This is a genomic window from Nostoc sp. UCD121 (genome assembly GCF_014222285.1).
Taxonomy (GTDB): Bacteria; Cyanobacteriota; Cyanobacteriia; order Cyanobacteriales; family Nostocaceae; genus Nostoc.
Genome location: NZ_JACKZS010000042.1, coordinates 1 through 42,545 on the forward strand (window position 1 = coordinate 1; position 42,545 = coordinate 42,545).

Here is a 42,545-nt window from a genome sequence, read left to right on the forward strand (position 1 = left end):
GTTAAGACTGTTTAGATAATTAAGTAAATATTTAATAAAATTTTAATATTTTATTAGGTTGGTAATATCGGTAAATCATTCGTTACAAGCGTTGTTTATCGCAAATGAGTAGCGTGGTTCGTGTTGGCGCAGCCCAACCTAGACATCTACAGCCACCGTATATTAATGGCAATACGCTTTTTTGGTCAGGTTAGCCAGTAAATTAGATGTAGAGCGTAAAAAAATAAACTCAATGAAAGCGATATCTAACGACAAGCCGCAAGGCGTGTGCGCTACTGATTTTGCATCTATTATCGGCGAAGAAAATGCTGTTTGCCTTTGGGAAAATATCGAAATAGGCCAGCAAAAACGTATCCAACAGGCTGTAACTTCTGGAAAACCTCCCACTTGTATCGTCTATCCTCGCACCCAACAACAACTAGCCGCAGTCATCGCCAAAGCTCACAGTCACAACTGGCGCGTCTTACCCTGTGGTAGTGGCAGTAAACTTAGCTGGGGTGGTTTAGTTAAGGGCGTTGATGTCGTAGTTAGTACAGAACGCATCAATCAACTGATTGAACACGCTGTTGGCGATTTGACTGTCACAGTAGAAGCTGGAATGAAGTTCTCGGATCTCCAGGCACTTTTGGCAAAATCACGGCAATTTCTCGCCGTTGACCCCACAGCACCAGAATCTGCAACTATTGGCGGTATTGTTGCCACAGGTGATACAGGTTCTCTGCGGCAACGTTATGGTAGTGTGCGCGACCAGTTACTAGGTGTTACCTTTGTCCGTGCTGATGGAGAAATCGCCAAAGCTGGGGGAAGAGTAGTTAAAAATGTTGCTGGATATGACTTGATGAAGTTGCTTACTGGGTCTTATGGCACATTAGGCTTTATTAGTCAATTGACTTTCCGTGTGTATCCGCTATCAGAGGCATCGGGGACGGTGGTACTAACTGGTAGTGCCGAGGCTGTATCCCAAGCGGCTAATATCCTTCGAGGTTCGGCATTAACACCAGTTCAAGCTGATTTGCTATCAACTAAATTGGTGTCTAGCTTAGGTTTGGGTCAAGGGCTGGGATTAATTGCCCGCTTTCAGAGTATTAGTGAGAGTGTTAAAGAACAGTCAAACCGAGTTTTGGAAGTAGGTCAAAAGTTAGGTTTAAATGGGGCAATTTTTGCCGATGCTGATGAGGCTAGTCTATGGCAGAGATTGCAAGAACGAATACATTTTTCTGCCACAGAATCTGTAATTACCTGCAAAATAGGAGTGTTGCCTACTGCTGCTGTAGAGATTTTGACTCAGGTGGAGTTGGGTTTAATTCATATAAGTAGTGGTTTAGGTTTGTTACAATTAGAGGATAAAAATCAAGTTTTGAAAATCCGCGATGAGCTACACTCTGTTGGAAGCAATCGCACTCAAGCTTATAGTGGTTTTTTAACAATTTTGTCAGCACCAATGGCGGTTAAAGAACAAATAGATGTTTGGGGTTATATGGGGAATGCTTTGCCGTTGATGCGCCGTATTAAAGAACAGTTTGATAGTAAGAATATTTTAAGTCCTGGTCGGTTTGTGGGTGGGATTTAATAACGAACCGCAGAGACGCTGAGTGCGCTGAGATAGAGAGAGGAAAGAAAATTATGCAAGTTTCAGAAAATGCTGTTAATAATACGGCTAGTTTAAAGAATTTGAAGGGGTTTGATGAGAGTCATCCGCCTGACCCAAAGTTGATTGATAGTTGTGTACATTGTGGGTTTTGTCTTTCTACTTGTCCCAGTTATCGGGTGCTGGGTAAGGAGATGGATTCACCTAGAGGACGTATCTATTTAATGGATGCAATTAATGAGGGTGAAATTGCTCTCAATACGGCAACCGTAGAACATTTTGATTCGTGTTTGGGATGCCTTGCTTGTGTGAGTACTTGTCCTTCTGGTGTACAGTATGACAAATTGATTTCTGCAACTCGCCACCAAGTTGAACGAAATTATCCCCGCAGTTTGCCAGATCAATTTTTTCGTCAACTGATATTTTCTCTGTTTCCCTATCCCAATCTTTTACGGATTTTATTAGTTCCGTTGTTGGTTTATCAAAAGTTGGGGTTTGCTAAATTCTTTCGCGCTACAGGTTTACTCAATAAAATATCGCCCCGTTTGGCAGCAATGGAATCAATTCTGCCAGAAATTACCCTCAAATCTTTTCAAGATAATCTGCCTAGTGTGATTCCTGCTAAAGGGGAGAAGCGCTATCGAGTTGGCGTAATTTTGGGTTGTGTGCAACGGCTGTTTTTCTCCCCCGTGAATGAAGCAACGGTGAGGGTTTTAACAGCCAATGGTTGTGAAGTTGTGATTCCCAAATCTCAAGGTTGTTGTGCAGCGCTTCCCGAACACCAAGGACAAACAGAACAGGCAAAAGCTTTAGCAAGGCAGATGATTGATAGTTTTGCTAACACTGATGTCGATTTTGTAATTATCAATGCTGCTGGTTGTGGTCATACTTTAAAAGAATACGGTCATATTTTAGAAGATGACCTCGAATATCGGGAAAAGGCAAAGGATTTTGCAGCTAAAGTTAAAGATGCTCAAGAGTTTTTGGCAACTGTTGGTATAACAGCGAAACTGTCGCCACTCACTGATAAACCCTTGAATTTAGTTTATCAAGATGCCTGTCATTTATTGCATGGTCAAAAGATTAGCGTGCAACCGCGTCAGGTGTTACGACAAATTCCAGGGGTGAAGTTGAGAGAACCAGTAGATGCGGCTTTATGTTGTGGCAGTGCTGGGGTTTATAATATGCTGCAACCGGAAGTTGCTGAAGAATTGGGTCAGCAAAAAGTACAGAATTTGTTGAATACTGGTGCTGAGTTAATTGCTTCTGCTAATCCGGGGTGTACTTTGCAAATTACAAAGCATTTGCAGTTACAAGGTAAGAATATTTCAGTCATTCACCCGATGGAGTTGTTAGATTATTCGATTCGAGGTGAAAAGTTGAAATTATAGACATTTGCTTTTGTCATCTTTTGGTAAAGCCAGAAAATTACAGGTAGAGGCGAACAACTGTGCGCCTCTACTATTTGGATATTTTTTTAACGTGAGTTCGAATGGTAATATCACAATACAGCATTTCTTTCTTCTCTCAGTGCCCTCTGCGCCTCTGCGGTAGCCTGCGGCAAGCCGAAGCGTCTACGTTAAAAAAATTGACTTTGACAAAGAGTTTTAGCCTTAACTGAACCGTATTGGGTCATATCATGTCCACCCAAAAGACCTCTCCCTAGTTTTACTACGCAAAACCTGTCCCTCTCCGAGTCGGAGAGGGACAGACTTGAACGCAAGTTCAAGGCAGGGAGAGGTCTGTCGAACTCACGTTTTTTATGGAAGTCCTTAATCAGTCGCCTTGAAGAAGTTTTTTCCGAAATAGCCGCTTTATCGTCTGTATAATCACTGAAATGGCAAGAGTATCAGGCTAATTTCGGGTGATTTGTGATGAAACTAGATTTAGTCAGGTTTTTTCAAGCTTGCAACCCCAGTAAAACTCTGGTTGTGAGCAAACCGGAGGATAGACAATATTATATTGATTTATCTAAAGTTCGTGGTGCCAAGATTATTGAAGAACTTGGGCGAACTATCACCCGCCTTGCACCAGAACAACCTACCTGTCAATTATTTACCGGACATATTGGCTGTGGCAAATCCACTGAGTTACTGCGGCTAAAGGCAGAGTTAGAGCAGCAGGGATTTCATGTGGTTTATTTCGAGTCTAGCCAAAGCCTCGATATGGCTGATATTGATGTTACAGATATTTTACTAGCAGTAGCTCGTGAGGTGAGTCAAAGTTTAGAAGCAATAAAAATCAACCTGAAACCAGGATACTTTAAAAATCTATTTACCGAAATTTCTGAGTTTTTGCAAACGCCGCTAGACATTGGGGTGGAGGCTGAATTATCTGTAGGTATTGCCAAAATTACAGCCAAAACTAAAGATAGCCCCAAACTCCGCGGCCAGTTACGGCAATATTTAGAACCATGCACCAATGGCATTTTAGAATCAATTAACAAAGAATTGCTCAAGCCTGCTATAGAAAAACTCAAGCAGCAAGGTAAACAAGGACTGGTGGTAATTATAGATAATCTCGACAGAGTGGATAACTCTTTGAAGCCTTCGGGTTATTACCAGCCAGAATATCTCTTTGTAGAACGTGGTGAACAGTTAAACCAGCTAAATTGTCATGTTGTTTATACCATTCCCCTAGTGTTGATTTTTTCCAACGCTTTAGGAAGGTTAACAAATCGCTTTGGGGTAGACCCCAAGGTTTTGCCGATGGTTCCTGTGCAATTGCAAGATGGTTCGCAATTTTCACAAGGAATCACGCTACTGCAACAGATGGTTATGACGAGGGCTTTTCCTGGCGTTAGTTGGGAACAAAGTCATAATTTAATTACCGAGGTTTTTGATAGTCCTGATACTTTAGAGCGACTTTGCCGAGTTAGCGGCGGTCATTTGCGTAATTTGCTGATGTTATTATTTCGCTGTCTTCAGCAAGAAGACCCACCTCTGTCGCGGGAATGTGTGGATAGGGTAATTAAACAACGCCGCAATGAGCTAACTTTGGCAATTACGCCCGATGAATGGGAATTACTACGTGAGGTGACGCAAGAGAAAAGCTTGAGAGGTCATGAAAGATACGAACTTTTGCTCCGCAGTATGTTTGTATTTGAATACCGGAATGAGGATGGTTCTTGGTTTGATGTCAATCCGATTTTGGCTGAAGCCAAGGAATTTAGTTTATGAATCGGGGTATTAATGTGCGTAGCGCTACCCGACACTACACCCTACTGGCGTGGCAAGGCTAAAATGTTGCAAAAAAATTGTAGGTTGGGTGAAGCGGAGCGCAACCCAACCTACGGCTAATGCACTTATCAGGTATTTTGTGAAATTGTATAACGTTAAGCATCTTAGTCGTGACGGGAGCGATATCAGTTATGACGGGAGCGATGTCAGTTATGACGGGAGCGATGTCAGTCGTGACGGGAGCGATGTCAGTCGTGACGGAAGCAGCTACAGCTTTTAAAATTAGCAGAAATTATTCTCTTGCCTACTGCCCTCTACTTAGATGATGTAATTATACAAACAGTTATTATAAGGTAAATTATTTATGTTATGAGTAATCAGCAAGAGCCAGAAAATTTACCCTTTGACAATGAACGTTCATTGCAAACTTTGGTGCGAGCAATTAACCTTTCTCAGGGAGAATTTTCACTGACTTTGCTGCGCTGTAACTATGCAGCTTTCCGTCAAGATATAGTACAACGTCTACACCAACTATCTCCTGTTAAAATCCGTGAAATCACTTTACCCGTGTCAGTGAAAACTCTTTACACGTCTATAGGTGAAAAATTGGGAGATGAACAGCCATCAGCGTTAATGGTTTTTGGTTTGGAATCGGTTAAAGATATTGATACAGTTCTAACTTCAGCGAACCAAGTACGGGAGGAGTTTAGAAAAAACTTTCCGTTCCCAGTCATGTTACTGGTTAATGACCAAGTTCTGCAAAAGCTGATCAGATTAGCGACAGATTTTGAGAATTGGGCCACAATAATTCATTTTGCGATCGCAACTGCTGATTTAGTTCAATTTATCAAACAAACTGCTGAATCAGTTTTTGCTCAAGTTTTAGATGCTGGCGCAGGAAAATTTCTCGATAATTCTGCAATCAACTTGGCAATCGGTTCGCCGCATCGCGTAGAACTTGAGTTAGCACAAGCTGAACTGCAAAAGCGGGGTGTGAAGTTAGACGCAGAACTAGAAGCCAGTTTAGAATTCGTTCTGGGTCGAGATGCGGTTTCGATGGAACAGTCACGCCAGCATTATGAACGCAGTCTCGCACTTTTGCAACAAAGTTCTAAACTAGAACAGCAAGGCTGTGTACTGTACAATTTGGGGTTATGGTGGCGTACCTACGCCGTGCAGCATTTAACAGAACAACAAAATGCTTGCTCGAACGCTAAAAATTATTATTACAAATGTCTCGAAATATTTGAGCAGGCAAATCGTTCTGACTTGGTAGCAAAATTTATTAACGCTTTGGGAGAAGTACTACAAAAGCTTCAGCATTGGGATGAATTAGAAGCAGTTGCTCAAAAAGCTTTAACTCTATATCAAACTTATCCTGATTGGTTTAGAAAAGCAAGAGCTTATGGATTTATCGCTGAAGTAGCACTTTCTCAATCTGCTTGGAATAAAGCTAAACAAGCTGCCGAAAAAGCGCTTTCTATTGTAGCTAGTAACCAATCCATCCAATCGAAAGCTAATTTAGAATTGGTGCTATATTATCATCAAGGTTGGTATTTATTTGCACTAGCCAGAGCGCTACAGCAGCTTAATAAGGTGGAAGATGCTTTAACTACCCTAGAAGCTGCAAAAAGAGAAACTAAACCTCAATACGATCCAGAGCTTTACATTCGGATTTTGGAGAGGTTACAAAGTATTTATTATCAACAATGTCAATATCTTGCAGCTTTTCAGATTAAGCAAGAGCTAATTAAAATTGAACATCAATATGGTTTTCGTGCTTTTATTGGGGCAGCTTATTTAATTCCTCGGCATGAGGTAATTAACCCGGCACTAGTGCAAGGAGAAAATCTCATAAAAGTTGCTCAAGAAATTGCTGTTTCTGGTCGGCAACAAGATGTCAATCGGTTGATGAAACGAATGAGCCGGACTGACCATAAATTGACTGTATTTCATGGTCAGTCAGGAGTAGGTAAAAGTTCAATCTTAAATGGGGGACTAGTACCAACACTGCAACTACAATCAATAGATGCGCGTGATGTATTACCTATTGTCATGCGAGTTTATACAGATTGGATGGCGATATTAGCAAAATGTTTAGCAGATAATGGTACATCTAGTAATTCAATAGAATTTATCTGTGAAAGTTTGCGAAAAAATGCCGAGCGGAAGTTAACAGTTTTAATTTTTGACCAGTTTGAAGAATTTTTCTTTGTTTACACAGATCAAAGTAAAAGACAGCAATTTTATAAGTTATTGCAGCTTTGTCTGGATATTCCTTTTGTTAAGGTTATTCTCTGTTTGAGAGAAGATTATTTGCATTATTTATTAGAATGCGATCGCCTGTTAAATTTTAGAGCAATTAATAACAATATTTTAGATAAAGACATTCGTTATTATTTAGGCAATTTTTCTTCAAAAGATGCCAAATCTGTTGTCCAAAGTCTGACTGAACAAACCCACTTTTACTTAGAACCTGAGTTAATTGATCAATTAGTAGAAGATTTATCAGACGAACTTGGCGAGGTACGCCCGATTGAGTTACAAATCGTCGGTTCGCAACTCCAAACAGATAAAATTACAACTTTAGAACAATATCTTCAGTCAGGAACAAAAGAAAAACTAGTCGAGCGATTTTTAGAAGAAGTTATTAAAGACTGTGGTTCTGAAAACGAACTCTGTGCCAGAGTAGTTTTATATTTACTAACAGACGAGAAAGGTACTCGTCCCTTCAAAACTTCTGACAATTTAGCGGAAGATTTAAAAACAGCAGATATTGTCTCAGAAAAAGAAAAACTAAATCTAGTTTTAGAGATTTTAGTTGGTTCGGGGCTGGTGTTAAATATTCCTGAAGACCCTGCTAACCTATATCAATTGGTTCATGACTATCTAGTATCTTTTATCCGGCAGTCACAACAAGCAAGAAAATTAGAAGAACAGAAAAAGGAAAAGGAACAACGGCAACACGCTGAAGCAGAACTAAATCGTGTTCTTAAGCGACAACGCAATGATGCAAAACAACAACGAAATTTTGCGATCGCAGGAGTCACTATAATGTCCATTCTGGCAGTTATAGCTGTAGGATTGGGAGTACGGGCAGAATCTGAAAGGCAAAAGACAGAACAAGCTGAGACAATTGCCATTAGTAAAGCTTCGGAAGCCCTTTTTGCCTCAAATCAAAGGTTTGAAGCACTTAAACAAGCCATTAAAGCAGGTAAAAAACTCCAAGCTACAGACTGGGGAAAAACCGATTCTGAAATTCGTACCCAAGTTATAGCGGCATTACAACAATCAGTTTACTGGATAGTAGAGCGCGATCGCTTGGAAGGACACAAGGCTCTAATCTGGGGTGTAACTTTCTCCCATAATGGTAAATTGATTGCCTCAACTAGTTATGACCATACTATAAAACTCTGGAATCTAGATGGTAGCGTGTACAAGACGCTTGAAGGACATAAAGATAAAGTCTTAGGTTTGAGTTTCTCACCTGACGACCAAACAATTGTCTCAGGCGATTTCCAGGGCATCATAAAATTTTGGAAGCGGGACGGCACTTTATTAAAAACCCTACCAGCATCTCAAGATAGAGTAAATAGTAGCGAAAATAAGGGAGTTTATAGTATCGATTTCTCGCCAGATGGTAAGACAATTGCTACAGGAAGTCGAGACAGTACACTAAAACTCTGGAAGCCAGATGGCACTTTATTAAAAACGATTAAAGCGCATCAAGATGGAGTCAATAGTGTGGCTTTCTCCCCCGACGGTACTATGATTGCGACTGGTGGCCGGGACAAAACTGTGAAACTCTGGACATCCAATGGTAAGCTTTTGCACACTACAGAAGGCTATGACGACTTTGTTTGGGATGTTGCTTGGTCAAGCGATAGCCAGACAGTTGTGGCGGCGGCTGGTGGTGCTGCTGCGGCTGGTAACGACAACAGAGTAAAACTCTGGAATCGAGACGGCACTCCTTTAAAAAATTTTAAAGCACATAAAGATGGAATCAATAGTGTGGCTTTCTCACCCGACGGTAAGATGATTGCTACAGCTAGTGACGACAAGACTGTAAAGCTTTGGAAGCCTGACGGTACATTACTCACAACTTTATCAGGACATAGCAATGGAGTTTATGCAGTCAGGTTTTCACCTGACTGTAAAATCCTAGTTTCTGCCAGTGCTGACGGTACGATGAAACTTTGGCAAGTTGGTAATACCAGTTGCTTACGCAACGCCAAAATTCCTACTTCTCCTAGCGCTGACAGCACAATGAAGATTCAGTATGGTAGTGGTGTGGTAAGTATTCTCAACGGTCATAGCGATCGGGTTAATCAGGTAGATTTCTCACCTGATGACAAAATAATTGCCTCAGCCAGCCGTGACAAGACAGTGAAACTTTGGAAGCGCGATGGTACTTTAGACAAAACTCTTGAGGGGCATAGCGATAACGTTAGTTTCTCACCTGATGGTCAGACAATTGCTACCGCTAGTGATGATAACACAGTGGAACTTTGGAACCGTGACGGTAAATTACTGAGAACCCTTTTTCCAAATAGCGATAAGATATTAGACTTGAATTTCTCACCCAACGGTCAGTTCATCGCTTTGGGTAGTATGGACAACAAAGTAATAATATCGCGGCTAGATGGCATCAAACCTCAGATTCTCAACAAGCATCAGGACTGGGTAAGGGCTGTAGCTTGGTCGCCAAACGGTCAGATGCTTGCCTCAGCTAGTGATGACAACACGGTAAAACTTTGGAAGCAAAACGATAAAGGCGAGTTTCACATCTACAAGACTCTCGCAGGGAAAAACGGGCATAACAGTTGGGTTTTGAGCGTTAAGTTCTCACCTAGTGGCGATATGATTGCCACTAGTAGTAATGACAAGACGGTGATACTTTGGAAGCAGGATGACAAGGGCGAGTTTCGCTGGTACAAAAAGTTGCAGGGGCACACTGATCAGGTTAATAGCGTGAATTTTTCACCTGACGGTAAGATGATTGCAACAGCCAGTGACGATAAGACTGTAAAACTTTGGACACGCGACGGTCATTTAATGAGAACTCTGACTGGGCACAGCGATCATTTATTAAGCGCGAATTTCTCAGCCGATGGTAAAATTCTGGCTTTGGGCAGTGCTGATGGGGCTATAATTCTCTGGAATTTGAATGAGCTAAATCATCTCAAGAATCTAGATAGCTTACTGGAGCGTGGTTGTGATTGGCTGTATGACTATCTAAAGAATAATCCGAATGTGAGTAAGAGCGATCGCCATCTCTGCGACGATATCAAGTAAGAGTTAAGCGTTGGTACTCTCTCAAATTATCTCAGGCGATCGCTAAGTTTTTAACTGCTTCCCAGTCTCAGACCGGGAATCAGTTAATTTATCAAAGGTTTATTTGGTAAGTCTCTTACTTTATTTGATGTTCTCTGTATTAACCACCAGCAACAGCAGGGACAATACTTACTTCATCGCCATCTTTTAGGGCTGTGTTAATACCATCTAAATAGCGGATATCTTCACTATCAACGTAAAAATTTACAAACCGACGTAGCTTGCCTTCGTCATCGCACAACCGGGATTTAATCCCAGGAAAGCTTTGTTCTAAAGAATCCAACAATTCAGCAATGGTACTACCGTTGGATTCTAGGGTAGCTTGATTATTAGTCAAATTCTGAAGAGTCGTAGGAACTAAAACTGTTACAGCCATAAAAGTACAAAGTGAAGAGTTAGGAATACAGTTAAGAGTTAGGAGTCATGAATCAAAAACTCATAACTCCTAACTGCTAACTAAACGAGAACTTGTTGCCATTCCAAGCGATCGAGAGTACGCGATCGCTCTAGGGCGCGTTCAAAACTATCCAGTTTAGCATCAATAGTCAAGGGTTCACCAACATAGCCTTGGATTGCTTCTTGGGTTTTTAGACCATTGCCGGTGATGTAAATCACGGTAGTTTCATCTGGATCAATTTTGCCAGCTTCTACCAGTTTTTTCAGCACGGCCACGGTTGTACCACCAGCCGTTTCTGTGAAGATGCCTTCGGTTTCTGCCAGCAACTTGATGCCATCAATAATTTCTGCATCATTGACTGATTCAATGTTACCACCAGTTTTCTGAGCTAACTCCACAGCATAAATACCGTCTGCTGGATTGCCGATCGCTAGGGATTTCGCAATTGTATTTGGTTTAACTGGTTTAATAAAGTCGCGTCCTTCTTTAAAGGCTTGAGCAATGGGTGAACAACCTTCTGCTTGAGCGCCACTGAAACGGACTTTCTTATCTTCTACTAAACCAACTTCTATAAATTCTTGGAAACCCTTATAAATTTTTGTAAATAGCGAACCAGATGCCAAAGGAGCAACAACATGATCGGGTAGCTCCCAGCCTAGTTGTTCAGCAACTTCAAAACCTAGCGTCTTGGAACCTTCAGAGTAATAGGGGCGCAGATTGATATTGACAAAACCCCAGCCATGTGTATTGGCAACTTCCGAACAGAGGCGGTTTACTTGATCGTAGTTACCCTTGACGGCCATTAGCGTTGGACTATATATCAAACTACCGATAATTTTACCGGCTTCTAAATCTGCGGGAATGAAGACACAGCAGTCTAAACCGGCATGAGCTGCGATCGCAGCTGTAGAATTTGCCAAGTTACCTGTACTAGCGCAAGAAACGGTAGTGAAACCCAACTCTCTGGCCCTTGATAGAGCAACTGATACTACCCGATCCTTAAAGCTAAGGGTGGGCATATTAACCGCATCATTTTTTATATAAAGCTTATTTAGACCCAGGCGACGGGCAAGACGGTGAGAACGAACCAAGGGAGTCATCCCCGTTCCCACATCTATAACATTTTCAGTTGCAACAGGCAAAAAGGGACGGTAGCGCCAAATTGAATTGGGCCCGGCTTGAATTGTTTCACGAGTGACAGTCAGACGGAGAGCATTGTAGTCATACTTGACTTCTAAAGGCCCAAAACATAACTCACAAACATTACTGGCTTTGAGTTCATATTCGGCACCACACTCTTTACACTTTAAAGCTTGAAAGTAGGCAGTGCTGGTTTGGGTTTGGGTTTGGGTTTTGATTGCCTGAGTCATAAACTAGCTTTCCCTGTTTGTCTGTCACTGTCGCCTGATAGTAACACGAGTAAAAATACCAGTCAAACATACCCGACCTTTTTAGTCGGATATCCTTGGTATTGAAAAAAATAATTACTGTAAAATTTTGATATACGTAATTGTCAAACTTAGTATTTATATTTAGACTTGCTTGGTCTGAAATCAGATAATAGTTTCCGCTACTCAGTGTAAACGCTGGTCATGGATATGATTAAATTGCATCACATCCATGATCTATTTGCATTTTATTAAATTAAGATCGCTTTACTTAGTGATCGAGATCACTGACTTAATTTTTTATTTCATTAGACCAATAACTACACACGGTATCATGTATGCATAGCAGCAAATATTCAAAAGAGCTTTGATATATAGCTTGTAGGATGCTTTGCTTCTATCTCAAACACTACAATTTCTATCTGTGTTGCCAAAATAAAGTTAATTTTTCAGTTTTTATGCGTTCACTCATCGCTAAACAAGTTACTTGTTTATACGGAAGTTTTTTTATTGTATAAAAGCTACATTTCTATTTACATCGGAGATTCAGCAGAACACACTAGCAAATTACCTATATTTGCGATTGCTAACCTTGATAATCAACAGTGAGCGTAAAACAAGCAGGCAATAACTTTTCTGCCTATTGCCTAAATCTAGTAGTTTTTCAGGAGTCACCAATAAATTAACTTTTCATATATGCAGCGCCCAAAACCTTAAGGCTTTGGGCAAGTTATTCGGTAATTCTTTAAGGAATTGCCGAACTTTATCCTGTCTCAAAACCCAAGATACAAGTTCAGCAAATAAATAAGCTACTTACATGGTAAACCGAAAAAAATCTGTCAACAAGCAGCGCCAATGCTATCAATCTCTAGTAGCAACAGCATTATTAACTAGCAGCCTTTTCCAATTTATTGCACCTGTGCTAGCTGACGGGACAGCTGGTGGTCAATCTATCAGTAACACAGCGACTGCTACCTACGAAGATCCCAATGCGCCAGGGACAACTATAAATGCCACTTCTAATACTGTAACCGTCACTGTGGCAGAAGTTGCTGGGATCACCGTCACTGCCTCTGGTGTTACAGATAACCCTTCTACCCCTCCCAATACAACAGTTCAGGTTGGCGATTTACTAACCTACACCTACACCTTAACGAACGTAGGTAACGACCCCACCAAATTCCATATTCCTAACCAAGCAACAACAACCGGGCCTGGTACAGTTTCTGGTGTACTTCCTACTGATAAAAATGGGGCAATACCAGCTAGTGGCACACTGCAATACAGTACTGACGGTGGTGCAACTTGGACAAATGTAACAGCCGGTGGTGTAGATACAGCCTCAATTCCGGTTAGCGGTACTGTGTTGGTGCGTGTGCCAGTGACTGTACAAACTGGCGCTCAATCCGGTGACGTAATTAAAGTTACCCTTGGTAATACTCCTGGAGATGCCCAAAACCAACCGCGTAATCCCGATGGTGGTGACGTTTACACTGTAGATAACGCTGATAACGCAGGTGGTGGGGAAGTTACTGGCGCACCAGTTAACGGTACACGAGAATCTAGTATTACTCAGCAAATTCAAGTGGGTAACACTGTTAAAACCGTTGCTCTAGCCACAATACTCAAGACTCGGACGGCTTACAGCGCTGGTGATGCCTCCGTACTCAATGATGATTTGCTGACTTATGGTTTAAGCTTGCGAGTTGAGAGCAATGACGTAACCAATCGGGGGCTAACACCCGCAGCTTTAGCTGGTACAAGTATCAATGTAGATGGTAGTCTTGTTCCTCGCATCTTAGTTTCTGATGCACTTCCAGCATCCACAACTCTTAATGGGACTCCAACCGCTCCTTCAGGGTGGATAGTGGTTTATGCTGGCGAAGATCCCGCCACTACAACTGCCGATCAGGCTCTGTGGAAAACTAACAGTGCTAATGTAACAGGCGGTATAGTCAAACGGGTTGGTTTTATTAACAATCCTAGCTCTATCTCTACAATTGCCACTGGCACAACTGTTACAGGCTTTACGGTGCAAGTAAAGACCACTGGAATCGCAGTAACAACACCGACAAATGTTAACAACATCGCTCAAGTGTTCGGTAAAACTGCTGGCGATCCAAATAGCCCCCTACTCTTCGACGATTCAGGCGATCAAAACCCAGATAACATCAACCCCACTACTGGAGCCTTTCCTACGACAGTAGACTCTGGCTATTATCCCACTACTCCTGGCAATGTTGACACAGGCAATAACAACCAAGGTGCTAATTCTGTTACAGGAAATGTCAACGTTTATACTGTTTCAGTTGCCCAGGCAAACTCAGTTTTAAATGGGCCGAATAATGCACCGGATGCCACTGGCCCATCGGGTTTAACCAACGATGACTTCACCAACAAATCTTCCTTTGTTCCTCCTAACACAGCACCTCTTAGTACACTTGACCCACAATCAGTTGGCTTCACTAATACAATTAAGAACAACGGTACTAGCCCTAACGACATCACAATAGTTCCAACCGCACCAGCTACAGCTACAGATTTGACCAATGGTACAAAGGTGACTGTTAGCTATAACAGTCAAGCTGCTGTCTATACTTACAGCATCACCAATAACGTTGGCACTTTCAACCTAGCAGCCAATAATACACCAATTAAAATCTCTGCTGTTCCTGCTGGTGGCATTGTTAATTATGGTGTAGAAGTTGACTTACCACCTGGTACGCAACTATCGACAGATATCGGTAGGGGCTTCCCAGTACCGATCACTGCTTTTATTGACACTGATAATAATGGTGTACCTAATACTGCGGTTAATGGGGAAGCGTACAATATCTCCATCGATCGCGTCTACACTGGCTTCTTAAAACTGTTGAAAATGTCACGAGTTCTACAAGGAAGTGGCCCAGCAGTGCAAGGGACTGATGGCACATTCAGTATCACTCCGAAGAACCCTGCACCAGGAAACATTATTGAGTACCAAATTCAATACACAAATATTTCGGATGTTCAATCTGGAACTGGTAACGTGATCTTGAATGCTGACAAAGTTGTGATTACTGAAGATGGTACAGCAGGGGGCAACAACTGGGCGCTAGACAACGACAATAACACTCAAATTGATACTAGTAACATTGTTGGTTCAGCAAAGGATTCTGGGGCTTCAACTATCCAGTTCTTCAATGGTAATCCAGCTAATAACTCTAGCATCGACCAAACCGGAACCACGCTAAACAGTGATGTCACAAAGTATGTAAATACTGCTACTGGACAGATTGCACCTGGTGTTCAAAGAACATTTATCTTCCAACGCAAGGTTAACTAGATAGTTTGATTTCACCCCTCTTTATTTGCAAAGAGGGGTGTATAGCACATCTGTATTTGTAGCTGGTGCTTTAATCCTAAAGTGCCAACTACAAAATGATTGTTCCCCAGCGAAAACAGGGAAAGATAAATCAGCAATCGGCATTATGAAAGTTTTTTGAGGTTATTGATATGAAGCGTTTTTCTTTTGCAAGTTTAGGAGCGATCGCACTTATTGTTACAGTGCCATTTATCAGCCAAGTGCCAGGAATCGCTTCTCTACGGCATTCTACCAGTGCTGTTGCCCAAAATGTCAAAACTCAAGGGCAAATACAATTGCGCTTAGAAGCTGAGAAGCAAGTGATAGCACAGGATCAGCAGGGTAAGCAAAGCAAAACATGGCAACCTTTAAAAGGTCAAGCTGTGGTGCGACCTGGTGATGTGTTGCGATATACATTAAGTGGCGAAAATAAGAGCGATCGCCCCGTAAAGAATTTGATTCTCAATCAACCTATTCCTAAAGGAATGGTATACATACTGAAATCTGCGATCGCCACTAATGAGACTAAAGTAACCTACAGCATTGATGGTGGACGCAGCTTTGTCGAAAATCCCACTGTTAAAGTTACTCTTCCTGGCGGGAAAGTGGAAACAAAACCAGCACCAGCGAATGTTTACACTCACATCCGTTTGCAAGTGCCATCAGTTCCGGCCAAGAAAACGGTTAAAGCTATTTATCAAGTCCAAGTTCGCTGATTCGTTATGCCTGATATCACCCGCCTGTAGCGACTTTTTGGGGAGTCAAGAGCGAAAAACAACGTGCTTTATAAGGAGAATCGGAGGGATCTTCGATAGATAAACAAGTGCTTTTATTAACAAAAAAAGTGGCATTCCAGAGGAGATGTGTTCAGTGAGCCGTCCTCAAAAGAAAAAACAAATTACTTATAGGAGTAGCTGGTATCAAAGGTTAACAGCTACTGTTCTTCTGGGGAGTTTTTTGCAAACTACTATATCTATACCAGCGATCGCACAACAGACTAACAATCGGGGTGCGTCTTTGCCATTAATAAATCAAGCTACTTATACTTATACAGACTCTGCTAATAATCAAAAATATGACGGAACTTCTAGTCAGCTTAATGTTAGTCCTAGCCCATTAGTCGATCCATTAGGACGGATATTAGGTTGCGCTGGTACTATTTTGCCTGACTATACAGGTTTTTCAGTTGGCGTATACGAATCTAACCCTAGCGACCCAACTGGGACAGAATTAGGCGGCTTGCTTTCTTTGACTCGGACAGAGTTACCCGATATTCCTAATAACAAAGTTCCTGGCGGTAAGTCGCCAAATACCGAGAATAGTAACCCCTACTTCGTTACGAATAACCCTGCGGGTGTTTACAATTTCCTACTCGATCCGAATAAGGGTCAAACTGATCCAGGTAGAACTTATATTTTTGTAGTTAATCCACCGCCAAATTCTATCTACAAGCAACGGCGGATCAAGATTGAAATCGTTGGTACCACTGGCACACAAGGTAATAATATTGTGCGATATATCGCTAGTTCCCTGGATGGTCAACCAATCAGCCTTACAGGTGAAACTAGGATAGAGCAAACAGTTGTCTTAGTTCCGAATGCAGAAGTAGTAGGACTGGACTTATTAGCTTTTGAATTCAGTACAAATCTGTGCCAAGCCAATCAGTTGCAGATTATCAAAACAGGCGATCGCGCTACCGCTGAACCTGGAGATACGGTAATTTACCGGATCTCGGTAAAAAACCTTGCTGATGCTGGTTTGAATAATATATTTGTCACCGACAACTTACCTTTAGGATTCCAGTTTTTACCTAAATCTGTGCGGGGTGAGTTAGATGGCAAATCAGTTGCTATCACCTCAGAACGCAATGGAAACACGGTGACATTTCGCACAGATGTAACAGTTCCTACGGGAAAAACTCTGAATATTGCTTATGCGGCTCAACTAACAGCCGATGCTGTGCGTGGTGATGGTCGCAATAGTGCGATCGTGAATGCTCAACGAGCCGATAACCGTTTTAGCACCAAGGATGGCCCAGCAACGCACCAGTTAAAAATTCGTCCAGGAATCGTTTCTGATTGTGGCACGATTATCGGTCGCGTGTTTATTGATAAAAACTTTGACGGTGAACAACAACCTGGTGAGCCTGGAGTCCCCAATGCAGTGATTTTTCTGGAGGACGGAAATCGCATCACTACAGATCCGAATGGTTTGTTCTCCTTAGCTAATGCCTTACCAGGAAGTCATACAGGCGTACTAGACCTCAGCAGTGTACCGGGTTATACCCTAGCTCCCAATCAAAAATTCCGTGAACGGAATAGCCAATCTCGCTTAGTGCGTTTAGAACCTGGTGGCTTGGTACGTATGAATTTCGCTGTCACCCCCGCCTTCCAGGAGCCAGTCAAAAAATGAAACCCAGACTGCACCATACAACTATTTTCAACCTGAAGATGATGGGGGTGATGCCAGTAGCTCTCAGCCTCATTTTGTATCCTGCCATAGTTAAGGCAGAACCTACAAATGAAAATCTTTTTTTCCCCGATTCGCCTTCACAAGCAGACAAGGGTGTCGAAGATCCTGAATTTTCAAGGGATCTAGAAAACCTCTCTTTTAAGACGGGAGAGGCTTTGAATTCTCCCCCGTCTTTACAAGAGAAGGGAGCTAGAGGTTTGGTTTTTCCAAATAATGTGAAAAACCAGGATGAGGATCAAGCGGATCGGAATAAAGCTGCTGAAAAAAGCATGGATTTGAGTTCTCCCCATACTTTGGGAAGTTCTGACAAGCAACTTCTACCTCTTGAACTTCCTTCAACTAATACTTCAATTCCAGATATTCAGCCAAGTGAAACGGAAATACAAGCATTTCAACCAGCAACTTCTGTTCAATTACCTAGAGGCTTACGCAAAATAGCTGGAGTAACTGAAGAAAATCAGAAAATTCCCCCCGCTTCCCCCATCTCCACAGGAATAAAATTCCTGATGCCAACAGCTAACAACATTGTGGATGTTCCTGCTACCACAGTAATTGTGCAATTCCCTGTTGGAAGCACGGTAGAATTACGGTCTAATGGTGTATTAGTAGATCCTTCCTCAATTGGACGAACAGAAAGCGATGCCAATACTAATTTAGTAACGCAGACATGGTATGGTGTCTCGTTAAAAGAAGGTAATAATACCATCTCTGCACAATTAGTAGGAGGGACAGAGCCTCCTGTAACAGTGCAAGTCGTAGTCCGGGGAGCGCCACAGAAACTAACCTTAGAAACTGTTGAGTCTCGTATCCCGGCGGATGGACGTTCTACAGCTACAATCAGGGGTCAACTGATCGATGCAACTGGTAATCGCTCTAATCGTGATGCTGTTATCACTTTAGTACCTACTGCTGGGGAGTTTGTGGGAAAAGATTTCAAACCCGATCAACCCGGATTTCAAGTAGAAGCGAAAGCGGGGCAATTTACGGCTAAATTGCGATCGCAACTCAAAGCCCAAACTGTCACAATTCGCGCCATAGCTAATAATTTAGAAGCCTTTACTCAACTACAATTTGAAACATCACTGCGTCCGAGTTTGGTAACAGGGGTAATAGATCTACGTTTGGGCGCTAGAGGTACAGATTATTATGGTAGTTTCCGTGATTTTCTCCCGCCTGACAAAGATAACAGAACGCAATTAGATTTCCATTCAGCAATATTTGCCACTGGTGCGATCGGAGAATGGTTGTTTACAGGCGCATACAACAGTTCTCGTAACCTCAATGAAGATTGCAACTGCGATAATCGCCTGTTTAGAACTTACCAATCTAGCGAACAAAATTATCCTGTCTACGGCGATAGCTCGAAAGTTGATGTCGTTGCTCCTTCTATTGACAGCCTATATGTGCGTTTAGAGCGTACAACTGGTGTCCCCGGAGCCGATCCTGATTATGCTATGTGGGGTGACTACAACACAGAAGAATTTGCGCGGCGATCGCAGCAATTTACTTCTATCACCCGACAACTTCACGGTTTTAAAGCTAACTACAACTTAGGGAATCTCCAAGTTACAGGTTTGTATGGCAACCACTTAGAAGCTTTCCAACGAGATACTATTGCTCCCGATGGTACTAGCGGTTATTACTTCCTCTCTCGCAGAATACTACAACCAGGTAGTGAAAATGTCTTTATTGAGTTAGAAGAACTCAATCGTCCTGGGACTGTACTAAAACGGAAACAGCTTAACCGTGGCCCAGACTATGAAATCGACTACGATCGCGGTACCTTGTTATTCCGCGAACCTATCCTTCGTACCGATATCGATCAAACCGGACAAGTCTTGGTACGTCGGATTGTCGTTAGCTATCAATATGACAGCGAAGATTCTGATAGCAATATCTATGCTGGTCGTTTGCAATATAACCTTTCCCGCAAACTTAACCAGGAAAGTTGGATAGGAGCAACTTATGTCCAAGAAAATCAGGGAGTACGCGACTTTCAACTATATGGTGCAGATGCGCTGATTTCTTTGGGTAATCAAGGTACATTAATTGCAGAATATGCCCATTCCACTAATGATTCTGATGTTGTAGGAAAGGTTAGTGGTGAAGCATATCGGTTGGAAGCTGAGGGACAAATTACTAACGGGATTCAAGGTCGTGCCTATTATCGCTTTGCCGATACAGGTTTTGCTAATAATGCCACTATCAGCTTTGTCCCAGGACAAACTCGTTATGGAGCGCAGGTTACAGCTAAACTCTCTTCAACTACAAACGTCAGGGCGCAGTACGACCATGAAGACAATTTTGGTATTGCTCCCCAACCCTTAGATACCTTTGAAGAACTGTTTGCACCCCGTTCTGAGGCGATACCTGGTAGTAAAGTTGATAATTCTCTAACGACTATTTCCGCCGGGATTCAACAACGCCTGGGTAGTGCCATTATTGATTTGGATTGGATTCATCGTCATCGGGAAGACCGCATTCCCGACAGCGCCCTCAGTGGTACTTCCGATCAATTGCGATCGCGTTTTACAGTTCCTATTGCTAAAAATCTGACTTTCCAAGCCCAAAATGAAATCAGTTTATCTTCCCAAAAAGATAGTGTTTACCCAGACCGTACTATCTTCGGGCTAAATTGGGCAGCAATTCCTGGTGTAAATATCAGTCTGGCCCAACAGTTTTACACTAGTGGCCAATATTCGGGTAATTCCATCACCAGCTTGAGTGTCAACGGTGAACACAAGCTCGGTTCGGATACTACCTTGACTGGTCGTTACTCAATTTTGGGTGGTGCAAATGAAATGACTACCCAAGGGGCGATTGGTCTAAATAACCGTTGGACTATTGCTTCGGGATTACGGCTGAATGTCGCTTACGAACACGTATTTGGTAACTTCTTCGGGCGAACTGCGGCAGGTCAACAATATGCCCAACCCTTCGCTTTTGGTCAATCAGCATCTGCGATCGGATTTGATGGTGGCGATAGCTACAGCGTGGGACTGGAATACTCTGATAATCCGCAGTTTCAAGCCAGTGCGCGTTACGAACATCGTTCTTCTTCTGGTGGTAGTAATACAGTAATTACCGCAGGTGCTGCGGGTAAAATTTCTTCGGCTCTCACAGCATTGGTACGTTATCAACAAGCTGGTTCATCCAATCAAAAACTTTCGGGATTGGGGGATACAGCTACCTTAAAGCTGGGACTAGCTTATCGCGACCCCAATAGCGATAAATTTAATGCCTTATTGCGTTATGAATATCGCAAAAATCCATCAACTATCCCTGACACCATCCTCTTAGGTAGTGGTACGGGTTCTCAAGACCATACTTTTGCTTTAGAAGCTATTTATGCTCCTAACTGGCAATGGGAATTCTATGGTAAGTATGCCTTGCGTAACAGCACCTCTTATTTAGCCAACGATTTAGCTGGTACAAATACAGTAAATCTGGGACAATTACGCGCTACCTATCGTTTGGGATATAGCTGGGATTTGGTGGGTGAGGCTCGTGTAATTAGTCAGTCTAGCTACAGCGAAACAGGCTTTGTTGTAGAAACAGGCTATTATCTCACGCCTAACCTGCGTGTTTCTGCTGGATATGTATTTGGTAAGGTTGATGACCGGGATTTCTCAGGAACACGTTCCGCAGGCGGCGCATATTTGGGTGTCAGCGTCAAACTCAATGAATTATTTGATGGCTTTGGACAGCAAAAACCAGTGCCACGTCAGCCACAGGAATCTGCAATGAATACTTTGGTGGGTAAACTCAAGGCTGCAACCAAGGGGATACAAAAGCGTGAAATATAAAACAACTATTTAATAAAAACAATGCCACTACCAATCTGAATACAAATGGTAGATTATCTACGATTTCGGGAAAGCTAGAAACTGAAGATTTGTTTGAGGAGAATCAGTCCTCATTAATGATTATGGTTCAGGTAATCAGCATTTTTTAAAGGTTATTTTATGGTGATTTGCTAATGAAGAATTTATGGCAAAATCTTAATATTTTTAGCTGGGGACTTCTCGGTGCGACATTAGTACTTCAACCTACAGTAGCGCAAGCTCAATATATCCAGCGATCGTTCCTAAATCCCGGCTTTGAGTCACCTACTTTTGGTTCTACAAATCAACAATGTTACGTTCAAGTGAATGAAAGCCTTATCCCTGGTTGGAGTACAACTCATGGTTCAGTAAAAGCAGGAACAGGTAACTGTACTGGTTATACATCTCCAGGGTCAGTACCGCTGATTGAGATTTGGACTTCAGGATTTAATGGTGTTAGCACAGCAACGACACCAACTAGTGCAGGGAAGCAATTTGCAGAGTTAAATGCCGAGCAAGCTTCTGAGTTGTATCAGAATTTATGCCTTCTTAAAGATGAGACGATTACATTCTCTTTTCTACATCGTGGGCGTTCAAGTGCAACTGTTGCTGATGTGGCGAATTTTCTAATTGGAGCAAATACTGTTTTTGGCACGTTCTCAACAACTAGCAATGGAACAGTTACGGCACAACCAGTAGCACAGAATAGTGCAACTATTCCTACTGTAACTAACAACAATGCAGGAAACGGCTGGGTACGATACTCTGGCACCGTTCCTTACACTGCTGCTTCTGCTAATCAACCTGTAGGATTTGCGGCTGTTTCGACGGCGGGCGGGAACAATACTGTAGGTAACTTCCTTGATGAGGTGCAATTTGCTGGTAAACCTGTGGTCGAGTTTACAGCAAGTTCAGGTGGTGCAGCAGAATCGGAAACTACCCCTACAACTAACCCACCTAAACTTAGGATTGTTGGTTTAGTGCCAACTGGGGGGATCAGTGTTCCGATTTCCGTCTCTGGTACAGCCACTTTGGGTACAGACTACAATACAACATCAGGCACATCCACCTTTAATATTACTATCCCTGCGGGTAACTACGACGGTAGTGATGCGACTAGTGTCTTTACTATTCCTTTTACTGTCATTAATAACAACGTTCCTCAAGGTGTAAGGACAATCGAATTCAAGATAGAAACTTCACCTAGTTTTTTCACCAGTTCAACAACGACTTGTGGTGGTTCCCCAACGATCGCTTCCAGCTACACAATCTATGATGATGATTTCCTTAGCGGCAAGATTTGGGATGATGCCGATAATAGCGCTAACAATACTTTTACTAATATCAATACTGGTTCGGAAACTGGCACCAATGCAGGTGGGTTATTAAATGCTATTCTCGTTGATTCTAACAATAAGGTCTTAAAAACAACACCTGTCGCCGCAGATGGTACTTATACTTTTCTCAATGTTCCCTTGAATCAAAGTAATGTTAAAATTATTTTAAGTACAACTGCTGGCACTATAGGTAATACTGCCCCTACAGCATCGCTCCCTCCTAACTGGGTCAATACTAGCCCACTCACGACAGCTACTTTTAATACTGCTACAAACATCTCTAGTAAGGACTTTGGAATTGAGCAGTTGCCCAATACTAATAATGTCACTGGATCTACAACAACAAATCCAGGGGGAACCAATACTGTACAAGTTCCAACACTATCTGGCACCGACCCGGAAGATGGGAACCTTGGTTCTGGCAACAGTTTCAAGATTGTTAGTTTGCCAAGTAATGGGACACTGTACTACAACGGTGTAACGGTGACAGTGAATCAGGTGATTACTAATTATGATCCGACGAAACTAACAGTAGATCCGAATATAGATGGTGCTACAACCATCACTTTTACAGTAGCCGCAGTAGACAAAGCGGGTAAGGAAGATCCCACACCTGCTACGGTAACCATGCCATTAACTGCGTTATCAGCTAGCAAACCTCAGTTAATTTTAGTGAAACGCATCACCCGGATTAACAGCCAGAATTTAACTAGCATTGTAGATGGTCGCAGCGACGTTTCTCCTAATGCTGCTAACTACGTAGCATCTCCTCGTGACACTGATGATGATAGCAGTAATACATGGCCTACTAATTATTTACGCGGATTGATTAACGCTGGGATAGTCAAACCAGGAGATGAGTTAGAGTACACTATCTACTTACTTTCCAATGGTCTAGGTAATGCAACTAGTGTCCAAATTTGTGATTTAGTTCCTGTCAATACTACTTTTATTCCCACTGCCTTTAATGGTCTGACTCCTAATGATGGTGGTTTATCAGGAGCAGCTCAAGGTATTGCTCTTGCGCTTGGTTCTAGCACTCCTAAGGCTTATCTAACCAATGCACTGGATGGCGATCGCGGACGCTTTTATGCTGCTAATGAGACAGTCCCATCATACTGCGGTACTAACATCAATGGAGCGGTGGTGGTAAATATTACGCGAAGTCCAGATTTACCCAATCTCGTCAAAGATTTTTATGGTTTTGTCCGCTTCCGCGCTAAGGTGAAATAGCTTTGAGAAAGAAAAAGGTTAAATATGAGGTTGCTTTTCCACCTTAACCTTTTTCCACTTTTTTATACTGGTATGGCTTGTCTCACTTCAACTGGTTCACCTGTTAGGCTAAAAGGTCGAACTTCGGTAATTTTTACCTTCACTAACTGCCCTTTCAATTCTTTGATGTCCCCACTGAAGAATGTCAGACGATTACCATCAGTGCGTCCCATTACCTGGGTTTGATCTTTAGGATTTTGGTCTTCTACTAAAACTTCTTCGATACGTCCGAAGTAACGTTGCGATCGCTCTGCTACTTTCAAGTTTCCTAGATGATTGAGCCTTTGGAGGCGATCGCTTTTAACTTCTTCACTTAGTTGATTGTCCCACAAAGCAGCAGGTGTCCCTGGACGCGGTGAATATGCTGCTGTGTTCAACATATCAAAGCCAATATCTTCTACCAATTTCAAGGTATTTTCAAACTGTGCTTCTGTCTCCCCAGGAAAACCAACAATCGCATCGGCACTAATGGAAGCATCTGGCATATACCGCCGAATGGTATCGATAATCCGACGATATTTTTCATGGGTATAACCCCGCGCCATCGCCTTCAAAAGTTCATTATCCCCAGATTGAAAGGGAATGTGGAAGTGTTTGCAGACTTTGGGTAACTCAGCGCAAGCTTTAATTAATCTCTCTGTAAAATAACGGGGATGGCTAGTAGCAAATCTTAATCTTTCAATTCCTGGCACATCATGGACATAATAAAGTAAATCTGTGAAGTTGTGCAGATGCCGACCTTCTACTGTCGCTCCTGGTAAATCTCTACCGTAAGCGTCAATATTTTGACCAAGTAAAGTAATTTCCTTGTAACCTTGCCGTCCTAATTCTTCCATTTCAGCCCGGATCGCTGACGGTGTGCGAGATTGTTCAATACCACGCACATTGGGAACTACGCAATAGGTGCAGCGTTCGTTACAGCCGTAAATTACATTTACCCAAGCTGTGACTTTACTATCCCGTCGCGGCTGGGTGATATCTTCAATAATATGAACGGACTCGGTTGCCACAACTTGGTTGCCATCAAACACCGACTCCAGCAAATCTTTAAGGCGGTTGGCGTGTTGTGGCCCCATTACCAAGTCTAATTCTGGAACTCGCCGCAATAGCGCTTCACCTTCTTGTTGGGCAACACAACCAGCAACTATGAGTGTTAAATCAGGTTTTTCATGTTTGCGCTTCGCTTGTCTGCCAAGGTAAGAATATACCTTTTGCTCGGCATTATCCCGAATTGTGCAGGTATTGTAGAGAATTACATCTGCATTATTGGGATCTTCTGACCATTCAAAGCCCATGTCTTCCAAAACGCCAGCCATGCGCTCTGAGTCAGCTTTATTCATCTGACAGCCGAAGGTAGTGATGTGGTAGTGGCGTTTAGAAGTGGTCATGGGCAATTCTGCTTAATCAGCGTAATGTATGTAAGGTTTTTTTTATTCTAACCCGCGTAAGGCAGTGACCAGATGCGATATGTTTTTTAACGCAGAGGAACGCTAAGGGAAACGCAGAGGTAACGCGGAGGGGTTCTTAGGCTGGGTTCCAAGTGCCGTGGAAGCTGTGGGGGATGACGCTGGGTAATCCTAGTTTGCAAACGGGTTCGGCATTCAGGCGATCGCTATCAAAGATCCAAACTTCGCTACTATGAGAATTACCATCGTAGACAACGGTTAGCACCCAACTTTGCTCAGGGTTTTGGGTGTCTTGCGCGTGGATGGGTTCTGAGGGATAACAGTTTTCTCCAAAGTCTGCTTCGGTGAGGGTTTCGGTTTTGTGATCAAAACGAGCGATCGCATTTAGTACTTCTTGGCTAATATCTGTTTCTAAACGGAATGTTGACATATATGTGTATCGAGAAGCTTGTCCTACATTTTGCTGTGGTACACTCGGAAATTCACAATGTCTGTTTAATAGTTGCTGAATTGACGTAACTTTGCCAGTTTGAGGATGCAGATGAACTCGCGTTAGTGTACTTTTAGCTAGGGTGTGAGTCTCACCTGTAGCTACTTCCTTGAGGTATTGGTTAGTTTGAAAATCTTCATAACGGGCAATATCTACAATCACTGAACCAGTAGCATCTACATAACCATTAGCAAAATGCCATTGGAACCAAGGTTCGGTTTCTCCACGACTCACAACAGATAGGGTTTCTCTGTCAAAAACTAAAATCTGAGTTCCTAATCTCGGTTGCCACTCTAGCGAATCACTATAGTTGTTTATCCCTATTAGCAGAGCTAAGATACTCAACCGCACCGGCGGAATGAAAAATACAAGATACTGTCCTGCTAAAACAAAATCATGCACCAATGGTATACCGTCTAATTGGTATGCGGCTTGTTGGATAATCCGTCCAGTCGAATCGCTTTTGTAAATATTAAGCGTCGCTTTTTGTCCAGGGCTGATGCCAAAGTTAAAAATCTCCCCTGTTTGCTCGTCACGCTTATAATGTGCGGAATAGTTTAATCCTTTAGTTAATCCCCCTAAATCATCTTCGCCCCAAGTTTCTAAAGTTTGTAAATCGAGGGCGTGAGGTTTACCACCTTCCCACAGTGCCAAAAGTTTATCTGGAAGTGCTAGCACCGAAGTGTTGGCAGCATTTTTGAGGGGCTTTTGCCATTGATTCCAAATTGGCCCTGGTGCAGTCATGCCATAATTGCCGTAGAGTAGTTTACCTGCTGCGGCTTCTTCTTGATAGCCAGAGGTTTGCACGTAGCGATAAACCCCAGTTGCACCTGCATCGTTAAAATTTACAGCCAGAATTGCCCCATCTCCATCAAACCAGTGTCCCATGTGAAGTCCACCACGTTCTAGGCGTGCGGGGCCATTGCGGTAAAGTATGCCACGCAAGCCATCTGGGATTTTGCCAGAGATAATTGGCAATTGGGTAGAAGGAAATTCTGTAGCTGGTTGTACGTTAGCGTTCGCGCAGCGTTCCGCAGGAAAGCTCACCGTTTGCGTAGCCTCTCGTAGAGAAGGTATCGCACCTGCCCACGCTTTTTTAGTTGAATTTGGACTAATAGTATGCATATTAAATTAGTATCTAATAAATAATCAATCTATACAACTACATTCTACATTTTCATCATGAATTAGTTGTATATTCATGCCTTACGCTAAAGCTGTAAATCTTCCTGTTGGCTGACTCTTGATTTCTGAATTTTGGCTCCTGCTATATATGAGCTAGCTCATAGTAACTGCTAGAAATAAACAGTAAATTCAAATCAATCAAGATTCTAAGTGGTTGAAAAAACTATGGTTAGCCAAAAAACAATAGATATTGTAAAATCTACAGCACCTGTTTTGAAAAAGAACGGTCAGCAAATCACAACTCGGATGTATGAAATTATGTTTCAAAATCATCCAGAGATCAAAGAACAATTTAGTATGGCGGCTCAAGCAGATGGTTCTCAGCCTGCGAGATTAGCTACAGCAGTTTATAGCTATGCTAACCAAATTGATAATTTACCTGCTTTAAAGTCGATGGTAGAGAAGATTGCCCATCGTCATGTGCAGACTCATGTTACACCAGAGCAATATCCTATTGTCGGAGAAAGTTTACTACAAGCGATGAAAGATGTTTTGGGAGAAGCTGCTACAGAAGAAGTTATGGCGGCTTGGACTGAAGCTTATCAGGCATTGTCTGAAGTGTTCATTCACAGAGAACATGACATATATGATGAAGAGAGAAAACAACTTGTGCATTCTTAAGGACAGAACTTAGCGTCATAACTACAGCTTGAGGGTTTGTTACAACAACTTCAACGTTTATAACTACAGCTTGAGGGTTTGTTACAACAACTTCAGCGTTTATAACTACAGTTTAAGCATTCATAACAGCAGCTTAAGTTGTATTAACAACGGCTTCAATTTTACTTATAACAACTGGAGTTGTAGTAACTACAGCTTGAGCGTTTGTTACAACAACTTAAATTCTGCTAATGAAAGTTTTTAGCGTAGCGACTTCAGCAAGTGAGAACTCTTTTAAATATAGTTTCGATCGCTTCTTCTATCGTCTCTCCTTGGCTGGCGGTTCCCACTTCTGGACATTCAGCTACATAAACATCCTCTTCCCAGTGCAAAATTGCTGTAAAGGTTCGAGTTTTTGTATCTTTAGCCTGTTGTAATGAACTCATGGAGTGTTTATCTGGCTATCTTTTTATTTTCTTATTGTTGCTTAACTGTCTGGAACCAACAACATCCGCGCCTCAATTGCTTCCCAGGTTTGGGGCGACACACGCACTGCTGCTTGTTTGCATTGGATGATGAGATGATTGGCGTAGAAATAATTTTTTAGTGCTTTTATTTCTTCCTCAGATAAATCGATTATTTCTGGAGTGAGATTGAAAGCATTGAGTAAGGTTTGTTGCAGGTGTTTAGCAAATGCGAGACTCACTCCTCTTGGCTGTTGATCATCAGCATCCTGAGCTTTCAACGCTTCTAATTGCTTAATCAATTCGATAAAATTAACATTATTGAAAAATTTTAATTCTTCAAGTTTACGAGTGTAGGCGATGGCGTAGGCGTAGGCGCTGGCGTATGCGTAGTTGTTGGTGTAGACGTTGGCGTTGGCATTAGCAATGGCGTTAGCGTATGCGTAGGCGTTTGCGTAGGCGTATGCGTAGGCGTTGGCATAGGCATTGGCGTAAGCGTAGGCGTTGGGGTTGGCGTTGGCAATGGCGCTGGCGTTTGCGTTCGCGTTTGCGTAGGCGATCGCAAATGCACGTTTACCCACAGGTTTAAAATCTCCTGGCGATCCAACTGTTACCTGTTCTGCCCAGTTTAATAAAGCTTGTAACTTCGGGGTATTAATATATTTTTGCGCTTCCTTTTCCATTAGCAGCAGCAAATTATCTGCACCACCACGCATTAACCCAGCTACTAACAAAAACACATCTTTCCAGCGTTCATTTATTAGATGTTCAGTAACTAACTTATCAACTTGGCGATGGTCATCAATATATTGTGCTGTTAAATATTCCTGTAGCGTTAGATGAGAGAAGGAAAAGACCTCCTCAGCGCGTTTTACCAAAATTCCTTGTTGAATAGCGATCGCATTCAGCACTGATTCCCCATCTAAATACTGAGGTGCATTGAGATTACTCGCTAAAAATGTTTTAATTTGATAAACAATATCGCGCTGTGAAAAGAATAGCCTGTCAGACTCAAAACCTGTATGAGCAATCTCTGATAGTAATATCTCTTCTAATTCTGTATGCAGTCCTTGATAAATCTCATCTCTGAGAATTCGCTTTTCTGATGCCCACTCTTCTAGCAATATCCGTAGTGCCTTCCGGTAAAGAACACTGCGATTATCTGGAAAACTTTGGGAACGGTCATAAACTAAACACAGAAATGTCAGCAATAAAGGTGTGTGCGCCAACTCTTTAGCAGCTTCATGTTCTGGTTTTTGCAGTAACTCCCAGCATTTCTCGCCTGTCTTTTCCTGCTTATCTACATCTGAATGAAACCAATTATAAATAAATTGCTGAATTTGGGTATCATCAAAGTCTGCCATTGCCACATCACTAAAGCGACGAAAAGTGCTGCGATAAGCTGCCGTGCGACAGGAAGCAATGAAACGATTTTGATCGTACTTGTCAACAAAGTTTTTAATTTCGCTAATTGCCTTAGTCAAGTTTTTTGTTGGTACTTCATCCAAACCATCCAGCAAAATTAATAATTTACCTTGTTCTAAAGCTTTAACTGTAAATTCATTTGGTGATGGAAAGCCACAAATAGAAAACTCTTCCGTAATAAGGTTTTCAATATTAATATTGCTATATTGAAATCTTTTTAATTCGATAAAAACTGGAATACAAGTGTGTTTAAACCCTCCTTTTCTGCCTTTGAGTGCTTCTAGTCCCATCTTTCGCAAAAATGTAGACTTTCCTGCACCGGGCCCACCAAGTACCATCAGATATTGTTTATCATTAGCAACTTGAATTCCTGTTTTTTTTCCACTATTTTGAGATTGAAGCCTTCGGACTTTACCTTGGCGATAGACTTCTTCTAAATTTTCAATAGATTCAAAACTACGGATAGCATCATCACCTAAAAACTGTACTGCTGTATAGACCGATTCCATCTTTATGGGTTCACACATTCCCAATACTTTAAGAATCCCATGCCGTTTTTTATAGTTCTCTTCATATTGATTGGATGCAGTAAAAATTAACTTCTTCGTTTTTTCATCCAGAGTTTTGCCTAATACTCCTAAAGCCTGACCACCGCTTTGGAAAACCATAGCGGCGACACCGCTAACGGCTGATATAGCCCAAGGTTCCATTCCTGTCATAAGATTATCGGTGAATATATCTAAAAATTAAAGCAGAGTTGTGTTATCCAACTCTAAGCTCTATTATGACAACTACACCAAGCTTCAATTCCTGGGTTATCTGTCCCCGACCAAATCCGCAAGCAAACTTGCGTTTATTTTGCTTCCCCTACGCTGGTGGTAGCGCGGCAATTTTTCGCACTTGGCCTAATAATCTACCGAGTAATGTCGAAGTCTGTGCTGTGGAATATCCGGGGCGGGGAAGACAGATTAAGTCAGCACCCTTGACGCGATTAGAACCTCTTGTTGAAGCGATCGCTCCAGTTCTGTTACCATACTTAGACAAACCATTCGCTTTCTTCGGTCATAGTATGGGCGGGTTAGTTAGCTTTGAGTTGACCCGTCTACTTCGCTATCAGTATAATCTTACTCCCTTTCACCTCTTCATCTCTGCTCGTCGCGCTCCGCAATTGTCACCCATAAAACCACCCTTGCATATCCTCTCAGACCATGATTTGCAGAACGAGCTACGCAGCCTTAACGGTACACCCAAAGCAGTGCTAGAAAGCGAGGAACTAATGCAGATATTTCTCCCGATTTTGCGGGCAGATTTTGCAGTTCTAGAAACTTATATTTACACTCAAAAACAACCACTGGAGTGTCCTATTACTATTTTTGGTGGTTTGCAAGACCAAGACGTTAGTCATGAAGCTTTGCAAGCATGGCGAGAACAGACCATCGCTGCTTTCTCATTACATGAGTTCAACGGCGACCACTTTTTCATCCATTCTCACCAAGAATTATTACTTAAACTTATATATCAAGAATTACAGATGCGTAACGGTAGCTGATATTAGTTATTAGAGAAAAAGGAGTTAGGAGTCAGAATATCGAATTTTCCTGACTCTCTGAACTTCTGATGTACAATATTTCTACTTTTTATTTTTGGGTAGCGATCGCTAACTTTGCCCCTTCAACTTTACGAACCCGATCCATCACCGCTACTACTCGACCATAATCAACTTTCTCATCAGCATTAATAATCACCAACACCTCTGGGTTAGAACCAACTAAAGCACGTATTTGCTCTGTCACATCATCAACTGCTATCGGTTTCCGGTTCAGACTTATCTGTTCTTTGTCATCTACCGTAATAGTAATTTTAGTGGGAACTTGCTGTTGTTTCGCTGTGCTGGCCTTCGGTAAATTTACTGGTAAACCTTCTGAGCGGGTTAAAAACAGAGTTGACATGATAAAAAATGTCAAAATTGCAAAAATCACATCAATCATCGGCACGATGTTGATCTGTAATGGAAGTTCTGGCTCATCTTGTAGACGCATACGTTTTTTCTCCTCGTTCATAACGACGGCGGTAGAGTAATTCTAGCTGTCCTCCATACTCCTGAATTAGTGCAATTTGTCTTTGGTACAATCCCCGGAAGGTATTGGCAAACAAGAGTGTAAAAATCGCAACTATCAATCCTGATGCGGTTGATACCAAGGCTTCACTAATCCCAGATGTAACGCCACCTGTTTTAGTACCTCCTACATCGCCAAGGTTTAGGGAAGCAAAGGAGGCAATCAATCCTAACACTGTGCCGAGAAGACCTAATAATGGCGCTAGCCCGATAATTGTCTCAAAAATGTTTTGGAAACGTTTGAGTACAGGTATCTCAGCCTGAGATTCGCTTTCTAATGCCAAACGAAATTCCTCTGGATTTGGCTCTTCCAATTCTAAAGCCGCAAGAAAAATCCGTGCCAATGGTAAATCTGCGTTTTTCCGAAGTTTATCCATTGCGCCGACAACATTATCAAGACGGTAGAGATTCAAAACATCTCGCACCACACGGCTTTGACGCTGATTGATCCGTATCCAAAATCTGATCCGCTCAATGATCAGTGCCCCACCCAATACCGAAAACGCCAACAGGGGCCACATGACCACACCGCCTGCTGCAAACAAATTCTGAATTCCCATGTAGTGCCTCTATAACATCATCCACAATACAAAATCAGACTACCAGAATCTAGAGAAAAGCTGAAACTTTTTCTCAATAAAATATAAAATATAATGATAATTTTTTCAAATGTAGCCATCATGATTTTTATTTAATTGTTTGTTTGTTTTACATAAAAAAATTTAATTGAAATGAAACAAAAATTAATTTTGTTCCAAAACCATGATATTGGTGGTTTTGAAAGATGTTTTTGCTAGTGAAGGGTTCCGTAAGGCGATCGCAAGTAATTTTAATTTTTTACTTGATATTTGTAACCTTGCATTCTAAGATGGCTAAATTAGTGAGAATAGGTAGCAATAGCTATGAGTTTTTCTGGCATTACTGTCGAGCAACGTTCCAAAGAAGTTGAGGCTCTCAAGTCTTTTCTGACTTACAGTCTGATAGGTTCACTGGCGCTGCATATCGGCGTACTGTCATCAGGCATAAGTAATTATTTGACGAGAGTGCCTAAAGAAGAAGATGAAGCGATAGAGTTAGCGATCGTGGATTCTCCGGCTGTGGAACCAGAAAAACCACTTGAAAAAATTCCAGAAGAACCCAAAAAAGAGCCACAAATCGTTCAAAAACAATCTATAGAAACTCCACAAGTACAAAAACCAGTACAAGAATTGATTGAAAAATCGACAATTCAGCCAGTTCAACAACAACCGCAACAAACTATTCAAAACCCACAGCCAGTTCAACAACAACCACAACAAACTACTCAAAACCCACAGCCAGTAAATCGGGAAATTGCTCCCAAACCAGAAATCCCTGTGGCAACTGTTGCTCCTCAGAGTGGTGGTGGCTCTGGTGTTGGTTTAGGCTCAGGTAGCGGTATTGCTGTAGGTACAAGCAGTGGTAGTGGCGCTGGTGGAGGAACTGGCACTGGCTCTGGTGGTGGTATTGGCAGTGGCGTTGGCTCAGGAATTGGCTCTGGCACTGGTAGTGGTACTGGCTCAAGTACTGGCAATCAAACAGAAAATCGTCCGCCAGTAGCAACAGCGCCAGTAGCGCCAACACCTCCAAAAATTAACAGTTCAGGTAATGGTAATGGTCGTGCAGCCTGCCGCGAATGTAATGCCAAATATCCAGAAGCAGCAAGGCGGCGAGGAGTTGAAGGTAGAGTAGAAGTAGCTGTTGATACTGACGCACAAGGCAATGTTACCAATGTGCGGGTTGCTCGCTCCAGTGGAAACCGCGATTTGGATGAAGAAACTGTAAGACAGGCGCGTGACTGGAAATTAAAACCCGCAGAAGGTGGTAGACAAGGGGTATCAATAGCCACTGAATTTGCCATACAAGGTTCACGGCGATCGCGCCAAGTTCAAGAACGGAAAAGACAAAGAGAAGTAGAAGAGAGAACCCAACAGACAACAGCTGCTAATTCCACAGAAGAAGCTCCAAAACGTCGGCGTAGAGAGTTGACACCACCTTCATCTAATGAAGTTAGAACCACAAGACCAGTAATATCTGGATTTAGTAGACGATTGGAACCTCAAACAAGGGAAAGTACCCCTACCAACTCATCATCTGGAGCTAGCACAACTCGCACTCAAGGAACTGCTAGAGAGTCTTTACGCCGTATCCGGCGTGAGCAAACGACTAACGATTCATCACAAAAGCCACAACCAACCGCAAATCGGCGGCGGCGAAGAGACAACTCTAACCAGAACAAGTTGCGGGACTCGTTGCGCCGTTTACGCCAACAACCTCAATCACAACCTGCTGCACCGCCTGCTACAAGTCAGGAGTAGAGGTGTAGAAGTTTTACGTCTCTAGAAGGATGTAAAATTTCCTGATTTTTTGTGAGTATTTCAACAGGTACGGTTATTGCGTAGCACTTCGACTCCGCTCAGTGACCGTCGTAGACAGACTCCGCTCAGTGACCGTCGTAGACATCGCACATTGCGATGAAACCGAACCTACTCAACTTGAAGGTTGATTTAGTCTAATAACTAGGAAGCTTGAAATTGAGCTTTGTGCAATTTAAGATTGCTTAACAACCCATTTTATCAGCTGTTCGCAAGCTAAAAAGCTTGAGATTGAGCCTCCTAAGACAAAATAGTTCATCTTAGAGGTGATATTTATGCCACTGGTGCGTTGGAACCCATTCCGGGATAGTGAACGTTTAGAACCATTTCGGGATACTGAATCTTGGGAACCATTCCGAGAAATCGACACCTTGCAGAGGCAAATGAATCGTTTATTTGACAGATTGATGCCAACTACTAATGGTGGTGAGAGGTCTGGATTTATATTTAGTCCTGCTGCTGAACTAGAAGAAACTGATGATGCAATTCGCTTGAAACTAGAAGTACCTGGTCTAGAAGCAAAAGATATCAATGTAGAAGCAACTCCCGAATCAATTTCGATTACCGGTGAGCGTAAAACTGAAACCAAGAGTGAAGAAAACGGTATTACTCGGTCTGAGTTCCGTTATGGGAAATTTCAAAGGGTAATCCCGTTACCCTCCCAAATTCAAAATGACAAAGTGCAAGCTGAGTACAAAAATGGTATTCTCCACTTAACTTTGCCGAAAGCGGAATCAGAAAAACACAAAGCCGTCAAAGTCAATCTTGGTTAATTCAATTCAACATTCGGGAGTCTTGAACTTTCTCTTATATTTTGATTAGCTGTGAGAACCGCCTTCTTAAAAACGGGAGGTGGTTCTTCTTTATACATAAATTGCTTTGCTACTCGTCACCCATCTACTATGGGGAAGAGGGCTTAAAAGTAGTCTACTTTATATAATTGGCAATTATACACACTGGTAATAACTTGATTTTTCCATCAATAAAAGTAGAAGCGAATAATCTTGCACTCCCCTATGCTCAATTTCCCTGATGAGGTCGATGAAAATCGTTTCTGCATCCAGATGAATCAAAATCAGGGACTGAAGGATACTCTGGTAAGATTTAATTCACAGTCTATTAAAGCACCTCCAAAAGGTCTTTAAGAAACTATTGTCGAAGTCTAATCTTATCCAGCCAAACTAGTTTATGCTTGCCTTTTCTTGGCAAGATTATTCCGATATGTGCTTTTCAATTTACAAAACTGGCATGATTGAGAGAGATTGTGCTTTAGTTGAAGGCTACCCATTTGTATCGAAAGTGCATCACGCCAGGCAACAGCAGCTAGTTATAGGTAGTGGGAATTGTATTCACAATCAAGCATCATAGAAATGGTGGTAGTTTTTGCTCATCATCAACTATATGCTGAGATGATAGTCAATGGCTAACTCTCAAGTTGCTCATCTGTACTTTATGTTCAATGTCAAATTCACTGATTTGAATAAAACTTCTACATAAACACACACTGATGCAGTTTGATTTGCTTGAATAGCTATATTGATAGGACGTTGATCCGAAGGCAATTCACAATCCTGATTATGGCAAGTAAATTCATTGATGTTAGAGAATACACTGTCAGGGCGCACAAAAGACAGATTCATACTCGTGTTTTTCAGTTTGTCTGTAAAGAGTGTAACGATCTGACAAAACGCGAGACGTTCGGGCCTCGACCTTTATATTGCGAGAGATGTCGCCCTCCCCAAGCACCTAAGAAATCTCAGCCAACATCTCAGAAAGCAAAACCCAGACCAATGTCTTACAAAAGTGACATCGATTTAAATTGATTGAAGCCTTATGACTCAAAATGGACAATTAGAACCACCTCCGGGCACTTTCCTCTCTCCATTGTTGGAATTACGAGACTATTATGCTCGCCTCACGGAAGAGTATGAACGCCTTTTTGTGCAGGCGCGATCGCAACTCGATCATGTAGAAGCGTTGTTGTCTAACTGGTCTTTTTCCGATTCCAACAAGCAGATATCAAGACTGGCGGCGGCTGATGAAACCTCAAATGTTTCCCCAGAAGGCTCTCTGCGGTTTTTATCACCTCTTGATGACATCAACGAAATCAACTTGGTGGAGTCTCTACAGTCAGAACCCACAGACTCGGATCAGGTTGAGATCGATAATTCCTTTTCTGCTGCTGTTGATACAAAAGAGAGAAAACTTCCAACTACATCGCCAGATGCAAAGATAGCCTCAGAGAACAACGATAGTTCAACGAGGGTGGCAGAAATCCCCATGCTACCCCAGTACAATCACGCTATCTCCCGAATGGAAGCCATTAAACAGCTATTGCAAGAGCAGATAGGCACTGTCTGTCATATCGATTTTATCGTGCGATCGCTTTATGGAGAGTTAGATTCCAATTTATTCAAAGTAGTTAAAGGTAGGGTTCAATCTTCCCTCACCCAAGGTAGAGAAAGGAATTACTGGGTAACTATTCCCGATGAGCCAGGTTGTTATACTCTGGATTTAAATTTGGTAGCCCCAAGTAAACGCAATGGTGCTTCTAGAAACAAAAATAAGAAGCCTTTTGTACCCCCACCAAAAGCAGTACCGATGCTCAAAGGGTTTGAGGGTCAATTCTTAATTGATGCTCTTACCTCTCTGTTTGAAGAAAATCCAGGTAAAGTTTTCAGCGTTGCTGAAGTCATCGCCGGAATTTATGGAGAACTAGATTCTCAGCAAATTAGAGAGATCAAAAATAAGGTGTTGAATGAATTATCTAGAGGCTATCGGACAGGCAGATTCTCTAGGGTTCCGAACGAAATCGGCTTCTATACCTGGGACTCTAATCTGATATCGAAGGCTCGTTAAATTGGGCATGGGAGAGGAGGCAGAGGGCAGGGAGCAGAGGAGAGATACAAAACTTACCTCTTTCCCCTCTGCTCCGTTCTCCCTGCCCCTCTGCCTCTTCTCCCCTCGCCTATCCCAAAAACAGCTTGTATGCGGGATTCTTGTTTTCATCCCAATAGCGATAGCCCAGGTTATCGAGAAAAGCTTGCCACTCTTCCATTTCGTGGGGAGGAACCTGGATACCAACTACTATTCGACCGTAGTCTGCGCCGTTGTTGCGGTAGTGAAAAAGACTAATATTCCAGTCGGGACTCATGGAAGTTACAAACTTCATCAATGCGCCAGGACGTTCGGGAAACTCAAAACGGTAAAGTAATTCATTATGAGCTAGGGGAGAGTGCCCACCCACCATGTGCCGCAGATGTAATTTAGTTAGTTCATCGTCTGTTAAATCAAGAGTTTCAAATCCTTGAGCTTCAAAAGTTTCTACCATCTTTGCAGCATCAGCACGGTTTTGAATTTGCACACCTACAAAAATATGGGCTGTTTTTTCATCAGCAATGCGATAATTAAACTCGGTAAGATTGCGGTTGCCAATACATTCACAAAATTGGCGAATACTTCCCCGTTCTTCAGGAATTGTGACTGCAAAGATTGCTTCCCGACGTTCGCCCAACTGGGCCCGTTCTGCCACGAATCGGAGACGATCAAAATTCATGTTTGCACCACAGGCTACGGCAATTAAGGTTTGTCCCTCAATTTGTTCTCGTTCTGCGTAGGCTTTGGCAGCTGCGATCGCTAATGCACCGGCTGGCTCTAAAATTGATCGCGTATCTTCAAACACATCTTTAATCGCAGCACAAGTATCATCAGTATCCACCAAAATAATTTCATCTACATACTGCTGACATAAACGGAAGGTTTCTTCACCTACTTCTCGCACCGCCACGCCATCAGCAAATAACCCCACTTGCGATAAGCGCACCCGATGCCCGGCTTTGAGCGATTGAGACATCGCATCAGCATCTACTGGTTCAACACCAATAATCTTGATTTCAGGACGCAATCGTTTTACATAAGCCCCAATCCCAGAAATCAATCCACCACCTCCAATTGCGACAAAAATTGCATGGATGGGTTGCTGATATTGTCGTAAAATTTCCATCCCAATAGTTCCCTGTCCGGCAATTACATGAGGGTCGTCAAAGGGATGAATAAAGGTCAAACCTTTTTCCACTTCTAATTCACGGGCATAGCTATAAGCATCGTCGTAGGTGTTTCCATGTAACACGACTGCTCCGCCCCTCATTCTAACTGCGTCCACCTTGACTTGAGGTGTGGTTATTGGCATGACAATAATTGCTTTGGTTCCCAAACGATTGGCTGCAAGGGCGACTCCTTGAGCATGGTTGCCCGCAGACGCTGCAATTACACCCTGTGCTAATACATCTGGTGGTAGTTGCACCATTTTGTTATAAGCACCTCGCAGTTTAAAGGAAAATACTGACTGCATATCCTCACGTTTCAACAGGAGTTGATTATTCAGCCGCGCAGACAAATTTGGTGCATACTCCAGTGGTGTTTCCTGGGCAACATCATATACACGGGCAGTCAGGATTTGGATAAGGTAGTCGCAATACATGGGTGTCAAGGTGTTAGCAAATGCCGGATGAAAACTAATTTTACGTTACAAGCGATCGCACTGGTTTTATTTAATTCCATTCTTTTGTAATTTTGAGTGAATAAAATTTAAATATTACTAATCCTTTTGGAATAGAAATAAGTATCAGTAATTTAATTTTTTTAGTGACTTCAAATTTAGTGCGATCGCTGGTAGGTTCATTTTAAAAGAGTTTCACCAACTGTACAGATATTTAGCTAAACAAATAAGTATAATGTTGCTTATGAACATAAGTTTTCAATTTATGATAAAGTATCGATAGAAGATTAAATTCGGCTGTGTAGTTTGTTTTTATAGATACTTGTATTACAGACCTCTCCGCATCTAAATCTCTGCACCCTCTGATTCTGGAGATATTGTATGTCAATTTACGTTGGTAATCTATCTTATGAGGTTAAAGAAGATGACCTCCGCAACGTTTTTGCAGAATACGGAACGGTAAAAAATGTTCAATTACCTATCGACCGAGAAACAGGTCGGATGAGAGGTTTCGGCTTTGTAGAAATGGAATCAGACGCACAAGAAACAGCAGCAATTGAAGCCCTTGATAATGCTGAGTGGATGGGTAGAAGTTTAAAAGTGAATAAAGCTAAACCCAAGACTGATGGAGGTTCCTCTGGCGGTAGAAGGGGTGGTGATGGTGGTTCCTCTCGTCGTTATTAAGGTCTAAACCTAAGAATTTAGCTCTAAAGTCTTGAGGGCAGACAAGACCGTCTGCCTTTTTTTGTGCTTCTGTTGATTTTGTTAGCCTAGCTTACCGTAGGCATCGTTTTTGTAATAGGTGTAGCAACCATGAACCCAGAAGCTAAACATATTGTTAGCGAACTCAGGCATAAGTTCTACTCTAACTTCGCTGCTTCTATGAATATGCCGGTGATTGTAACTGGTACATCTTATAGTAGTAATTCCCCGATCGCATCTTGGATGGATCGTAGGGAAAGACTAAACTATGTAAATGTATACGCTTATACCGCACCTGATGAATTTGTCCCATTCCGTCCGTTCATTCTTCGACTGGCTATAAACAAGAGTGCTGGGAGAGTAGCGACGTTCAGAAAAGGACAAGTCTGCCGAGGTCTTAACTTGATGTGGGACTTTGAATTAACTGTGCTACCAAAAGAAATCTTAGACTTTCTTCCCTGGATAGTTAATTTAGTGGAGGCTCATGATAAAGGTTCGTCCTTATTGCTACAATCACCACCTCATTCATTTGAATTAGAAGTGCCAGAGGTTGGGTTTTTTAATAACGCTTGGACTCAGAAAGCTAGGCTTCTTGCAAATTCGACAATATCTTAATACTTAGTGATTAAGTTGCTAGTTAAAAGCAACTAAAAATATATATTATCTAATACAAAAGTAGCGAATCTATTTGTCAACTTTTAAAACAAAATAGACAAGGTTGCACGACTGCTAGAATATTCTCCTCATTTACCAGCTAATCCTGCTACTTGTGCGTTAATACCTGCAATATATGCCTGATAATTAATAAGGCAATCTACAGAGAGCAAACATGCAGACTCTCCAAAAACTCTCCCTCCCAAGCATGGGCTGCGGGACTTGGGCCTGGGGCAACCAACTGCTTTGGGGATATGACGAAAGTATGGATGACCAGTTGCAAGCGGTGTTTAACCTTTGCGTAAACAACGGTGTGACTTTATTTGATACGGGTGATTCTTACGGAACTGGGAGATTGAATGGTCGAAGTGAGTTACTGCTGGGACGATTCAACCGAGAATATTTAGGTTCAAACAAAGAAAATATTTGTATTGCGACTAAGCTGGCTGCTTACCCGTGGAGATGGACACGTCAATCAATGGTAAAGGCTTGCAAGTCATCTGCCCAACGCCTAGGAAAAAACGTAGATTTGGTACAGATGCACTGGTCAACAGCAAATTACGCCCCTTGGCAAGAGGTAGGACTGTTAGATGGTCTTGCCGATTTATATGAGCAAGAACTAGTTAAGGGAGTAGGACTTTCCAATTATGGACCTAAACAGCTTAAGCAAGTGCAGAAAAAGTTTGCTGAACGAGGTGTTCCTATTACTACTCTGCAAGTTCAATACTCTTTGTTGTCTACATATCCTGTCACTCAATTAGGGCTTAAAGACCTTTGTGATGAGTTGGGAATTAAATTGATTGCTTACAGCCCTCTAGCTTTGGGACTACTGACAGGAAAATACTCTGAGCAAGGCCATTTGCCTAAAGGTATTCGAGGTCTGCTGTTTAGGCAGATATTACCAGGAATGCGTAGACGCGGAGCGGCTTCTGCTGGCAGTTCGCTTTTGGGATGTTTGCAAGAGGTGGCACAATCCAGAAACAAAACCATGTCACAGGTAGCAATTAATTGGTGCATCTGTAAAGGAACCATTCCCATCCCTGGAGCCAAGAGCGTAGAACAGGCAAGAGAGAATATTGGTGCTTTAGGTTGGCAATTAAACGTCAGCGAGATTGCAGAGTTAGATAAGGCGGCGGTGAATGTAGGCAAGAAAATGGTACAAAATATCTTTCAAACTAAGTGAAATTTCAACGTTAATTGATTTAATTTTGCAAAAACCTGGTTTAAGTCTGAAAATAAAAATACTTGAATTTTATATAAATCCAGACATAAATCTCTTAATTATGTCTGATTAATTATTAATATAAAGCACTGTTTTGGGATTATAATAGAGCGATATTTTAACCATTGTTTTGTGAAGAATAGTTTTTGTATCGACTATATACGTAATTAAGAGACAATTTATAAAGAAAATATTAAGTAGGTGTGTTACGGCTTTAGCCTAACGCATCGCTATATAACAAGGTGCGTTAGGCACTCAGTCATATTCTTTGTGACAAATCATATCGAAATATGCGCCTAACACACCCTACAATAATTTTATTTTCACTTTATAAATCGCTTCTAAAATTCCGTAAAATATATTTTTAGATATTTTTTTTAAAGACTTAAATCAATGAGTTATGTCCTAATGTTTGCTCTGAGGAACTTGATTTTTAAAGTGTACTAATAAAGAATGAATATTGAGTCTAACATCTTGTAGACACTCTTGGTGACAACTTAACCTTATCCAATGTCCACAGTCCGCGAAAGCGGACTTTTTTTATGCAAACTAAAGTTGTAATAGATTATTTAAGTAAATAAACAATAAGTACTAAGGGTTTCAAATTTTATGATGACGAAAGTGATTAAGGAGAGTTAAAGGAGAATAGAATGAGAGGATAATTACTGATTTGCCTTTACAAGAGTAGTAAACTCTTGTAAAGCTTTCTGATACTTGTTTTCAGCTATCCAGAATAAATCATTATGATTTGCTTCTTTAATCCACAAATAAAGCTTTGGCGATATTGCAGCATTAAACAACTTTTCTCCATGAGCAAAAGGAATGACATCATCTGCTTTGCCATGAATCACTAGTATCGGACATTTTACTTTTTTGATATTGTCCAGATTGGGAAATTTGTCAAAAGGTAAAATCTTAAAACTTACTATTACTTGAAAAGCGGAAATAAACGAACTTTCAAGAATTAAACCAGCTATCGGTTTTCGCATTGCTAAGTTTACCGCAGAACCACCGCCAACCGAACGCCCCAAAACTATAATTCTTTCAGGTGGTGTTTTTAAATTTTCGGTCAAATAATTATAAGCGCTATTAATATCTTCGTATGAGTGGCTTTCTGTCGCCTTGCCTTGACTCGTACCATAACCACGATAATCATAAGCAAAGGCACTAAAACCCCATGCGTGTAATTTTTATAGGATTTCTTTAATATCTCCTAAATCTTCAGAATTTCCATGAACATAAAGAATAGTATAATT

The 42,545-nt window shown here is 41.9% G+C and carries 29 protein-coding genes and 1 pseudogene; 20 read left to right on the forward strand and 10 right to left on the reverse strand.

Annotated features, from left to right (window positions below):
- Window positions 1–232: 232 nt before the first annotated feature.
- The 5 genes from GNF10_RS11610 to GNF10_RS11630 all read left to right on the forward strand — a co-directional run bounded on the left by GNF10_RS11610 (window position 233) and on the right by GNF10_RS11630 (window position 10,062).
- Window positions 233–1,570: an FAD-binding oxidoreductase gene (locus tag GNF10_RS11610; RefSeq protein ID WP_185583129.1), complete on the forward strand. Its 1,338-nt coding sequence runs from the start codon at window positions 233–235 to the stop codon at window positions 1,568–1,570.
- Window positions 1,571–1,623: 53 nt separating this feature from the next.
- Window positions 1,624–2,979 carry a (Fe-S)-binding protein gene (locus GNF10_RS11615; protein ID WP_185583127.1) on the forward strand — a complete coding sequence of 452 codons (1,356 nt, stop codon included), beginning with the start codon at window positions 1,624–1,626 and terminating at the stop codon, window positions 2,977–2,979.
- A 483-nt stretch (window positions 2,980–3,462) separates the two neighbouring features.
- The gene (locus GNF10_RS11620) at window positions 3,463–4,767 is read left to right on the forward strand and encodes a P-loop NTPase fold protein (protein WP_185583125.1); all 1,305 of its coding nucleotides are present in this window, start codon (window positions 3,463–3,465) and stop codon (window positions 4,765–4,767) included.
- A 139-nt stretch (window positions 4,768–4,906) separates the two neighbouring features.
- Window positions 4,907–5,047 (forward strand): hypothetical protein, encoded by a 141-nt coding sequence (locus tag GNF10_RS11625; RefSeq protein ID WP_185583123.1) that lies wholly within the window; start codon window positions 4,907–4,909, stop codon window positions 5,045–5,047.
- 89 nt (window positions 5,048–5,136) lie between these two features.
- Entirely contained in the window at window positions 5,137–10,062 is a 4,926-nt protein-coding gene (locus tag GNF10_RS11630) for a tetratricopeptide repeat protein (protein WP_185583121.1), read from the forward strand.
- A 139-nt stretch (window positions 10,063–10,201) separates the two neighbouring features.
- On the opposite strand, the gene GNF10_RS11635 is transcribed toward GNF10_RS11630, so the two are convergent.
- Both GNF10_RS11635 and thrC read right to left on the reverse strand, forming a co-directional pair.
- Window positions 10,202–10,477, reverse strand: coding sequence for a ubiquitin-like small modifier protein 1 (locus GNF10_RS11635; protein WP_114083352.1), 276 nt, complete (start codon window positions 10,475–10,477; stop codon window positions 10,202–10,204).
- Window positions 10,478–10,557: 80 nt separating this feature from the next.
- Window positions 10,558–11,868, reverse strand: a complete 1,311-nt coding sequence (gene thrC, locus GNF10_RS11640) for a threonine synthase (protein WP_185583118.1) — start codon at window positions 11,866–11,868, stop codon at window positions 10,558–10,560.
- Window positions 11,869–12,703: 835 nt separating this feature from the next.
- Here thrC and GNF10_RS11645 point away from each other — a divergent pair.
- The 5 genes from GNF10_RS11645 (at window position 12,704) to GNF10_RS11665 (ending at window position 24,095) form a co-directional block, all read left to right on the forward strand.
- On the forward strand, window positions 12,704–15,211 hold the full coding sequence (locus GNF10_RS11645) for a hypothetical protein (protein ID WP_185583116.1): 2,508 nt from the start codon (window positions 12,704–12,706) through the stop codon (window positions 15,209–15,211).
- Between the two features lie 170 nt (window positions 15,212–15,381).
- Window positions 15,382–15,945, forward strand: coding sequence for a DUF11 domain-containing protein (locus tag GNF10_RS11650; RefSeq protein ID WP_185583114.1), 564 nt, complete (start codon window positions 15,382–15,384; stop codon window positions 15,943–15,945).
- 145 nt (window positions 15,946–16,090) lie between these two features.
- A complete protein-coding gene (locus GNF10_RS11655; protein ID WP_185583112.1) occupies window positions 16,091–17,641 on the forward strand; it encodes an isopeptide-forming domain-containing fimbrial protein in 1,551 nt (516 codons plus the stop codon).
- Window positions 17,638–21,507 carry a TonB-dependent receptor gene (locus tag GNF10_RS11660; RefSeq protein WP_185583109.1) on the forward strand — a complete coding sequence of 1,290 codons (3,870 nt, stop codon included), beginning with the start codon at window positions 17,638–17,640 and terminating at the stop codon, window positions 21,505–21,507. The genes GNF10_RS11655 and GNF10_RS11660 overlap by 4 nt, the downstream gene beginning before the upstream one ends.
- Window positions 21,508–21,680: 173 nt before the next feature.
- Complete coding sequence (locus GNF10_RS11665) at window positions 21,681–24,095, forward strand: hypothetical protein (RefSeq protein WP_185583107.1); 2,415 nt, start codon at window positions 21,681–21,683, stop codon at window positions 24,093–24,095.
- 62 nt (window positions 24,096–24,157) lie between these two features.
- Here the strand turns inward: GNF10_RS11665 and miaB are convergent, their stop codons facing one another.
- Window positions 24,158–25,522: a tRNA (N6-isopentenyl adenosine(37)-C2)-methylthiotransferase MiaB gene (gene miaB / locus GNF10_RS11670; protein WP_114083345.1), complete on the reverse strand. Its 1,365-nt coding sequence runs from the start codon at window positions 25,520–25,522 to the stop codon at window positions 24,158–24,160.
- 136 nt (window positions 25,523–25,658) lie between these two features.
- Window positions 25,659–27,155: a carotenoid oxygenase family protein gene (locus GNF10_RS11675; RefSeq protein WP_185583105.1), complete on the reverse strand. Its 1,497-nt coding sequence runs from the start codon at window positions 27,153–27,155 to the stop codon at window positions 25,659–25,661.
- A gap of 225 nt (window positions 27,156–27,380) precedes the next feature.
- Between GNF10_RS11675 and GNF10_RS11680 the strand changes: the two genes are divergently transcribed.
- A complete protein-coding gene (locus GNF10_RS11680) occupies window positions 27,381–27,836 on the forward strand; it encodes a globin domain-containing protein (RefSeq protein WP_185581469.1) in 456 nt (151 codons plus the stop codon).
- A gap of 254 nt (window positions 27,837–28,090) precedes the next feature.
- Here GNF10_RS11680 and GNF10_RS11685 read toward each other — a convergent pair whose 3' ends face one another.
- Entirely contained in the window at window positions 28,091–28,261 is a 171-nt protein-coding gene (locus GNF10_RS11685) for a type II toxin-antitoxin system HicB family antitoxin (RefSeq protein WP_260445834.1), read from the reverse strand.
- A gap of 41 nt (window positions 28,262–28,302) precedes the next feature.
- Window positions 28,303–30,423: an NACHT domain-containing NTPase gene (locus GNF10_RS11690; RefSeq protein ID WP_185581470.1), complete on the reverse strand. Its 2,121-nt coding sequence runs from the start codon at window positions 30,421–30,423 to the stop codon at window positions 28,303–28,305.
- Window positions 30,424–30,488: 65 nt separating this feature from the next.
- Here GNF10_RS11690 and GNF10_RS11695 point away from each other — a divergent pair, with 65 nt between their 5' ends.
- Window positions 30,489–31,253, forward strand: coding sequence for a thioesterase II family protein (locus tag GNF10_RS11695; protein WP_185581471.1), 765 nt, complete (start codon window positions 30,489–30,491; stop codon window positions 31,251–31,253).
- Window positions 31,254–31,341: 88 nt separating this feature from the next.
- Here GNF10_RS11695 and GNF10_RS11700 read toward each other — a convergent pair whose 3' ends face one another.
- Window positions 31,342–31,743: a biopolymer transporter ExbD gene (locus GNF10_RS11700; RefSeq protein WP_185581472.1), complete on the reverse strand. Its 402-nt coding sequence runs from the start codon at window positions 31,741–31,743 to the stop codon at window positions 31,342–31,344.
- Window positions 31,727–32,380 (reverse strand): MotA/TolQ/ExbB proton channel family protein, encoded by a 654-nt coding sequence (locus GNF10_RS11705; RefSeq protein WP_185581473.1) that lies wholly within the window; start codon window positions 32,378–32,380, stop codon window positions 31,727–31,729. The genes GNF10_RS11700 and GNF10_RS11705 overlap by 17 nt, the downstream gene beginning before the upstream one ends.
- A 342-nt stretch (window positions 32,381–32,722) precedes the next feature.
- Here GNF10_RS11705 and GNF10_RS11710 point away from each other — a divergent pair, with 342 nt between their 5' ends.
- From GNF10_RS11710 to GNF10_RS11730, 5 genes are all read left to right on the forward strand, one after another.
- Entirely contained in the window at window positions 32,723–34,156 is a 1,434-nt protein-coding gene (locus GNF10_RS11710; RefSeq protein WP_185581086.1) for an energy transducer TonB, read from the forward strand.
- A gap of 332 nt (window positions 34,157–34,488) precedes the next feature.
- Complete coding sequence (locus GNF10_RS11715) at window positions 34,489–34,986, forward strand: Hsp20/alpha crystallin family protein (protein WP_185581087.1); 498 nt, start codon at window positions 34,489–34,491, stop codon at window positions 34,984–34,986.
- A 415-nt stretch (window positions 34,987–35,401) separates the two neighbouring features.
- Window positions 35,402–35,581: a hypothetical protein gene (locus GNF10_RS11720; protein WP_185581088.1), complete on the forward strand. Its 180-nt coding sequence runs from the start codon at window positions 35,402–35,404 to the stop codon at window positions 35,579–35,581.
- Between the two features lie 209 nt (window positions 35,582–35,790).
- A complete protein-coding gene (locus GNF10_RS11725) occupies window positions 35,791–36,036 on the forward strand; it encodes a hypothetical protein (RefSeq protein ID WP_114083336.1) in 246 nt (81 codons plus the stop codon).
- Window positions 36,037–36,046: 10 nt separating this feature from the next.
- Window positions 36,047–37,072 (forward strand): hypothetical protein, encoded by a 1,026-nt coding sequence (locus GNF10_RS11730; RefSeq protein WP_185581089.1) that lies wholly within the window; start codon window positions 36,047–36,049, stop codon window positions 37,070–37,072.
- Between the two features lie 109 nt (window positions 37,073–37,181).
- Here GNF10_RS11730 and ilvA read toward each other — a convergent pair whose 3' ends face one another.
- Window positions 37,182–38,693: a threonine ammonia-lyase, biosynthetic gene (gene ilvA, locus GNF10_RS11735; RefSeq protein ID WP_185581090.1), complete on the reverse strand. Its 1,512-nt coding sequence runs from the start codon at window positions 38,691–38,693 to the stop codon at window positions 37,182–37,184.
- A 399-nt stretch (window positions 38,694–39,092) separates the two neighbouring features.
- Between ilvA and GNF10_RS11740 the strand changes: the two genes are divergently transcribed.
- The 3 genes from GNF10_RS11740 (at window position 39,093) to GNF10_RS11750 (ending at window position 41,250) form a co-directional block, all read left to right on the forward strand.
- On the forward strand, window positions 39,093–39,395 hold the full coding sequence (locus tag GNF10_RS11740) for an RNA-binding protein (protein ID WP_185581896.1): 303 nt from the start codon (window positions 39,093–39,095) through the stop codon (window positions 39,393–39,395).
- A 129-nt stretch (window positions 39,396–39,524) separates the two neighbouring features.
- Window positions 39,525–40,028 carry a hypothetical protein gene (locus GNF10_RS11745; protein WP_114083333.1) on the forward strand — a complete coding sequence of 168 codons (504 nt, stop codon included), beginning with the start codon at window positions 39,525–39,527 and terminating at the stop codon, window positions 40,026–40,028.
- A gap of 214 nt (window positions 40,029–40,242) precedes the next feature.
- Entirely contained in the window at window positions 40,243–41,250 is a 1,008-nt protein-coding gene (locus GNF10_RS11750; RefSeq protein ID WP_185581897.1) for an aldo/keto reductase, read from the forward strand.
- A 701-nt stretch (window positions 41,251–41,951) separates the two neighbouring features.
- Here the strand turns inward: GNF10_RS11750 and GNF10_RS11755 are convergent.
- Window positions 41,952–42,464 (reverse strand): annotated as a pseudogene (locus tag GNF10_RS11755) (alpha/beta hydrolase); the annotation flags it as partial.
- Window positions 42,465–42,545 lie beyond the last annotated feature (81 nt).

Coding starts and splice junctions, on each gene's coding strand:
- GNF10_RS11710 (WP_185581086.1), top strand. CDS start 32,723: ATGAGTTTTTCTGGCATTACTGTCGAGCAACGTTCCAAAGAAGTTGAG.
- GNF10_RS11650 (WP_185583114.1), top strand. CDS start 15,382: ATGAAGCGTTTTTCTTTTGCAAGTTTAGGAGCGATCGCACTTATTGTT.
- ilvA (WP_185581090.1), bottom strand. CDS start 38,693: ATGTATTGCGACTACCTTATCCAAATCCTGACTGCCCGTGTATATGAT.
- GNF10_RS11715 (WP_185581087.1), top strand. CDS start 34,489: ATGCCACTGGTGCGTTGGAACCCATTCCGGGATAGTGAACGTTTAGAA.
- GNF10_RS11685 (WP_260445834.1), bottom strand. CDS start 28,261: ATGAGTTCATTACAACAGGCTAAAGATACAAAAACTCGAACCTTTACA.
- GNF10_RS11730 (WP_185581089.1), top strand. CDS start 36,047: ATGACTCAAAATGGACAATTAGAACCACCTCCGGGCACTTTCCTCTCT.
- GNF10_RS11660 (WP_185583109.1), top strand. CDS start 17,638: ATGAAACCCAGACTGCACCATACAACTATTTTCAACCTGAAGATGATG.
- GNF10_RS11630 (WP_185583121.1), top strand. CDS start 5,137: ATGAGTAATCAGCAAGAGCCAGAAAATTTACCCTTTGACAATGAACGT.
- GNF10_RS11705 (WP_185581473.1), bottom strand. CDS start 32,380: ATGGGAATTCAGAATTTGTTTGCAGCAGGCGGTGTGGTCATGTGGCCC.
- GNF10_RS11690 (WP_185581470.1), bottom strand. CDS start 30,423: ATGACAGGAATGGAACCTTGGGCTATATCAGCCGTTAGCGGTGTCGCC.
- GNF10_RS11695 (WP_185581471.1), top strand. CDS start 30,489: ATGACAACTACACCAAGCTTCAATTCCTGGGTTATCTGTCCCCGACCA.
- GNF10_RS11700 (WP_185581472.1), bottom strand. CDS start 31,743: ATGCGTCTACAAGATGAGCCAGAACTTCCATTACAGATCAACATCGTG.
- GNF10_RS11745 (WP_114083333.1), top strand. CDS start 39,525: ATGAACCCAGAAGCTAAACATATTGTTAGCGAACTCAGGCATAAGTTC.
- GNF10_RS11750 (WP_185581897.1), top strand. CDS start 40,243: ATGCAGACTCTCCAAAAACTCTCCCTCCCAAGCATGGGCTGCGGGACT.
- GNF10_RS11655 (WP_185583112.1), top strand. CDS start 16,091: ATGTGTTCAGTGAGCCGTCCTCAAAAGAAAAAACAAATTACTTATAGG.
- GNF10_RS11675 (WP_185583105.1), bottom strand. CDS start 27,155: ATGCATACTATTAGTCCAAATTCAACTAAAAAAGCGTGGGCAGGTGCG.
- miaB (WP_114083345.1), bottom strand. CDS start 25,522: ATGACCACTTCTAAACGCCACTACCACATCACTACCTTCGGCTGTCAG.
- GNF10_RS11725 (WP_114083336.1), top strand. CDS start 35,791: ATGGCAAGTAAATTCATTGATGTTAGAGAATACACTGTCAGGGCGCAC.
- thrC (WP_185583118.1), bottom strand. CDS start 11,868: ATGACTCAGGCAATCAAAACCCAAACCCAAACCCAAACCAGCACTGCC.
- GNF10_RS11615 (WP_185583127.1), top strand. CDS start 1,624: ATGCAAGTTTCAGAAAATGCTGTTAATAATACGGCTAGTTTAAAGAAT.
- GNF10_RS11680 (WP_185581469.1), top strand. CDS start 27,381: ATGGTTAGCCAAAAAACAATAGATATTGTAAAATCTACAGCACCTGTT.
- GNF10_RS11665 (WP_185583107.1), top strand. CDS start 21,681: ATGAAGAATTTATGGCAAAATCTTAATATTTTTAGCTGGGGACTTCTC.
- GNF10_RS11635 (WP_114083352.1), bottom strand. CDS start 10,477: ATGGCTGTAACAGTTTTAGTTCCTACGACTCTTCAGAATTTGACTAAT.
- GNF10_RS11620 (WP_185583125.1), top strand. CDS start 3,463: ATGAAACTAGATTTAGTCAGGTTTTTTCAAGCTTGCAACCCCAGTAAA.
- GNF10_RS11720 (WP_185581088.1), top strand. CDS start 35,402: ATGCTTGCCTTTTCTTGGCAAGATTATTCCGATATGTGCTTTTCAATT.
- GNF10_RS11645 (WP_185583116.1), top strand. CDS start 12,704: ATGGTAAACCGAAAAAAATCTGTCAACAAGCAGCGCCAATGCTATCAA.
- GNF10_RS11740 (WP_185581896.1), top strand. CDS start 39,093: ATGTCAATTTACGTTGGTAATCTATCTTATGAGGTTAAAGAAGATGAC.
- GNF10_RS11610 (WP_185583129.1), top strand. CDS start 233: ATGAAAGCGATATCTAACGACAAGCCGCAAGGCGTGTGCGCTACTGAT.